The 57,671-nt window shown below is 44.7% G+C and carries 55 protein-coding genes and 1 pseudogene (2 of these 56 only partly in view); 36 read left to right on the top strand and 20 right to left on the bottom strand.

All coding sequences use genetic code 11. From position 1 onward, the window contains the following. Positions 1-1,019 carry the 3' portion of an ABC transporter permease gene (locus tag EYS00_RS05435; protein WP_130635534.1) on the top strand. It extends 292 nt beyond the left edge of the window, so only the last 1,019 of its 1,311 coding nucleotides appear in the window; its start codon lies off the left edge, out of view; its stop codon occupies positions 1,017-1,019. Between the two features lie 6 nt (positions 1,020-1,025). After that, positions 1,026-2,252, top strand: coding sequence for an ABC transporter permease (locus tag EYS00_RS05430; protein WP_130635533.1), 1,227 nt, complete (start codon positions 1,026-1,028; stop codon positions 2,250-2,252). A 39-nt stretch (positions 2,253-2,291) separates the two neighbouring features. On the opposite strand, the gene EYS00_RS05425 is transcribed toward EYS00_RS05430, so the two are convergent. The 9 genes from EYS00_RS05425 to EYS00_RS05385 all read right to left on the bottom strand — a co-directional run bounded on the left by EYS00_RS05425 (position 2,292) and on the right by EYS00_RS05385 (position 10,661). Further along, the gene (locus EYS00_RS05425) at positions 2,292-3,188 is read right to left on the bottom strand and encodes a transporter substrate-binding domain-containing protein (RefSeq protein ID WP_130635532.1); all 897 of its coding nucleotides are present in this window, start codon (positions 3,186-3,188) and stop codon (positions 2,292-2,294) included. A 159-nt stretch (positions 3,189-3,347) separates the two neighbouring features. Beyond that, the gene (locus EYS00_RS05420) at positions 3,348-5,378 is read right to left on the bottom strand and encodes an NADPH-dependent 2,4-dienoyl-CoA reductase (RefSeq protein WP_130635531.1); all 2,031 of its coding nucleotides are present in this window, start codon (positions 5,376-5,378) and stop codon (positions 3,348-3,350) included. A 134-nt stretch (positions 5,379-5,512) separates the two neighbouring features. After that, entirely contained in the window at positions 5,513-5,800 is a 288-nt protein-coding gene (locus EYS00_RS05415; RefSeq protein WP_130635530.1) for a hypothetical protein, read from the bottom strand. Positions 5,801-5,894: 94 nt separating this feature from the next. Then, complete coding sequence (locus EYS00_RS05410; RefSeq protein WP_130635529.1) at positions 5,895-7,166, bottom strand: response regulator; 1,272 nt, start codon at positions 7,164-7,166, stop codon at positions 5,895-5,897. Between the two features lie 224 nt (positions 7,167-7,390). Then, a complete protein-coding gene (locus tag EYS00_RS05405; RefSeq protein ID WP_130635528.1) occupies positions 7,391-8,080 on the bottom strand; it encodes a crotonase/enoyl-CoA hydratase family protein in 690 nt (229 codons plus the stop codon). Between the two features lie 37 nt (positions 8,081-8,117). Further along, positions 8,118-8,552: a DUF4426 domain-containing protein gene (locus tag EYS00_RS05400; protein ID WP_130635527.1), complete on the bottom strand. Its 435-nt coding sequence runs from the start codon at positions 8,550-8,552 to the stop codon at positions 8,118-8,120. 21 nt (positions 8,553-8,573) lie between these two features. Further along, positions 8,574-9,113 (bottom strand): YggT family protein, encoded by a 540-nt coding sequence (locus EYS00_RS05395; RefSeq protein ID WP_130635526.1) that lies wholly within the window; start codon positions 9,111-9,113, stop codon positions 8,574-8,576. 17 nt (positions 9,114-9,130) lie between these two features. Then, positions 9,131-9,949: a pyrroline-5-carboxylate reductase gene (gene proC, locus EYS00_RS05390; protein WP_130635525.1), complete on the bottom strand. Its 819-nt coding sequence runs from the start codon at positions 9,947-9,949 to the stop codon at positions 9,131-9,133. A gap of 25 nt (positions 9,950-9,974) precedes the next feature. Further along, the gene (locus EYS00_RS05385) at positions 9,975-10,661 is read right to left on the bottom strand and encodes a YggS family pyridoxal phosphate-dependent enzyme (RefSeq protein WP_130635524.1); all 687 of its coding nucleotides are present in this window, start codon (positions 10,659-10,661) and stop codon (positions 9,975-9,977) included. Between the two features lie 27 nt (positions 10,662-10,688). Here EYS00_RS05385 and EYS00_RS05380 point away from each other — a divergent pair. From EYS00_RS05380 to EYS00_RS05370, 3 genes and pseudogenes are all read left to right on the top strand, one after another. Beyond that, a pseudogene (locus tag EYS00_RS05380) lies at positions 10,689-11,731 on the top strand (type IV pilus twitching motility protein PilT). Positions 11,732-11,740: 9 nt separating this feature from the next. Next, complete coding sequence (locus EYS00_RS05375) at positions 11,741-12,853, top strand: PilT/PilU family type 4a pilus ATPase (protein ID WP_130635523.1); 1,113 nt, start codon at positions 11,741-11,743, stop codon at positions 12,851-12,853. A gap of 11 nt (positions 12,854-12,864) precedes the next feature. After that, positions 12,865-13,182: a DUF2007 domain-containing protein gene (locus tag EYS00_RS05370; RefSeq protein ID WP_130635522.1), complete on the top strand. Its 318-nt coding sequence runs from the start codon at positions 12,865-12,867 to the stop codon at positions 13,180-13,182. A gap of 10 nt (positions 13,183-13,192) precedes the next feature. Here EYS00_RS05370 and ruvX read toward each other — a convergent pair whose 3' ends face one another. From ruvX to EYS00_RS05350, 4 genes are all read right to left on the bottom strand, one after another. Continuing rightward, complete coding sequence (gene ruvX, locus EYS00_RS05365; protein WP_130635521.1) at positions 13,193-13,624, bottom strand: Holliday junction resolvase RuvX; 432 nt, start codon at positions 13,622-13,624, stop codon at positions 13,193-13,195. Beyond that, positions 13,617-14,183, bottom strand: coding sequence for a YqgE/AlgH family protein (locus EYS00_RS05360; RefSeq protein WP_130635520.1), 567 nt, complete (start codon positions 14,181-14,183; stop codon positions 13,617-13,619). The genes ruvX and EYS00_RS05360 overlap by 8 nt, the downstream gene beginning before the upstream one ends. Before the next feature lie 31 nt (positions 14,184-14,214). Further along, positions 14,215-15,177 carry a glutathione synthase gene (gene gshB, locus EYS00_RS05355; protein ID WP_130635519.1) on the bottom strand — a complete coding sequence of 321 codons (963 nt, stop codon included), beginning with the start codon at positions 15,175-15,177 and terminating at the stop codon, positions 14,215-14,217. A 149-nt stretch (positions 15,178-15,326) separates the two neighbouring features. Next, on the bottom strand, positions 15,327-16,055 hold the full coding sequence (locus EYS00_RS05350; protein ID WP_130635600.1) for a 16S rRNA (uracil(1498)-N(3))-methyltransferase: 729 nt from the start codon (positions 16,053-16,055) through the stop codon (positions 15,327-15,329). Between the two features lie 580 nt (positions 16,056-16,635). Here EYS00_RS05350 and EYS00_RS05340 point away from each other — a divergent pair. After that, positions 16,636-17,475, top strand: a complete 840-nt coding sequence (locus EYS00_RS05340; protein ID WP_130635517.1) for a mechanosensitive ion channel family protein — start codon at positions 16,636-16,638, stop codon at positions 17,473-17,475. Positions 17,476-17,549: 74 nt separating this feature from the next. Here EYS00_RS05340 and EYS00_RS05335 read toward each other — a convergent pair whose 3' ends face one another. Further along, positions 17,550-18,347 carry a M48 family metallopeptidase gene (locus tag EYS00_RS05335; protein ID WP_130635516.1) on the bottom strand — a complete coding sequence of 266 codons (798 nt, stop codon included), beginning with the start codon at positions 18,345-18,347 and terminating at the stop codon, positions 17,550-17,552. Between the two features lie 191 nt (positions 18,348-18,538). Here EYS00_RS05335 and EYS00_RS05330 point away from each other — a divergent pair, with 191 nt between their 5' ends. The 7 genes from EYS00_RS05330 (at position 18,539) to EYS00_RS05300 (ending at position 27,098) form a co-directional block, all read left to right on the top strand. Then, a complete protein-coding gene (locus EYS00_RS05330) occupies positions 18,539-19,027 on the top strand; it encodes a hypothetical protein (RefSeq protein ID WP_130635515.1) in 489 nt (162 codons plus the stop codon). Positions 19,028-19,302: 275 nt separating this feature from the next. Then, positions 19,303-21,114 carry a choice-of-anchor I family protein gene (locus tag EYS00_RS05325; RefSeq protein WP_130635514.1) on the top strand — a complete coding sequence of 604 codons (1,812 nt, stop codon included), beginning with the start codon at positions 19,303-19,305 and terminating at the stop codon, positions 21,112-21,114. A gap of 289 nt (positions 21,115-21,403) precedes the next feature. Next, positions 21,404-22,528 (top strand): beta-ketoacyl-ACP synthase III, encoded by a 1,125-nt coding sequence (locus EYS00_RS05320; RefSeq protein WP_130635513.1) that lies wholly within the window; start codon positions 21,404-21,406, stop codon positions 22,526-22,528. A gap of 36 nt (positions 22,529-22,564) precedes the next feature. Next, on the top strand, positions 22,565-24,607 hold the full coding sequence (gene prsK, locus EYS00_RS05315; protein WP_130635512.1) for an XrtA/PEP-CTERM system histidine kinase PrsK: 2,043 nt from the start codon (positions 22,565-22,567) through the stop codon (positions 24,605-24,607). Positions 24,608-24,672: 65 nt separating this feature from the next. After that, positions 24,673-26,034 carry a PEP-CTERM-box response regulator transcription factor gene (prsR, locus tag EYS00_RS05310; protein WP_130635511.1) on the top strand — a complete coding sequence of 454 codons (1,362 nt, stop codon included), beginning with the start codon at positions 24,673-24,675 and terminating at the stop codon, positions 26,032-26,034. Positions 26,035-26,179: 145 nt separating this feature from the next. Continuing rightward, positions 26,180-26,530, top strand: coding sequence for a hypothetical protein (locus EYS00_RS05305; RefSeq protein WP_130635510.1), 351 nt, complete (start codon positions 26,180-26,182; stop codon positions 26,528-26,530). Between the two features lie 175 nt (positions 26,531-26,705). Further along, positions 26,706-27,098: a DUF3718 domain-containing protein gene (locus EYS00_RS05300; protein ID WP_130635509.1), complete on the top strand. Its 393-nt coding sequence runs from the start codon at positions 26,706-26,708 to the stop codon at positions 27,096-27,098. Between the two features lie 89 nt (positions 27,099-27,187). On the opposite strand, the gene EYS00_RS05295 is transcribed toward EYS00_RS05300, so the two are convergent. Next, positions 27,188-27,721, bottom strand: coding sequence for a glycoside hydrolase family 108 protein (locus EYS00_RS05295; RefSeq protein ID WP_130635508.1), 534 nt, complete (start codon positions 27,719-27,721; stop codon positions 27,188-27,190). A 255-nt stretch (positions 27,722-27,976) separates the two neighbouring features. On the opposite strand from EYS00_RS05295, the gene EYS00_RS20840 reads away from it, so the two are divergent. Together EYS00_RS20840 and EYS00_RS20835 are read left to right on the top strand one after the other, a co-directional pair. Then, positions 27,977-28,507 carry a carboxylesterase gene (locus EYS00_RS20840; RefSeq protein ID WP_242618653.1) on the top strand — a complete coding sequence of 177 codons (531 nt, stop codon included), beginning with the start codon at positions 27,977-27,979 and terminating at the stop codon, positions 28,505-28,507. An 8-nt stretch (positions 28,508-28,515) separates the two neighbouring features. Continuing rightward, positions 28,516-29,022, top strand: a complete 507-nt coding sequence (locus EYS00_RS20835; protein ID WP_242618652.1) for a hypothetical protein — start codon at positions 28,516-28,518, stop codon at positions 29,020-29,022. 52 nt (positions 29,023-29,074) lie between these two features. Here the strand turns inward: EYS00_RS20835 and EYS00_RS05285 are convergent, their stop codons facing one another. Further along, on the bottom strand, positions 29,075-30,247 hold the full coding sequence (locus tag EYS00_RS05285) for a dipeptidase (RefSeq protein ID WP_242618666.1): 1,173 nt from the start codon (positions 30,245-30,247) through the stop codon (positions 29,075-29,077). Between the two features lie 360 nt (positions 30,248-30,607). Between EYS00_RS05285 and EYS00_RS05280 the strand changes: the two genes are divergently transcribed. The 21 genes from EYS00_RS05280 (at position 30,608) to mutT (ending at position 54,960) form a co-directional block, all read left to right on the top strand. Next, positions 30,608-31,366 (top strand): SapC family protein, encoded by a 759-nt coding sequence (locus EYS00_RS05280; protein ID WP_130635506.1) that lies wholly within the window; start codon positions 30,608-30,610, stop codon positions 31,364-31,366. A gap of 284 nt (positions 31,367-31,650) precedes the next feature. Next, positions 31,651-32,271, top strand: coding sequence for a hypothetical protein (locus EYS00_RS05275; protein WP_130635505.1), 621 nt, complete (start codon positions 31,651-31,653; stop codon positions 32,269-32,271). Positions 32,272-32,630: 359 nt separating this feature from the next. Continuing rightward, positions 32,631-33,089 carry a division/cell wall cluster transcriptional repressor MraZ gene (gene mraZ, locus EYS00_RS05270; RefSeq protein ID WP_130635504.1) on the top strand — a complete coding sequence of 153 codons (459 nt, stop codon included), beginning with the start codon at positions 32,631-32,633 and terminating at the stop codon, positions 33,087-33,089. Further along, the gene (gene rsmH, locus EYS00_RS05265; RefSeq protein ID WP_130635503.1) at positions 33,086-34,027 is read left to right on the top strand and encodes a 16S rRNA (cytosine(1402)-N(4))-methyltransferase RsmH; all 942 of its coding nucleotides are present in this window, start codon (positions 33,086-33,088) and stop codon (positions 34,025-34,027) included. The genes mraZ and rsmH overlap by 4 nt, the downstream gene beginning before the upstream one ends. After that, the gene (gene ftsL / locus EYS00_RS05260) at positions 34,024-34,359 is read left to right on the top strand and encodes a cell division protein FtsL (protein ID WP_130635502.1); all 336 of its coding nucleotides are present in this window, start codon (positions 34,024-34,026) and stop codon (positions 34,357-34,359) included. The genes rsmH and ftsL overlap by 4 nt, the downstream gene beginning before the upstream one ends. Beyond that, entirely contained in the window at positions 34,356-36,128 is a 1,773-nt protein-coding gene (locus tag EYS00_RS05255) for a penicillin-binding transpeptidase domain-containing protein (RefSeq protein WP_130635501.1), read from the top strand. The genes ftsL and EYS00_RS05255 overlap by 4 nt, the downstream gene beginning before the upstream one ends. Then, positions 36,118-37,659, top strand: a complete 1,542-nt coding sequence (locus EYS00_RS05250) for a UDP-N-acetylmuramoyl-L-alanyl-D-glutamate--2,6-diaminopimelate ligase (RefSeq protein WP_130635500.1) — start codon at positions 36,118-36,120, stop codon at positions 37,657-37,659. Before EYS00_RS05255 ends, EYS00_RS05250 begins: the two co-directional genes overlap by 11 nt. Then, positions 37,656-39,059, top strand: coding sequence for a UDP-N-acetylmuramoyl-tripeptide--D-alanyl-D-alanine ligase (murF, locus tag EYS00_RS05245; RefSeq protein WP_130635499.1), 1,404 nt, complete (start codon positions 37,656-37,658; stop codon positions 39,057-39,059). Before EYS00_RS05250 ends, murF begins: the two co-directional genes overlap by 4 nt. Next, entirely contained in the window at positions 39,053-40,135 is a 1,083-nt protein-coding gene (mraY, locus tag EYS00_RS05240) for a phospho-N-acetylmuramoyl-pentapeptide-transferase (protein ID WP_130635498.1), read from the top strand. The genes murF and mraY overlap by 7 nt, the downstream gene beginning before the upstream one ends. Then, positions 40,135-41,454: a UDP-N-acetylmuramoyl-L-alanine--D-glutamate ligase gene (murD, locus tag EYS00_RS05235; protein WP_130635497.1), complete on the top strand. Its 1,320-nt coding sequence runs from the start codon at positions 40,135-40,137 to the stop codon at positions 41,452-41,454. The genes mraY and murD overlap by 1 nt, the downstream gene beginning before the upstream one ends. Continuing rightward, the gene (ftsW, locus tag EYS00_RS05230) at positions 41,451-42,788 is read left to right on the top strand and encodes a cell division protein FtsW (protein WP_130635496.1); all 1,338 of its coding nucleotides are present in this window, start codon (positions 41,451-41,453) and stop codon (positions 42,786-42,788) included. Before murD ends, ftsW begins: the two co-directional genes overlap by 4 nt. After that, entirely contained in the window at positions 42,781-43,854 is a 1,074-nt protein-coding gene (gene murG, locus EYS00_RS05225) for an undecaprenyldiphospho-muramoylpentapeptide beta-N-acetylglucosaminyltransferase (protein WP_130635495.1), read from the top strand. The genes ftsW and murG overlap by 8 nt, the downstream gene beginning before the upstream one ends. Beyond that, positions 43,854-45,302, top strand: coding sequence for a UDP-N-acetylmuramate--L-alanine ligase (murC, locus tag EYS00_RS05220; protein WP_130635494.1), 1,449 nt, complete (start codon positions 43,854-43,856; stop codon positions 45,300-45,302). The genes murG and murC overlap by 1 nt, the downstream gene beginning before the upstream one ends. Then, positions 45,299-46,267, top strand: a complete 969-nt coding sequence (locus tag EYS00_RS05215; RefSeq protein ID WP_130635493.1) for a D-alanine--D-alanine ligase — start codon at positions 45,299-45,301, stop codon at positions 46,265-46,267. The genes murC and EYS00_RS05215 overlap by 4 nt, the downstream gene beginning before the upstream one ends. A 16-nt stretch (positions 46,268-46,283) precedes the next feature. Further along, positions 46,284-47,024 carry a cell division protein FtsQ/DivIB gene (locus EYS00_RS05210; RefSeq protein WP_130635492.1) on the top strand — a complete coding sequence of 247 codons (741 nt, stop codon included), beginning with the start codon at positions 46,284-46,286 and terminating at the stop codon, positions 47,022-47,024. Positions 47,025-47,031: 7 nt separating this feature from the next. Then, the gene (gene ftsA / locus EYS00_RS05205; protein WP_130635491.1) at positions 47,032-48,261 is read left to right on the top strand and encodes a cell division protein FtsA; all 1,230 of its coding nucleotides are present in this window, start codon (positions 47,032-47,034) and stop codon (positions 48,259-48,261) included. Positions 48,262-48,364: 103 nt separating this feature from the next. Then, the gene (gene ftsZ / locus EYS00_RS05200; RefSeq protein WP_130635490.1) at positions 48,365-49,534 is read left to right on the top strand and encodes a cell division protein FtsZ; all 1,170 of its coding nucleotides are present in this window, start codon (positions 48,365-48,367) and stop codon (positions 49,532-49,534) included. Between the two features lie 205 nt (positions 49,535-49,739). After that, positions 49,740-50,651 carry a UDP-3-O-acyl-N-acetylglucosamine deacetylase gene (lpxC, locus tag EYS00_RS05195; RefSeq protein ID WP_130635489.1) on the top strand — a complete coding sequence of 304 codons (912 nt, stop codon included), beginning with the start codon at positions 49,740-49,742 and terminating at the stop codon, positions 50,649-50,651. Positions 50,652-50,851: 200 nt separating this feature from the next. Next, a complete protein-coding gene (locus tag EYS00_RS05190; protein ID WP_130635488.1) occupies positions 50,852-51,730 on the top strand; it encodes a M23 family metallopeptidase in 879 nt (292 codons plus the stop codon). A 138-nt stretch (positions 51,731-51,868) separates the two neighbouring features. Next, entirely contained in the window at positions 51,869-54,574 is a 2,706-nt protein-coding gene (secA, locus tag EYS00_RS05185; RefSeq protein ID WP_130635487.1) for a preprotein translocase subunit SecA, read from the top strand. Next, a complete protein-coding gene (gene mutT, locus EYS00_RS05180) occupies positions 54,574-54,960 on the top strand; it encodes an 8-oxo-dGTP diphosphatase MutT (protein ID WP_130635486.1) in 387 nt (128 codons plus the stop codon). Before secA ends, mutT begins: the two co-directional genes overlap by 1 nt. 326 nt (positions 54,961-55,286) lie before the next feature. On the opposite strand, the gene EYS00_RS05175 is transcribed toward mutT, so the two are convergent. The 4 genes from EYS00_RS05175 to coaE all read right to left on the bottom strand — a co-directional run. Then, entirely contained in the window at positions 55,287-56,153 is an 867-nt protein-coding gene (locus EYS00_RS05175) for an aspartoacylase (protein ID WP_130635485.1), read from the bottom strand. 14 nt (positions 56,154-56,167) lie between these two features. Next, positions 56,168-56,395, bottom strand: coding sequence for a DNA gyrase inhibitor YacG (gene yacG / locus EYS00_RS05170; RefSeq protein WP_130635484.1), 228 nt, complete (start codon positions 56,393-56,395; stop codon positions 56,168-56,170). Positions 56,396-56,431: 36 nt separating this feature from the next. After that, positions 56,432-57,184, bottom strand: coding sequence for a cell division protein ZapD (gene zapD, locus EYS00_RS05165; RefSeq protein ID WP_130635483.1), 753 nt, complete (start codon positions 57,182-57,184; stop codon positions 56,432-56,434). 119 nt (positions 57,185-57,303) lie between these two features. Next, a protein-coding gene (gene coaE / locus EYS00_RS05160) for a dephospho-CoA kinase (protein ID WP_165399315.1) crosses the window boundary here: on the bottom strand, positions 57,304-57,671 show its 3' portion. Its footprint extends 244 nt past the window's final position; the window shows 368 of its 612 coding nt (coding positions 245-612); its start codon lies off the right edge, out of view; it ends in the stop codon at positions 57,304-57,306.

The raw sequence follows: 57,671 nt of genomic DNA, 5'->3' as shown, positions 1-57,671 counted from the left end.
CTGCAATGGCTCGTTCTGGTGGTATTATCGAGCCGGAAAATCCAGATGTTAAGCCTTTTCAGAGCTCGTTCAGACTTACTTTTACTGATTTTTTCCCAATGTTTAATGTGCCGTTTATTTATGGTGCTGGATGGGATGCATCTGCAGATCAAAATGCGGAACACGTGGTAGTGTTGTCTCGCGATGTCAATGATCGCATATTTGGCGGCGAAAATTCAGTTGGTGAGTCTGTCACTATCTCTGGAGAAACATTTCAAGTTGTAGGGGTCATTGATGAATGGCACCCAGTACCGAAGTTCTTCGATCTGAACACTGGGGATTTTGGTGGTACGGCAGATGTTTTTATTCCACTGTCGCTAAAACTACCCATGGAACTTCCTAGTTGGGGTAATACCAATTGTTGGAAGCCACCCGAAGGCACCGGTTTTCTTGCTTTTTTAAATTCGGAATGCGTTAACTATCAGTTTTGGGTCGAGTTGACCTCACCGCAAGATGAAGCTAGGTATCACACCTTCCTCGATAGTTATGTAGAGCAACAAAAGGCCCTTGGTAGATTTCCTCGTCCGCTTAATAACCGCATGAGCAATGTTCAAGAGTGGTTGGAGTATAACGAGGTTGTCGCTGATGATGCGCAGATAATGATGTGGCTCTCAATGATGTTCTTATTGGTGTGTCTACTTAATACGATAGGGTTAATGCTATCCAAGTTCATTGGAAAGTCTGGCGAAATTGGTTTGCGCAGAGCGGTGGGAGCAACTCGGGGAGATCTGTTCATGCAGCACTTAGTAGAAACGGCATGCATTGGTGTGGCAGGTGGATTACTAGGCTTACTCTTCTCTTACTTCGGCTTACAAGGTGTTCGTACCCTTTATGGTGAGTTTGCCGACAGATTAACAACTCTTGATTCCAATATGATGTTACTCGCCATTGGTATATCAACAATTACCACTATCATCGCTGGTATCTACCCCACGTGGCGCGCCAGTGCTATTGCTCCAGCTGGCCAATTAAAGGGATAACTCATTATGACTCAATTAAATCTTGGCCCTATTTTCAGAAGTCTTCTCCGAAACAAAACTGGAGCAATACTTATCGCACTTCAAATTGCGTTTACCATGGCTATAGTGCTCAATGCTTTGTTTATTATCGGAGAGCGAAATGACCTTATGGCGCGTAGCAGTGGGGTAGATGAAGCGAATAGCTTTCAAATCAGTAGTACTGGGTTTGCCACAGGGTTTAATCACCTCAATACGTTAGAGGAAGACCTCCGTGAAATTCGTGCGCTGCCTGGCGTGAGAAACGCAACAACTATTAACTCTGTGCCTATTAGTGGTGGTGGATGGTCAATGTCTTTTCAGGTGGAGTCTGGTGAAAACAAACCTAGTACACCATCGTCGATTTACATGGTTGATGAACAGGGTATTGATACGCTGGGTGTTGAGTTAGTGGCAGGAAGCAATTTCACCAAAACTGACATAAGACTGCGTGATGGTACACAAGAAGGTTGGCCGCAAAATGTCATTGTTACTGTCGCCCTCGCCAATGACATGTTTCCTGAACTTGATTATGCAGAAACCGTTGGGAAAACCATATTCATCAATAACACTGAACCAATGCAAATTATCGGTGTGATAGATCAACTTCAAGCGCCTTGGATAGGATGGAACAAACTCGAAAACGCTATGTTGTCGCCTGAGTATATTGTTGGTGACAACTGGAATCGTTATTTTATTCGTGCCGAAGAAGGCATGCGAGACCAAACCATGCGGGATGTAGAAGAGCTTTTAGCAAAACGTGCTGATGAGAGACTGGTTGAAAATCTGCGCTCCTTTGAAGAGATCCGCGAAGACAGCTATAGCCGTCACAGCGCTATGATACAAATCTTGTACGTGGTTATGATCATTATGATTGCTATTACGGGCAAGGGGATTGTCGGGTTGGCAAGCTTTAATGTGAATCGCCGATTGCGTCAAATTGGCACTCGGCGAGCGTTAGGGGCAAGTAAGGCAAACATAGTGCAATACTTTATGACAGAAAATGTCGTTATTACTACATTGGGCGTCATCGTCGGTATCGCACTTACCATAGGATTGAATATGACTTTGGTTTCAGCCTTTGAACTAGGTCGCATGCCTTGGTACTTCTTGCCCTTGGGTGGACTTTGTTTTTACTTGTTGGGGCAAGTTGCTGTGTTTGGCCCAGCATTAAAAGCGTCTTCAATACCACCGGCCATGGCGACGAGAAACGTATAGCGCAACGGTGAATGAAGAGCTTCGTTGTTTAAAGCTCTTCTAGTTATCGTTGAGTGGTTGTTCAAGTTCTGGAAAGCGCCACCAATATTCAGGCTGGTCTAGTGGCGCTGTTTTTGACGATTCCGTATCCCCTAAATAAATAACCCGCCTGTTGGCAACATTAGCTCGCTCAATGAACTCACCGTAATGTTCGTTTATCAGTTGTTCAACCATGCCTTGTTCAACCATGCGGTTGAGCCCTAGTGTCATGCGTTCAACTAGTCTGGGCGCATGGGGAGAGACAAACATATAGTAGTAGGCGGGTAGAACTACCAAGAGGTTGGGTTCAACAACGATGTTCTTGTTTATAGCTTGTTGCTTTTCAACTTCTTCAAAGACCTCGTAAATTCCCCTTGGGATATAGTCAAAACGTTGCTTCTCTAACATTGAGAACAATTGTTCGTAAGAGTAAGCATTAACAATACTAAACTCTTTTGCTTGCATGGCCTCCCATGTCGCCCAGCTTTTTCTCAGTCCTACCGTTAATTTTTTGAGTGCTTCCTCATCAGCTATTTCGCTAAATTGAGCTAGGTTATCTTTGTGAACGGCCAATATTCGGTAGCTTAGTAAACCCATTCTGACTGGGATTCGAATGGGAATAACTTGTTCTTCCCAATCAGGTTGAGTAACGGCGAGTACAACGTTAAATAATCCATCTTCTTTTTGTAGTTCTTCTAATGCTCGCTGCTTAGGAATATCACCTGTGCCTCGCGCCTGAATACGATATTCACCGTACTCGGGTACGGTCAGTGCTAAGGCTCGTTGTATCACCTGATAGTTGAATTCTAAGTTCAGATCATCTGTCATTTGTTGACGACCTGTGAACACTTCATCACGTGCCGAAACTTGAGTGATTAACGTAAAGAAAGCCAAAAGAAATATACTGAATCGAATCAACGCTCTTCCCTAAATGATCAGTGACTTCGAGGAGGTTTAAGACTTGCCGATAAATTATACAGTGAGGTGCTTGTTATTGAAACTGCTGTGACTCTGCGTAGCGTTTACGCGAGGGGGCAGTCCCTCACGCCAATAATAGTCATACGTTGATCGCGTGCACTAGATAACCGCGGCTAATTCAGCTCCTTGTCTAATTGCTCGCTTTGCGTCGAGTTCAGCGGCAACGTCTGCACCGCCAATAATATGTACTGACAAGCCCTGTTCTTCGAGGGGGTCTTGCAAGGGTTTAAACGGCTCTTGGCCAGCACATACGATGATATGGTCGACTTCCAAACACATAGGTTTGTCGTTAATGGTGATGTGTAGGCCCTGATCATCAACCTTTTCATAGGTTACGCCATTCATCATTTTAACATTGTGATGATTGAGTGATTGTCTGTGGATCCAACCCGTGGTTTTGCCCAATCCTTTGCCTACTTTGGATGTTTTACGTTGAAGGAGGTACACATCTCTTTCTGAAGGATTGATATGTTTCTCGGTGAGCGCTCCAGGCTGGTTGTAGCTTTTATCTATGCCCCAATGAGCCAGCCATTTTTCTCTATCAGTGGCCAAGCTTTCTTTTTCAACAAGGAATTCGGCTACATCAAACCCTATTCCACCCGCACCAATAACGGCCACTCGTTTACCCACCGATACTTTGTCTCTTAGTACATTGAGGTAACTCAACACTTTAGGGTGGTCATGCCCTTCGATACTGAGCTCTCTGGGTTTTATTCCTGTTGCAAGGACCACATCATCAAAGCCTAGCTCAGCGAGATAGTCTGCAGTGACTTCTTGTCCTAAATGTAGGTTTACACCAGTACGTGTTAATTGGTGACTAAAGAATCGGAGCGTCTCATAAAACTCCTCTTTACCCGGAACTTGTTTGGCGTAGTTGAATTGCCCTCCTATCTCTTGTGCTGCGTCGAATAAGTGTACCTCATGTCCACGGTCCGCCGCGTACATTGAAAACGCTAATCCTGCAGGACCTGCACCTACAACAGCAATTTTTTTCGCTGTTTCTACCGGAGAAAACGTGAGTTCAGTTTCATAACAGGCTTGAGGGTTAACTAAACAACTTGCCCGTTTTTGTTCGAAAGCATGGTCTAAGCACGCCTGATTACAGGCGATACAGGTGTTGATAAGATGAGATTGGTCGTTAACTGCCTTGTTCACAAAGTGAGGGTCAGCCAGAAATGGACGGGCCATAGATACCATATCTGCGTGTCCTTCAGCCAGCACAGATTCGGCAACTTCTGGTGTGTTTATTCTGTTTGTTGTCACCAAGGGAATAGACACTTCACCTTTCATGCGTTGGGTGATCCAAGTAAACGCTGCTCGTGGGACTGAGGTCGCAATTGTCGGGACACGAGCTTCATGCCAGCCAATCCCTGTGTTGATTATTGTCGCGCCCGCTTTTTCAATAGCTTTCGCGAGATAGACCACTTCATCCCAGGCCGCCCCACCTTCAACCAGATCCAACATAGACAGGCGATAAATGATAATAAAGTTGGCACCCACTGCTTCTCGGGTTTGTTTTACGATTTCAACAGCCAGTCTAGCTCGGTTTTCTAGACTGCCACCCCATTCATCATCTCTGTGATTGGTGCGCTGACAAAAAAACTGGTTGATGAGGTAGCCTTCGGAGCCCATCACTTCAACTCCATCATAGCCAGCTCGCTGAGCGAGCGAAGCACACCTAACGTAGTCTTTTATCGTGCCTCTCACCGAGCGAGAAGACAGTGCTCTCGGTTTAAATGGAGTAATAGGAGATTTCATGGCGGACGCCGAAACAGCGAGTGGATGATAACCGTAACGTCCAGAGTGAAGGATCTGCATGCATATTTTTCCACCTTCGGCATGCACAGCATCCGTGATCTGTTTGTGTTGCTTAACGTGCTTGTTGCGCGTCATTCTTCCTGCAAATGGTGCAACCCACCCAGAGATATTAGGACTAATACCCCCAGTGACAATTAACCCCACACCGCCTTTTGCTCGTTCCGCATAAAACGCCGCTAGTTTCGAAAAACCATCTTTTTCCTCTTCTAGTCCTACGTGCATAGAACCCATTAAGGTCCGGTTTTTCAGCGTTGTAAAACCTAGGTCAAGTGGCGCTAGCAAATGAGGGTAGGGAGCTTGGGACATTGTCATAATCAGTCTCTAATTTTTGTTTCATGGGTCAGTTCGAAGCTGTGGACTGACCAGTTAGATAATGATTATTGACCAAGTTTACGGATAGGTAAAGGTTGTAAATTTACTGTCTGTGTTAAATTAGCGCGCAGAGCCTATGACGCGTCCTTCACGCTGAGTTCCTCTTGTGACGGTAACATTTCAAGATAACGGTTGTATTTCTCTTGCTGCTCTTCGTTAAGCGTAGACGCTGCTAATATGGATAAGCAGCGCTGAAGGCCAACAGTATGCTCTTCTTCGAAAGACTTCATCTCGCTAATTGCTGCAAGTGTCTGCAGTAGGTTGAGTGCGATATGAATATTATTAGGGGCGAGTTGAAATGCATCAGACAAGGCTTTAAACGCAGGTAAATAGCGTTTTTGCTTGTAGTGATTAGAAGCCATATCTATCAGCTCCCGAGGAGTAAAGTGAATACTAGCTTTCTCCTCAAGTTCTTGGTCGATGTATCGAAGAATAATAGGATTGGCGAATGCATCTTCAGATAATTGGTTTTTTAATCTGTTTTAAGAGTGCTACTGCTTTCTCTCTGTGACCTAGAGCATGGTAAAGTTTAACTAAGTCCATATTGTCATCAAACGAAAGTGACAAAGTAGAGAGTTTGATACCGTTTATTTTGGATTCAGCGAGTCTCTTCTCGCCCTGAGTAACAAGGATCCTCGCTTCAATAATCTTTGCGCGATTTTTGGTTGTCGAGTCTACCGTTTTACACAAGTCAATAAGCTGCCTCGAAGCTCTGTGAAGCGTGCTGGCTCCTGCTTCCGGTGGCGCTGATGCTGCCAAGTCAATTGAAGCTCTGATCAGGTTTAATACTATTTCTGGTGACGCGTGAATGGAGTTACGAGCATATTTCTCCATGCGAAAGGCAGAGACATACTGCTCTTCTGCATTGTGATTGAGTTTGGCCAAATCACAAACGCGCTTGCTTCTTTCTATATTTCTGGGGGCGAGCTTGCCCGCTTGCTGAATTTCGGTAAAGGCTTTATCAAATTCATTGAGCTCGACATAATAGTTTGCCAAGAGGTCATAGGCCATAAAGCGAGTATCCGCTCGTTGTTTCAGTGTCTCAATTTTAGCCTGTGCCTCCTCAAGCTTGTCTTGCTTTAATAAGGCGCGGGCATACCCCGTGTGTGCCCAGCTATAATTAAACTCAGACAACAAAGTTCCATAGTATTTCTCAGCTGACGCGAACTCTCCTAACTCACACAGGCAGTCTCCTATCAAACGCTGAAGTTTGGGATGGAACCCTTTTAACTTCTGTTGCTTGAGACCTCGCTCTGCATAGTATATTGCTCTGGAGTATTCTTTGTGGTCGGCACAATAAAAAGGTTTGTGTAGCAGTTTGCGACAATTGAGTATGTTGATTATTCGCTGTTTTATTTTTTGGTGATCAAGTGGTTTTGTCCAAAAGTCGTCGGGTTGAAGTTCAACGATACTGTGCACTAGCGCGGGGTCTGTGTCGGCGCTTATAAAAATAACGCAGGTCGACTTTTTAATAAATCCTTTAAACTTTAGCTCTTCCAGTAAGTTGAAACCATCTTTGTCGGTATTTAAGTCGAAAGCGAGTACCACAATGTCGAATTGTTGTTGCCTAAACTCTGACAGTGCATGGTATGCACCACTTGCACCTCGCGTGTAGGAAAGACCTAAAGAATACATCAGACTTTTAAGTGCGTCGCGTACCAGTGCATTTTGGTCTATTACAATAGCACTTAACTGGTCTAGTGGTTTAGGTGAGGGGATATCAAACATTCAGCTACTTCCCTAATTACTGACACTTTCGAGCTAAATTATTTGAGCCACGATATGATTCGGTACTCTACTTACTCAATTTGTATTTACGTCAGAATAACAAATCTTCGAAAATATACTAGTGTTCCAATGACAAGTTAGAACGGTGTGAATAGGTCGACCTTAACTTCGTTTAAATATCTGGATTAAGGTCGACTTCTCTATTCTATTGCTAAAGGTACGAATTATAGTGAAGAGGTGCGATCTTCAATAATTGCTGCATCGAGACGAGCAAGCACGTCCGCACGTGCTTTGAGTTTGGTTTTGTGATGCGCTTTTTTGTCTAACCCAGCGAGAGCACCTACTACATTTTCGATGGTCGCTTGGAACTGCTCTTCTGGCACAGCGATGTCCAAAAAGCCTGCTTGAACAGCTTGCTTGGGGCTGAACATCTCAGCACAAATAACAGAGCGATTAAACTGTGCTAATGGCATTCGTTGTGCTGCGAGTTCGATACCTGCTCGATGCATTGTCATGCCAATAGCCACCTCGTTTAGCCCGATTTTAAATGCACCGTCAACGCCAATACGATAATCCGAAGCCAGTAATATAAAGGCTCCTTTTGCTACTGCATGCCCGCTGCATGCTGCAACTACGGGTTGAGGGAATGCCAACAAACGCCTTGTTAGCGTTGAACCTCTCTCGACCAGAGCCATGGCTGCATCCATGCTTTCTTTCATTACTTTTAAATCGTAGCCACCCGAGAACATGCCCGGTTGACCTGTGATAACAGTGACTAGCCCAGCATTTTCTGCTTTGTCTAGGGCGTCGTTGAGTTCATCGATGAGTTGATGGGATACCGCGTTTACCTTCCCGTTATTAAGCGTAATAACCGCGTGTTTGTCGAAAGCTTGGTAGTTAACTATGTTACTCATGGCTCTTCCTTTTTATTGTAATGTCGAAAATCCAGGCTTAATCGACATACATTTTTTGTTGAAACTGTAGGGTTTGCGTTTTGCCACCTTGCTGTATTTCCACCGAGAAGCGATAAGTTTCCTGGTCTCTGAACGGCAGTATGGCAAGATAATAAATAGCGTTACCGTCGACCACTTTTTTGAAAGACAGTGGTTTTGACGTACCAAGTAGATTTCGAGCAGTACCTGACATAGCAACAGTTTGTGCTTTTTGAGTGTCGCTATCTAGCACCGAGATGTTAACCAGTGCATTAAACTTACTACGCACAATGCCGTAAGATTTAGCCACTTCCGGCGTCAGAAAGGGAGTGCCGAATACTATGTAATGCACATCCCAGTCACCTAACGTTTCTTTTTGTTCTGCGTGGCTAAAAGGTATAAATAAAAGAAGCGCCGCGATTACGCTCGTTTTAATTGTTGTTAGTAGATTCATAGGTGGCTCACTCGCTCTACACTAATAAAAACGAAACATGTCCTGTAACAGGATTTGCAAAAATTGAAGTCCAATAATGGCCACAAGTACGGATAAGTCTAGTCCACCCAGTGGAGGTAATATTCTACGTATGGGGGAGAGGAATGGCTCAGTGAGCTGATGTAACACGTAATCAATGGGTGATGCACCTTGTGATACCCAACTCAAAATAGCGCGAAGTAATAGTACCCAAAACATTAACGATAGCGTCTCTTTTACAACATCAATACATGCAATGACCAAGATACTGACGGGGTTTAGCGTGCCACCAAAAAGTAGTCCAAGTGTTGTGATTTTGAGCGCTGCCACGGCAATAGCGAGTACCAAGGTTGCCGTATCTAAACGACCAAAAGAGGGAATAAACCGGCGTAAGGGGCCGACAATGGGGTGGGTCGCTTTTACGATAAACTGACTAAGTGGATTATAAAAGTCAGCCCTTGCCATTTGCAGCCATAAACGCAAGATCACTATCATAAGGTAAAGGTTGAACAGCGTACTGATTAAAAATACTGTTGCATTCATTGGTTGTTATCCTGAATTTAAATCTGTTTAGCCATTTCTTCCGCGCGATTGACCGCGGCTTGCATAGCGCTTTGCACCAAGGTACGTAAACCAAGCTCTTCGAAAGTTGCAATTGCTTCTGCGGTGGTTCCGCCTTTAGACGTAACTTGGGCTCTAAGTTCGCTCAATTCAAGGTCAGGATTGTGACAAACCATTTCAGCACTGCCTAACATAGCCTGTTCAACAAGTAGCCTGGCTTCTGATTTGCCTATACCCATGGCGATTGCTTCTTGCTGCATGGCTTCTAAAAATAGGAAGAAGTATGCAGGGCTGCTTCCTGCTGCGGCAATGACCGTATTGATACCCCCTTCGCTCTCCACCCAGATGGTTTTACCTACAGCGTTCATCATTTGCTGTGCAAATTCTTTGTCACTCTGCTCAATATTCTTGTCGGCAAATAGGCCAGCCATGCCTTTTCCGAGTAAGCTTGGCGTGTTAGGCATAACGCGAATAAGCGGGTATGTGCTACCAAGCATTTGATGAAGTCGCGAGACGGGAAGTCCGGCAGCCAAACTAACGAAAAGTTTACCTGTAAGTAGTGAAGCAGAAAACTCTGCAGTAACAGCCTCCATTACCTGTGGTTTTACCGACAGCACAATAACGTCAGCAAATTCACAGGCCTCGTTATTATCTTGCGTTGTTTGTATACCAAACTCTGCACTTAGGCCATCGAGTTTAGGTGTTGATGGGTTACTCGCAATAATACATTTGGCGTCGTAACCATTTTTTACCAAGCCGGAAATAATGCAGCGAGTCATATTCCCGGCGCCAATGAAGGCAATTTTTCTAGATTGCATCGTGTTCCTAAACAAATATTTGTTGCTATGTTCTTGCACCGAATATGGCAGTGCCTACTCGAACCATGGTTGAACCATTGGCAATAGCGGCTTGCATATCGCCGCTCATACCTACTGAGAGTGTATCGAATTCAGGGCGTGAAGTACCTACGCTGTCAAATAGCTCCTGTAGTTTGCACAATGAGTTGTGCTGTTCTTCTTCTCTTGCGTTGGCTTTTGGAATGGCCATAAGTCCCCTCAGTTTGAGATTGGGGAGTTGTTCAATAGCAGTGGCGAGTGATGCAACGTCATCTGGTGCAACACCAGACTTGGATACTTCACTGTCGATATTAACCTGAATACACACGTACAAAGGCCCAAGTTCCTGTGGGCGTTGCTCACTTAATCTACGAGCAATCTTTTCTCTGTCTATCGACTGTACCCAATTGAAATGCTCCGCTACCAACTTAGTCTTATTGGACTGAATCGGCCCTATCATATGCCATTCAATGTCGTCTAAGTGTTGAAGTGCTTGCACTTTTTCAACACCTTCCTGAATGTAGTTTTCTCCGAATAAACGTTGTCCGGCCTCATACGCAAGGTTAATTTGAGATACCGGTTTGGTCTTACTGACAGCTAGTAATTTGACTGAGTTTGGAGGACGATGTGCCAACGCAGTGGCCTGAACTATTCCTTCCCGTGTGGAATTCAGTCTTTCTGCTATTGTTTGCATTATTCACCTTTATTGGGAGAAGTGGTTGTGGATATTACCGAACTTTTGGCCTTCAGTGTAAAAAATGGCGCATCAGATTTACATTTATCTGCTGGATTACCTCCCATTATCCGCGTTGATGGTGATATGCGAAAGCTTAATGTAGACCCCCTCGATCACAAACAGGTTCACGCGCTCATCTACGAAATTATGAATGATGGCCAGCGTAAAGAATACGAAGAAAATCTCGAAACAGACTTCTCATTCGAAGTGCAGGGACTATCCCGATTTAGGGTTAATGCATTTGTACAAAATCGCGGCGCTGCTGCTGTGCTGCGTACCATTCCAAGTAAAATACTGACCCTCGATGAATTGGGGGCACCTGCTTCATTTAAGCAGATAATTAACCAACCTACAGGGCTGGTGTTGGTGACAGGTGCCACGGGTTCAGGAAAAAGCACTACGCTAGCGGCGATGATCGACCACATCAACTCGCACAAGCGTGAACATATATTGACTATCGAAGACCCCATAGAGTTTGTTCATGACAACAAACTATGTTTGGTCAACCAAAGGGAAGTACATCGTGACACCCATTCTTTCAATAACGCGCTACGCTCTGCTCTTCGTGAGGATCCTGACGTGATACTAGTAGGAGAGTTACGCGACCTTGAAACTATACGACTGGCAATGTCGGCTGCGGAAACCGGCCATTTAGTCTTTGGTACCCTTCATACGAACTCAGCCCCAAAAACTATCGACCGTATTGTGGACGTATTCCCTGCGGAGGAAAAATCTATGGTGCGTTCAATGTTGTCGGAATCGTTGCGAGCGGTAATTTCTCAAACCCTCTTGAAAAAAGTGGGGGGCGGCGAATTGCAGCTCACGAAATAATGATCGGAACTCCCGCTATTCGAAACCTAATCCGTGAAGATAAGGTCCCTCAAATGTATTCAGCGATTCAAACCGGGCAAGCTCATGGTATGCAAACTATGGATCAATGCTTGCAGCGACTTGTTGCGCTTGGCGTTATTACACAGCAAGACGCAGCATCAAAAGCGATAGATAAAGCTGCCATGCCTAATCACTAGGGGAGCTCTATGTTAGACAATTATTTAGCCTCAATGGTGTCGAATTCAGCGTCTGACCTTTTCGTCACCGCACAATTTCCCGTGAGTGCCAAAATCAATGGGAAATTAACTCAGCTATCAGAATCGTCGCTCAGTGACATTGAAGCGTTAGCGCTCGTGCATGAGGCAATGAACGATAAACAAAAAATTGAATTTGACCAGAACAAAGAATGTAACTTTGCCATAGTACGCGAAGGTGTGGGACGTTTTAGGTGTTCGGCATTCTGGCAGCGCGATCAAGCTGGTATGGTGATTCGTAGAATTGTGACTGATATTCCCAAAGCAACAGACCTCGGTCTGCCGGAAGTATTGAAAGATATCATCATGGCGAAACGTGGGTTGGTGTTATTTGTGGGTGGGACAGGCACAGGTAAATCCACGTCACTAGCTGCACTGATAGGCCACAGAAATGCTCACTCGCATGGGCATATTTTAACTATTGAAGATCCCATTGAATTTGTTCATGAGCACGATAATTGTGTAGTCACACAGCGAGAAGTAGGTATTGATACCTTATCTTTTGATGACGCGTTAAAAAGTGCGTTGCGTCAAGCGCCAGACGTGATACTCATTGGTGAAATACGCTCCATGGAAACCATGGAGTTTGCCATGTCATTTGCCGATACTGGACATTTGTGTGTTGCAACGCTCCATGCCAATAATGCTAACCAAGCTATTGAACGTATCATGCACCTTGCTCCAAAGGATCAACACGACAAACTGCGGTTTGATTTGAGTTTGAATATTCGGGCCATTGTCGCTCAACAACTTGTTCCCACGGCGTCTGGAAATGGGAGAGTGGCTGCGATTGAAGTGTTACTAAACTCTCCCTTGGTCTCTGATTTGATTCAACGAAATAAGATAGGTGAACTCAAAGAAGCGATGCGCAAAGGTAAAGAGCAAGGTATGCAAACCTTTGATATGGCCCTTTACGCACTTTATCAACAAGGTACTATAACCATGGAACAGGCGTTACATCATGCGGATTCTCCGAATGATCTACGGTTGATGATAAAGCTCGATTCGGCGCAGGCCTCTGGATTGGGGACATTGTCTAATGTATCTATTGATATGGATGATTAAGGTCAGTAATCATGATTAAGTTGTTATCAACGGATGATGCACTACTTATGCAATCTGCCAAGAGTGAATTTGACGCACTCGGCATTCCTTATTTGGTAAAAAATGAGTTTGCTGGCGGTGCAGTGGGTGAGATCCCATGGATAGAGGCTTGTCCTGAATTATGGCTCGTCGATGTAAGCTGGCTTTCTCGAGCAACTATGGTTATCTCTTCACTCAATGATACGTTAAGCGACAATGATTTTGCAGAGTGGCATTGCACTGTATGTGAAGAGAAAAATGGCGCCGCGTTTGATTTTTGTTGGCAGTGTGAAACTGCCAAACCCAATTGATTTTATTGAGTTATTCGTACTGACGTTCTACCCAACTCGAAAAAATAACACAGGCAGAAACGCTGTCTATTTTATCCTTAGTGAGTTTTTTGTAACCCCCTAATTCAAACAACATTGCCTTTGCATCAGCAGTTGATAATCGTTCATCAGCAACATCTACTTTGACGCGAAAACGTCCGTGAAGACGATTGGCAAATTTCTGAGCCCTTTGGGTCATTTCTTGAGACGTACCATCCATGTTGAGTGGTAATCCAACAACAACGATGTCGGGTTTCCATTCATCATATATTTTCTCTATTTGCGACCAGTCTGGAATACCGTCCCTTGCTTTGAGCGCGGCTAACGGCGAGGCTGTACCTGTGATTTCCTGACCTATCGCAACGCCAATACTTCTTGTTCCGTAGTCAAAAGCTAAAACGGTACGTTGTCCACTATCACGCATGGCCACTACCGGGGGCGAGTTGCCAAACATCCACACCTAATTTATTCACTGCAGCTTGCCACTTTTTGTGGATTGGTAGATTAAATAGGATCTCTTGATCGGCCTCTACCGTTAACCAGGCGTTCTCTTGAAGTTCTTGTTCCAATTGACCTGCTTTCCAGCCAGCATAACCAAGCGCTATAATGGCAGATGATGGTCCATTGTTTTCGCCAATTGCCGTCAATATGTCTTTCGACGTTGTGACCATTACCTCTGAGGTTAACGATAGGCTTGAGCCATAACCTTCTTGAGCGGAATGTAGTACAAACCCTCTTTCTTGGTTCATAGGACCGCCTGCAAGAATAATTTGCTCACCGTAACGTTCATCAACCACTAACTCCTCATCCGTTTGTGAAAGCAGTTCTTTTAAATTCATCGACGATGGCTGATTAATAACAATACCCATTGCCCCCTCGTCATTGTGTTCACAAATATAAGTTAACGATCGGGCGAAATAAGGATCGTCCAGCGTTGGCATTGCGATGAGAAAGTGATTTTGTAAACTTTTTAGTTCGGTCATACGAGGTCCATTGGTCAACACTCTTTATGCGTTAATGAGTGCGATTTTTCTCCAATCGTTTTTCAATGGCATCAAACAGCATCGCCATAATATTAATATCGAAGTGCCCTTCTATCTCTCTAACACAGGTAGGGCTTGTTATATTAATCTCGGTAATTTTATCACCAATAACGTCGAGCCCTACAAAGAGTATTCCCTGTGCTTTTAATACTGGTGCAATGGCTTCGGCCAATGCTTTGTCAGTGTCTGACAAAGGTTGTGGTCGGCCCGTGCCTCCTGCCGCCAGATTCCCCCGAGTTTCCCCCTTAGTGGGCAATCGGGCCAAACAATAGGGTACAACTTCACCATCTACGATAAGTACTCTTTTATCACCGTCTTTTATTTCAGGTAAGTATGCTTGAACCATCATATAACGTCGGCCCAAATCAGTTAACGTTTCGATAATTACACCCAAGTTATTACCGTCAGACTTAACACGGAATATTGAGGCTCCACCCATACCGTCTAACGGCTTGCAGATGATATCTTGGTGCTTAGCATGAAACTCTCTAACTAACGTGCTGTTATTGGTTACTAGCGTATCTGGGATATGCTCGGGAAAATAGCTAGTGAAGAGCTTTTCATTGTAATCACGAAGTGCTTGCGGATTATTTACTACTAAGGCGCCATCTTTTTCTGCCAGCGACAAAATATGGGTAGCGTACATAAACTCACTATCAAAAGGCGGGTCTTTGCGCATAATGATAACGTCAATATCACCCAGATGAACCGTTTCAGGCTCAGACAGGCTGTAAAAGTCGGTAGCTTTGTCTTCCACAGTGACTTGACGAGAGAGCCCCATGGGTCTGCCATTGTCGATATACAAGTCCTTTAGCTCGAAATAAACAACTTTGGCACCTCGACGTTGTGCTTCTAGCATCATTGCAAAGCTCGTGTCCTTATGAGGTTTGATCGCACTAATAGGATCCATGATCACGCCTAGGGTATATTGCATGTAGCTCTCACTTATTCGATTACTGAAATGGAGTTTTGAAAAACTAGCTCAACGCCATATATGGTATCAATTCGAAATAAATCAATTGTTAGTTTAGAGCGCAACGATCTTTGCTGCAAAAATGCATAGCAAAGGCTAACGCAGTCTAATTATAGGTCACCATGCAGCGCCTGTAATACGCTAATACTCGCCAACGCAGCAGTTTCTGTTCTCAATATACGTGGTCCCATACTGACCGATAAGTAACCGCACTCGTTGGCCTGATGTATTTCATTCGCCGATAGGCCACCCTCTGGACCGATGAGAAGTCGATAGCCTTGGCTATTGTAAGGTTGTCGTGACAATGCTTGCTCAGCGCCGGGCGCTAATACAAAACGGCTAGTTGTTGTGGAATGTGAGAGCCATTGCTCTAACGTAACTGGAGTATTGAGGGTCGGGACTGTATTTCTACCACATTGCTCACAAGCACCCACGACTATCTTTTGCCACTGTTGCTGTTTTTTCTCCCATCGCTTTTCATCGAGCTTAACCGCACAGCGCTCTGTAAGAACGGGTGTAATTTCTGTGACACCAAGCTCTACACTCTTTTGTAGTACCGTGTCCATTCTGTCACCTTTAGACACGCCTTGTCCCAGATGAATGCTGAGTAATGACTCTTTTGATAGGGACAAGCATGCGTCGGCCTCGACATGCACCTTTCGACGCTCTACATGTACGATTTGAGCACTGTATTCATTGCCATCACCGTTGAACAACACAATGGGGTGATTTGCTTTTAGCCTGAGCACAGTTGCAATGTGGTGAGCCGCATCATCGGTCAGCGCAAACTCTTGCTCAAGTGGTATGTGATGTGGGTAGAAAATTCGAGGAATACGCATAGTTACTGGGTGAAACACAAATGAATACGCGCATCATACCGATAGCGTTACACGTTGTCGCGAAAAATCCGGCGTACTTCAGCTTTGGAAACAATAGGTTCCAGCGCTGTGATCTGATGACACGAATCTCCTTTTCGTGCGTACTTGGTATTGATACCAGTGTCTTTCATCATTGCATAGCAAAAAATTAGGCCTACGACGCACATGAGCGTCCCTAAAAACAACATGAAAACATTCCTTTAAACCACTTTCCGTTAACTTAGCTCTTTATCTCGGAATAATGCCGAGTGACGTGTGTTCCTGAAAAATACGAAGGGCAATCTATAAGCATTTGATGACTATTGTATGACGATGTCTCTCGCCTTATTTTTTTCAATATATATTTTAAAACGTCATAAGCATATCAAATATTCGTATTAAAGTACTGTAAAATGACGTTACGTGATGTGAATGGTAGAGATATTTCACCATTTGTCTATTATACAAAATGACGATGGCAACGAGTTCGTCCAACGTTTAGATTATGGGTCATTGGCGATAGTAGCCGCAAAATAAAAACTTACTAACACAAGGATGCACCATGGAAGAAACACTCAGTCAATTCAACACGAGTAATGTAGAACAGCTCGTCAACGATTATGCGATCCCTTGGGGAATAAACATCGCGCTAGCGCTTGTCATTTTTGTTGTTGGTCGAATGGTTGTCGGCCTGATTTTGAATCTTTTCCGCAAGCTCATGGGTAAGTCAAAATACGAACCCATGCTGGTAGATTTTTTGGCGTCTATTTTAAGCGCATTACTTACACTGTTCGTCATTGTAGCCTCATTGAATCAATTGGGGGTGGATACAACATCATTGGTAGCAATACTGGGTGCCGCTGGTTTAGCCATCGGCCTATCTTTACAAGATTCGTTAAAGAACTTTGCCGCAGGTGTCATGTTACTTGTATTTAAACCGTTTAAGGCTGGTGATTTCGTTGAAGCAGGTGGAACTGCCGGTGGCATCACAAAAATCAGTATTTTTACAACTACTATGACAACCCCAGACAACAAAGAAATCATTATTCCGAATGGTGCGATATACAGCGGAAACATCACTAATTACTCTGCCAAAGCAACACGTCGAGTAGATATGGTCGTTGGTATCGGGTATGACGCTGACTTACTCAAGGCAAAAAATATCTTACTTGAAATGGTGGCAGCTGATGATCGTATCTTGCAAGATCCTGCACCACAAGTGGCGGTATCAGAGCTCGCGGATAGTAGTGTTAACTTTGTAGTTCGTCCCTGGGTGAACACCGCAGACTTCTGGGCTGTGAAATTTGACTTTACCGAGGCCGTAAAGCTTAGATTTGACCAAGAGGGTATTTCCATTCCATTCCCTCAAATGGATGTACATGTACACAAAACAACTGACTAAAAGATAGTCTAACGTTTCACACTAAAAAGGGAGCACTTAACATGCTCCCTTTTTTAAAGATTAAGAGGCAGGTCCTATTCGCAACTAGGGTATACCGGCGCTGCACGGTAATCAGCCATGGCAGGAGCCATATTAGCTTTTAGATTATCTATTCGTGTTTGTGGAGCAGGGTGAGTTGATAGCAGCTCCATGGGGCGTTCACCGGAGCTAGCAGCATCCATGTTTTGCCACAGGTTTACCGACTGAGCCGGATTAAACCCTGATTTAGCCATGAGCTGTAATCCGATGATATCGGCTTCAGATTCATGAGTTCGGCTAAAGGGAAGTTGAACGCCAACCTGAACGCCCAAGCCAATAGCGCCCATGATTGCACTAGACCCTGCTACTTCTTGTTGCTCTAATACTTGACCCACAACTTCACTACCTACACCGATTACAGCAGATTGAGACATTCGCTCATTACCATGATTGGCTATAACGTGACCAACCTCATGACCGATAACTGCTGCGAGCTGATGTTGGTTTTCGGCAACATTAAGTAAGCCTGTATACACACCAATTTTTCCGCCAGGTAGGGCGAACGCATTTACCTGCTCATCGTCAAAAACGACAATTTCCCATTCTCCACCGAACACCTCTGACGGTACTTGCGCAACGATGGCATCGGCTACACAGTTCACATAACTATTTTGCACACGCTTATTAGAAATCGTCAGTTCTTCTTTCATGCTAGCGAATGCCTGATCGCCCATTTGCGCGAGTTGAGCATCGGAGTAAAGCAGCATCTGGCTTCTGCCAGTTGGAGAGGTAGCGCAAGCACCCAACGCGACGGCTAGCGCAGTGGCGATTAAATGTTGTGATATTCGTTTCATCCTTCTTCCTTTTTTGGGAGTCAACATACTGTGTATAGATTGTCAGGTTAAAACTGAGTCAAGTCAAAGTAATTAGCGGCTTCCGAAATTCGTTGTAAAAATAGCATGGCAGAGCATTAAGGATGGGTTCAGTTTGTCGGTACTATTCTTCGAAACATGTTGGCTCGATACTCTAAATTTAAGGAAGAGAGATGACCAAGACAATCAATAAATCACGACTAAGCTTTCCCCTTCTACGTAGGTTAGCTGCAGTTTTTGTATTGCTCGGAATAAACGGGTGCGCTAGCTCTGATGACATTTCATTGATGTCAAAAAACCAATTTGTTGAGGTGTTTTATGCTCGTGTGAACGACATCACGCCAATTACCTTTGAATCTCATGTCCCTGAAGCTATGGCATTGGGAGCAGCAGACGGTGCATTGTCTAGCTACGATAATGACCATGTCGTGGGTAACATGATATTTGGTGCATTCTTCGCCGGGCTAGTGACTTCGATAGTGGAAGGTGACCGAGAGGGGTTTGAGTTTGGTTTAAATGCAGTGGATGGAGATTACGTAATAGTCACCCTTGACGAGCTAGTAGCTAACGAGGGTGATTGCGTGATGGTCAGAATGTCGAGTGATGTTAGGGTTTACCCAACCGATGATTTTAACTGCAGCACATCATTAGGCGCGTATTAGAAATCTTTTTTAAAATAGCAGTTTAGATGATTTTTGTTTTTGTTCTATTCATTTGTTTTTGAGCATTTACGTGGTTTTGTGTCTTTTTGCTTAATTAATATTAGTGTCATAAACTGGCTCTAAGTTTGTACGGAACATTTTGTACTGCACGTATTAGAGACACCGCGACGCACTATTTTACACTACTTGAATGGAGTCTCTCGTACACAGCTATGCATTAACGGGAAGATTTTCTGTTAGTGACCACTGAATATGAAAAACAAAAAGGAAATCGAATGGCCGCTCAAAACAAATTTAAATTAGGCATCCTAGCACTACTTATATCTGCTTCTTTGACAGGCTGTGGGCTTGACGGAGACGACGGCGCTCAGGGTGAGACTGGCGCCCAAGGCCCTCAAGGCGAGCAAGGTGACGCGGGTAGTGACGGAGCAGACGGCAGTAACGGCGCAGATGCATCTTTAGGTGTATCACTTGACGTTGTTGGTCGCGCGTTTTTAGGAAACCTAACGGCGGCCGAGATTGTTCAGTATCACGCTGCAACACAAACTATTTACGCTACTAACGGAGACACCAATACTATTGCTGTTATCGTTGCAGATTCACTGTCTAATGACACTATGGCAGATCCGTTAGGTACGACTAACCTTGCCGTAACTAACATTTCGCTTCCGGCAGATGTTGATGGTGTTGCACTTGGCGGTCTAACAAGTATTGCAGTCAGCGGCGACTTAATGGCGGTAGCCGTGCCAGCAGCGACAAAAACCGATAATGGTTATGTACTTTTTTACAACGGTTTAGATGCCTCAGCACCAGTATTATTAGACACAGTTGAAGTGGGAGCACTTCCTGATATGGTGACTTTTACCCCAGACGGCGGGAAAGTACTGGTTGCCAACGAGGGTGAACCATCTGGTGATTATACTGTTGACCCAGTGGGTTCCGTTTCAGTTATCAATATTCTAGCTAATGGTGAGCCTGAAGAGACAGCAACTACCGTTGGGTTTGACAGCTTTAACGACAGCAAAGCTGAACTTGCTGCACAAGGAATGCTATTTCCAAACCCTTCTGGTAGAACAATCAAAGGTGTGTTGATTGATACTTCTGTTGCTCAAGACTTAGAGCCAGAGTACATCACATCGACTAACGACAATGCCTTTGTTAGCTTACAAGAAAATAATGGTATTGCCGTTATTGACTTGGAAGATCTCTCAGTTGAGATCGTAGGTTTAGGCGTTAAGTCTTGGGAAGGTTTGAATATAGATATCCAAGAAGACGGAGGCGTCAGTTTTGGTCAGTATGAAGGCATTTATGGTTTGTATCAGCCAGATACCATTGCGAGTTTTACTTGGAAAGATGCCGATTTCATACTCACAGCAAACGAAGGTGATGCACGGGAGTATTTCTTCGACGCTGTTGACGAAGCAACATGCTTAGCCGACGGTGGTTTAGAGTTTGATGAAGATGACGGATGTCTTGCTTACATCGATGAAGTGAAGGTAGAAGATCTAACTGCTGAGGCAAACTCTGAGCTTGCTATGTTACAAGCGACGGGTGAGGCGGATGACCTTCGTGTAACTAATGCAATGGGTGACAGTGACGGTGACGGTGAATACGACGCGGCATTTGCTTATGGCGCCCGCTCATTTACCATCTGGGACCAAAATGGCCTAGTTGTTTTCGATTCAGGCGATGATTTCGAACGCATTACCGCTTCAGTTCACGGCGCTCAGTTTAATAACAATGACGATGAAAACGAAGGCGATTCACGTTCTGAGAACAAAGGTCCTGAGCCAGAAGCGCTTACGGTAGGTATGGTTGGTGACCGCACTTATGCCTTCATTGGAACCGAGCGTATGGGTGGGATTTTCGTATATGATGTCACCAACCCGTACGATGCGCAGTTTGTAGAATATGTTATCAACCGTGATCTTACTGAAGGTCTATCAACCGGTGATGTTATTGGTGACCTAGCGCCGGAAAGCCTTGTGTTTGTGAGCGCAGACGATAGTTCTAACGGTCAAGCATTGTTGCTCGTAGGTAGTGAAGTAAGTGGCACAGTAACTGTGTGGCAAATCACTCAAAATTAATATGTGAAATTTTAATTGATTTCTGCGAAAACGGCGCCTTGAGCGCCGTTTTTTGTTGATTTTTTAGCTGTAACTTCTAAAGCCGAGCTAATTTGCCCTTCCAAAGATTACTTATTCTATCGATTGCGTTAAGCTAGTAGCACCTGTTCGCATTAGAACAATCGAATATAAACAAACTGACGACATTGTTTAATTATTCCCTTTTGCCTGAGGGAAGTGTTCGCGCAATCTTCAGATGTCTCGAATACATGTCGTACAATTTAAAAATAATTACAGAAAGAGATTACCCATGTCGCAGCAAATCGTTATTAGTGGGGTTGGAGTATGGCACCCACAAGATAGCATTTCTAATCAAGAGCTTGTGGAAAGCTATAACGCGTATTGTGATAAGTTCAATGCGCAACATAGTAGTGAAATTGAAAGTGGAGAAGTGCAGGCTATGCCTCACTCAAGCGCTGAATTTATTGAGAAAGCGTCAGGTATCAAACAACGTTACATCTACAAAAAAGATGGCGCGTTAGACGTGGATAGAATGAAACCACTGATTGAACCTCGAGCAGATGAAGTACTTTCTCATCAAGCTGAATTTGCTATTGCGTCGGCAAAGATTGCCATGGAGAAAGCCAACAAAAAGGCAGACGACATTGATGCGGTTATCGTTTCTTGTGCATACACACAGCGCTCCTATCCTGCTATCGCTATTGAAGTTCAGGGTGCGTTAGGAATCAAAGGGTTTGGTTTTGATATGTTGGTTGCATGCTCAGCTGCGACCTTTGGTATGCATAGAGCGTTCGAAATGCTGAGCGCCGGCAGCGCTAAGTGCGTTTTAGTCATAAATCCTGAACTAGTGTCTCCGCAAGTTAACTATAAAGACCGCGATAGTCATTTTATATTTGGTGACGTGTCTACTGCGACTGTTTTAGAACGCGCTGAAACCGCTACATCTGAACATGTTTATGATGTGTTGAGTACCAAGGCTGTAACGCAGTTTTCGAACAATATCCGTTCTAATTTTGGATATTTGACCCGTGCAGAGGACGTTGATCCATACGGTGCCGACAAGTTATTCCACCAAGCTGGACGTAAGGTATTTAAAGAAGTGTGTCCTATGGCTGCTGAGCATATTTCAGAGCACCTTAGCCGTCATGATATTGAGCCAGCAAATGTAAAACGATGGTGGTTGCACCAAGCTAACATCAATATGAACACCTTGATAGCAAAGCGACTATTAGGGCGTGAAGCCAGTCGCGAAGAAGCGCCCATAGTACTTGATGAGTTTGCCAATACAGCCTCTGCAGGCTCTGTTATTGCTTTTGGTAAATATCATGAAGATCTGGTCTCGGGGGACGTAGGCATTTTGTGTTCGTTTGGTGCAGGGTATTCCATTGGCTCTCTGGTATTGAAGAAGCGTTAATAGCAGGTAATTAGTGCGGTTTAGGGTGAAGAAAGGATGATTTCAGGTATAGGGATTTCAGACATAGGATACGCGCTGAATAGTTTAGCGTATTTAGTCCTCTTGTTGCTTCTACTCACTGTACGAAAATCCGGAGTAGCAAAGCACATGCTCGTGTTGGCATCAGCCGTCACACTGGTGTGGTCTTTGAGTATGATAGCCACGCTTTTTGGCCCTATCAGCCTGTCTCGTTTACTCAATATGGATGCAGTTAAACAGTTGGTTTGGCTGCTCTTTCTTGCAAGTTGCTTGCAAGATAATTTTACAAGCTTTTGGCAGATAATAAGGCGTCCAACAACCTTTTTTATACTCTTACCCGGGCTGATCACACTCTTACTACCAAACCTGTTTTATATTGACCCGTCTTGGCGTTATTTACTGCTAATTGTTTTAGCACTCGAAGTGTTGATTTTGTTGGAAGTGATGTATCGCCAAGCAAATAAAGATCAATGGGCATATAAGCCTCTTGTATTGTATTTAGGGGCTATTCATTTATTCGAGTTTGTTACCTACGCAAATGCAACCATGGTGAATCAAGTCGAACTGGGTTATGTCGCGGCGCGTGGTTTCATATATTTTCTACTCATTCCCTTTTTGGTCGTAGCGATTCGTAGAATAAGTCATTGGGGTGTAGACATATTTATATCTCGTGATGTTGTCCTGCACAGCTCTTTGCTCTTGGTCGCTGGTGCCTATCTGTTTGTGATGGCATTGGCGGGTTATGCCATTAATTATGTTGGCGGTAGTTGGGGCGCAACGGTACAAATAATTTTGGTGGTCATGTCGTTGGCTCTGCTGGCGAGTGTGTTTTTGTCTAATTCGTTTAGAACGAAGATAAAGGTGTTTATCACAAAACACTTCTTTGCTAACCAATATGACTATCGTGTGGAGTGGGTGAAGCTCACTAAAGCGCTCTCAACCAATGTGAATGAACCAGACAAAGTGTATGAGCGAGCATTGCTTGGAATGCTCAAGGCAATCAATTACGACTCTGGAATTCTATACAAGAAAACCAATGATGAATTTGAGCCGGTGGCATCGGTTAGGCCATTACAAGAAAACGAGCACAACCAAGCGCTACTGATAACCATGGCTCATCATTGTGAAACTAACCCCTGGTTTATTGATACCTCTGAGTATCAGGTTAAACCTTTCAATTATCAGGGGCTTCAGTTGGACAGAGATATTCTCAGAGAATGGGGGTATCAACTTTTCCTGCCGCTATACAATAACGAAAAAATATGGGGGGTTGCAGTACTTGCAGCGCGAGATGCCGAGAAAGTGTCGTTAAACTGGGAGCTCAGAGACTACCTCACCGCCGTTACCGAGCAGGTCGGTACTTATATCTATCACCATGAAGCAGCTAAAGACGTTGCGGAAAACGCACAGTTTGCCGCCTTCAATCGTATGTCTGCCTTTGTACTTCACGACCTCAAAAATGTGATGGCCCAAGTCGACCTTATCCTAGCGAATGCTGAACAGCACAAGCACAACCCAGAGTTTATTGAAGATACTTTCGATACCTTGGTGCACACCAAGTCGCGTATGGATCGAATGTTAAAGCAGCTCACTGAAAAGAAAACGGTAATTTCTGGAGAGCAGGCGACGGTAAAATTATCCACTATTGTTCAGCAAGTGGTCGAACAACGATGCCAAGGTCTACTGCCGCTACCAACAGTGCATGTCTCAGAAGAGTTGTCAGTAAACGTTGATAACGAGAAAGTGGCAAATGTTTTCTATCATTTAATTAGCAATGCGCAACAAGCTACAGAAAATAATGGTCAAGTAAATATAACCTTGACTAAATCAATCAGTGGTAAGCGACAGTTTGTGCATATCGAAGATACCGGTTGCGGGATGGACGCAGATTTCATTGAAAATCGCTTGTTTAAGCCTTTTGACACCACGAAAGGCAATGCCGGAATGGGTATAGGGGCTTATGATGCTAAAGACTACATGAGTTCGATTGGTGGGTCGCTGAAAGTGAGAAGTGAAGTTGGAAAAGGGAGTTGTTTTACGCTCGCTTTTCCGATTAACTAGTCAGATGTGTCGAGTGTGTAAAAACGCACTTATATCAGGATGAAGTAACAAATAGGAAAAGGGTAATGGCAGAAACCATATTAGTGGTTGACGACGATTTGGGTATCCAAAAACAATTAAAATGGAGCTTAACTGACTACAATGTCGTATTTGCTGATGATCATACGTCGGCGATTGCGCAGTTACGTCGTTTTGAACCCAAAGTAGTTACTTTAGATCTTGGCCTTCCACCTGACCCTGCTAATGCTTCTGAAGGACTTAGGATTTTACAAGATATTGTGTCTTTGGCACCTCGAACAAAAGTCATCGTAGTGACAGGGAATAACGACAAGGAAAATGCACTCAAAGCCATTGAGTTTGGAGCTTACGATTTTTATCAAAAGCCCATTGATTCTGACACAATTAAGTTGCTGGTAGGCAGAGCGCTCAATCTCGCCACCCTTGAACACGAAAACAGTATCCTTTCCCGCGCTCGAGTGGGTATGGGACGTATTATTGGCAACAGTGATGCCATTCAAACAGTGGTGAAAAAAGCAGAGAAAATCGCTAATACCGATATTAGCACGTTGCTACTGGGTGAAAGTGGTACGGGTAAAGAGGTTTTCGCCCGGAGTATTCATGAACACAGCCCCAGAAAAGACAAGCCATTTGTTGCTATAAACTGTGCTTCAATTCCTGAGAGCTTACTAGAAAGTGAATTGTTTGGCTATGAAAAAGGCGCGTTTACCGGTGCTAATAAAACCACATTAGGCAAAATCGAAACCGCTCAAGGAGGGACTCTTTTCTTAGACGAGATCGGTGATATGCCTATTGGATTGCAAGCTAAAATGCTGCGATTTTTACAAGAGCGCGTTATCGAGCGCGTTGGCGGTAGAAACGAGATTCCGGTAGATATTCGTGTGATTTGTGCGACGCACCGAGACCTACAAACTATGGTGGCCGAAGAGCGTTTTCGAGAAGATTTGTATTATCGTATCGGTGAAATTCCAATTTTGATTCCACCACTCAGAGATCGAGATCAAGACATTGTTTTGTTAGCTCGCACATTTTTAAACAGTTATCGCGAAGAATTTAACGCTAAAGCAAAGAGTTTTTCCGAGTCAGCCATCAACGCTATGCTAGCTCACAAGTGGCCAGGTAATATTCGAGAAATGCAAAATAAGCTCAAGTCTGCGGTAATAATGGCCGAGGGCACCGTCATTCAACCAGATGATATGGGGCTGATGCCAGTGAGCGGTGAAACCGAATTAGAGACCCTAAATTTACGAGAAGTGCGTGAAATTGCCGAGAGTCGAGCCATTCGCAAAGCTTATCAGACCGCTGACAAAAACATGTCAAAAACCGCTGAGTTGCTCGGCGTTACGCGTCCAACGCTCTATTCACTCATTGATAAATATCATCTAGACGATCTTAAAAGTAGTGACTAAAAATTACTCGTTGTAGTGATGAAAAGCGGGTTTGCCAGGGAAAAAATTTATCATAATGTTTAATGGCGAATTACGCTGACCTATGACACGCTTAACGTATGCACTACGTTTATTATGAGCGTAGTGCGTTATTTGTAAGGTACGTATGTCATTTGATAGCCACGGTGAATTAAAGATTTGGGTGCAAGATAATATTGTTTATCTTGAAGCCTCTGGTGGATGGAATCTGGAAAAGGCCAGAGAGTTCACCCGAACAATCAACGAAGTCATATTTCCTCAGCTAGTTCCTCCGTTTGGTGTAGTGGGTGTCTTGCATAACGATTGGATGCCTACCGCAGACGCTATCCCTCACCTTCATGAAGCCACTCGTATCGCTATCAAAGCCGGTATGGTTAAAGAAGCTTACGTGTCGTCTTCTGCTATCTCGTCTCGAGTGACACAAAGCTTCGTGTTACCCCCCAGATTGCTCGCATTACCAAAGTCGCGAATTTTCTAATTTAGAAGAAGCGGTTACTTGGATTAAAGAAGACGAGGTAAATAACAGTTACTCTCAAAAAGGTATGTATTCGAATACCTAAGTATCGTCTCTAGGATTTTTCTCTCCACCGTTTTTTAGTTTAATTCATCTCGAACAGACAAATCTAACTTATTAAAAATTCGAGGAATTAACCATGTTGAAAATAGTTAAAGCTTCTTTACTTATCGGCGCTACTCTTGGCGTTTCGGGTATGGCTCAAGCTAACGTTGATGAGGCACTAGCAAACATTTGTACCATCGTTCAGGCTGACGATAAAAGTGAACTACGCAAGAAAATGCGTGCAGTAGAAGCCGACTACAGACTAAAGCTTAAAGATTACTACGACGGTATTACATGTAGCGGAAACAGCTTAATCCGCACTGCATTGCTCAATGGTGCAGTAAACTCTGGTTCTTTACTTGTTAAGAAAATGCCTAAGAGTGACCTTTCTGCTCCTGAAGCTGACGGTAAAACATTGACCGCATGGGTAACTGAGAATGGTTTGCAAGACAGCCCAATTGCTCAGTTGCTAGCGAACCGAATCTAATGGCACTAGCCAAAGACCATTTCAACATGGTTGCAGAGTAAACGCTCTGCGCTCTAAAAAGGCGACCTTTTGGTCGCCTTTTTTCCTTTCTAAAGACCCTTTAAAGTGCGTTTAACCCAGCCAAAGAAAAACTTCCTATTTGATGATGTTGCCTCACATATTTCGACGTAGCGATTTATTTTTGCGAGCGCAAATTCAGTGAGAAAAAGCCTCTTATCTGTGTTGTTTAGCTTTGCAAGCGAGTTAGGTCCAATGAATCCGTCTGCTACTGCTCCAACTGCAGACTGAGCTAACTTCACGCTTGTTCTTGGACCGGCATTGACTGCAAAATCAAAAATAGATTCAGCGATACTTTGATCATCGATGTCGTCGCCTTTTATCACTTCCCAATAGCGCTCAACATAAATAGACTTTACGTGAGACTGAATTTGGTGGTCATCGGCCAGACAATCGGGAAAGTCATCTCGATTTTTGAGACTATCGATAACCGGCCAACCTACCCAATGCGGGTTCTTTGCGCGTGCTACCCCCATGTAGGTTTCACCGCCGTTATCGTCTGGGTCGAATACGTAACCCCCTTCCATGTCCATGGTATGGTTAAATGCTAAATTAAAGTCTGCCATCTGTTTTCCTTTTTTAAGTGGTTAAGGAAATCTTGGCTAAACCGAGACAAGAAAACCGTGAAGTCATTTCACCTTTGTCGAAGCGCTGTTTCCTATTGCGGGTTGACTTAATGATGAGAGTAAATCAAAAAATATGCAATCTGCTTCATTGAGATAGCACAAGCCAAAGACGCTTCACCCTCTCATAGTTTCGAAATACTTAGGTCATGTTATTATGACGACACTTTTTATCACCAAATCGTTAGGAGACTTTTGGTGCGAGTTACCTTAAAACGTATGAAGTTTTTTATTGGCGTTTTGTTATTGTCTATGCCAGTGGTTGTTAGTGCTACTACTGTATCGCCAAAAGAACAATTTACCGCACTTTACCAGCAAGAGCTCGGAGAGCTGGTACCCTGTCGTTCTACATCACTTTACCGACACTCGGTGTGTTCAAATCTGCTCAGAAATGAGGGAAATGCTCCATTCTTACTGTTGCATGATGAGCCAGCTGAAAAAGTCGCGGTACTTGTCCATGGCTTAAGTGATTCGCCTTTTTTCATGCGAGAAATTGCTGGTATTTTGTTTAGCGAGGGCTTTGATGTCATTGCACCATTATTGCCCGGGCATGGACTACGTGATGCAGATGACGATATGGAAGACAGTAAACTTGCTGAACGTTGGCAGGCTCACGTTTCGCAGGCGGTGAGTATCGGTCAATCAATGAGTGATACTGTGATTATTGGAGGCTTCTCGACGGGGGGGCGTTATCTGTTGAGTACTATCTCAACAATCCCGATGCCATAGACGGAATCATGCTGTTCTCTGGTGCTCTGGCGCTATCTGATAATGCCGAGAGTCTCTCAAAAATCTGGGGTATTAAGCTGCTCGCCAAATTCCTCGATGGCAGTTACGAGACGCACGGCCCGAATCCACATAAATATCCTAGTGTTGCGAGTTTTGCTGGAATGGAGCTCATGGATATTATTAGTGGCATTCGTGAAAAAGTGAGTGAAGGCCAGACGATCGACGTGCCTTTGTTCGTTGCGCATTCACAAGCAGATGTAACTACTCCGATACACGGTGTTGAACAACTTATCGAAACAACCACTGCTGGAAACACCTTTTTTGTTATCGATGAGTCCTACGAGCTATGCCATGCTGATTTAGTGGTCAACCAAGTATTACTGAACACGATGAGATTTAACACAGCCTTAGTGAAAGAACACGAGGCATGTGCTATTCCAGAAGCAAATCCTCTGTTTGATCAGATGGCTTTGATGTTAAGAGCGTTCTTGGCGGGCTTTGATGCAGGAGAATAATAGTCTTTATACGCGCCCGATTGGGCGCGTTGACTCAATATTTATACAGTGATTAATGGGCAGCTGCGTAAACTTCTACGGCTTTCCAAACTCTTAATAAATTACCACTAAGCACTTTCTTGATGTCCGCCTCACTGTAACCTCGATTAAGCATTCCTTGAACCAAGTTAGGAAAGGTCGATACATCCTTTAAATCGATGGGTAATGAGTCACCAACACCATCATAGTCTGAGCCAATACCCACGTGATCGATACCTACCAGTTTCACTACGTGATCAATGTGATCCAACACTTCATCAAGGGTTGAATAAGGATATGGGTTTTCAGCGCGATAAGTTTCGTCAAAGTTCTCTAGTTTAGGACTTTCGTCGCCTTCGGCCTCCACAATTGCATTTCGTGCTTGGGTGTATCCCGCTCGCCACTGTCTTGCGGCTTTGGATACGAACCCTGAGCCAAAGTTAATCATAATGACGCCGCCATTCTCTCCGAGTGCTTTAACCATATCATCGTCCATATTGCGTTCGAAGTCTGGTGTAAAACGACGCAACGATGAATGTGAAGCGATCACTGGAACCTTAGTCAGTGCCACGGCTTGATAAAACGCGTCATCAGATACATGAGAGATATCAATCATGATGCCAATGTTATTCATCTCTGTGATCAGCGATTTACCAAAAGGACTTAGGCCTTTCCATTGCCTGCGTAAATCATAAGAAGAATCAGAAATGTGGTTGGATTGGCTATGTGCTAACGTTATGTATCGTATTCCGCGCTCGTAAAACAAAGCTAGGGTGTCTAAGTTTCCTTGAATCGGAGAACCATTTTCCATACCTAATGGGAGAGAAATGAGACCTTTTTCGAACTGTTCCTCCACATCCGCAGTGCTCTTGGCAATAGCAAATTTATCTGGCGCTCTTGCGACAATAGCTTCCACCTGATCAATGAGGACGTGAGCCAGCTGAGTTGACTCAGGTGAATTATCCAGACTAGCCGGTACATATATCGACATAAAAGGTGCATTTAGGCCGCCTTTAACCGCACGGGGGTAATCAAAATCCCCACCTTCGGTAGCCTCGGTGACGTCGACCCAACCTCGATTTACTCGATATGGTACGTCGATATGACCATCTACGATAATGGTATCGTGTGCAATCTGTACTGCTTTTTCTGAAACTTCAATAGCGTTAGCGTTGTTTGATAAGGCCATCATGGAACTCAAAATCATTGCAATGTAACGCTTTTTGAATGGGGCTTTCATTGTTATTCCTTGTTCTTTTTTGTGTTCTTCGTTAGGGGAGTAAAGCGTCTATCCGCAATCCTTATTCAAGACTACGAAAATTAATTACGTCAGACAATCAAGAAAAGTGTTGAATTGCGCACACAAAGCCCAATGTTATAAGGGTTGTAACGAAAATTTAAAATATGTTACGCGCTTTGAACGTGACTTGCTGCGGCTTATGGGTGATACTCCGTGACCACTTATTGCAATATCAAAGCAGCAAATAAGATCAATAAAGTTAGTTTCGTGGTAACCATCATCATCCCATGGACAGGAAGCCACAATAAACAAGTAAGAGAATGAAATATGGCAATTAACTACGTACCGCTAGACAAAGAAAAGCATAAAGACCTTAAGATTGCGGTAAACAACTCATTTAAATATGCAAAAGATACTCATTTAGCCGCGGCAACCATCAAAGAATTCGCTCAGCTAGCGAGCACTATGCCAATTGTATTGATTAAAGACCCAGGCTCAGATCGTTATCACGTTGTAGCTATGCTTGGTATGGAGCAAAGTCAGAACCTTTTCTTGACGGGTGATAGCTGGAAAGGGCCACATGTCCCTTCTAATGTACTGCGTTATCCGTTTGACGTCCGCCCAGATGGCGACAAGCTGGGTGTATTCATTGATGAAAATAGTGATTCGATCAGCGAGGAAGGTCAGCCATTATTTACTGCTGATGGTGAGGCGTCTGATTTCCTTAAAAATCGTCAGCAGTTTCTTGCTGACCTTGCAAATAGCGAACTATTGACGCAACGTTTTGTTCAAAAAATTGTTGAATTAGATCTGCTAGATCCTATTCAAATTCGTCTGACATATCAAAGCGGCCAGCAACGCAACGTAACAGGTATGTTAAGCATCAATGAGAAGAAGCTTATGGAGCTACCGGAAGAAACGGTGCTAGAACTTCATAAGTCAGGCTTTTTGGGCGCGCTTTACGCATTAATGATGTCACTAGGACAACTCAATCGCTTGGTTGAATTGTCAAATGACACAGAGAACCCTATTCGTAGCATGCAACTTTCTGTGGCAAAAGACGAGGAAGCACCAGCTGCTCAATAAAGCTTTTGGTGGGTGCTCGTAGCGCCAAAATAATAGTTGAAGCCCCTCTCCAACGCTGGAAGGGGCTTTTTTATTGATGTCTAAATTTTTTACAATCGATAGGGCCTTGTGTGTGTTTACTCGGATTTTATTCTCTAATTACATGAAAATATTAAAGTTTAATTTGATGGTCTGTTAATTGCTTATTTCGACTTTAGTATTGCTTTGTTTTTTGAGCGAGTAGCCAAAAACAGTGCTAGATGTACTTTTAGCTAAGTAGAAGTTGAACACTAAAAGGTAAATTAATGAAAACACAATTCCTAAAGCACGTAAAAGTTGCAGCGTTCTTGCTAGCAACATCACTTGTTTCCGCGACTGCTTCCGCAGCGGTAATCGTCCAAACTACGACAGACTGGTTTGTTAACGACGGCTCATCTTTCACCAACGGTCAAGATGAAGACTGGAATTCAGATGCGGTATTCGATCTCACCGGTTGGTTCAATGCTGTAGAAGTTTCATCGATGGGTGGTGGTTGGCTAAACATTTGGTCAAATGATGGGACAAGCGTTTCTGGTAATACTTCTATCGTTGCTCGCACTGTATTCACACTGACTGAACTTCCAACAATTGCTGAGCTTATTGGTTCATTTGACGATGATGGTTCAATTTACGTAAACGGTGATCTAGTTTATTCAGACAGCAACGGCTTCGCTAACGATATTGCTTCAGCTATTGACGTATCTTCATTCCTACAAACTGGAACCAACGTTATCGCGTTTTACGCTAATAATGTTCAAGCACCAAACGCATCAGCCCGTGTTCAAATTAATGGTGAGTTTGCAGCAGAGGTATCTTCACCTCAGTCGTTTGCACTTCTAGGTTTAGCCCTTGTTCTTATGGGAACGCGTCGTTTTGCTCGCAAGTAATTCGACTCTGCTTGGAGTCTAGTTAGATTCTACGCTTTTAAACGCCCGAGATTGTAAAACACAACTCGGGCGTTTTTCTTTGCCTCTCTTTCCTCTCGAGTTTTTTTACTGCAATTATCGCTCTCAATATTTCTACTGCGTTATCAATCACTTTTGTTTTTTACTGTATAAATAAACAGCTCTAACCCAGTAAATACGTGGCTTAGCGTGCGTATTTTTCCTTGACAGTGGGGATCAATGATACCTAAACTGTCAATTAGTGGGTAAATGTGGCGAATTGTGGATCTAACCATCATCGTTTTGCAGATCAGTACTCAAAAAATAAGAAAACTAAGAGCAAAATATAAAAGGCTAGGGGAATGTTCCGCGGCGCTAACGCAATCAATCTTGACACCAAAGGCAGGTTAGCGATACCAACGAAGTATCGTCAATCACTGCTGGATGATTGCGACGGACAACTGGTCTGCACGATAGATACAACACAGAGTTGTTTGCTGCTTTACCCACTTCCCGAATGGGAAGAGATCGAGCTCAAGTTGAGCAAATTCTCTAGTACGATTCCTGCTGAGCGACGCATGCAGCGATTGCTCTTGGGTTATGCCACTGAGGGGGAAATGGACAAGAGTGGTCGTATTCTCGTACCCACGCCTCTTAGAGCTCACGCCCACTTATCAAAAGAAGTCATGTTAGTTGGTCAGTTAAACCGTTTCGAAATTTGGGACGCTCAGGAATGGGCCGATCAAATTGAGCTTGATATGGATACTGAGCGCAAAGGTGAATTTGAATTAACTGAACGCCTACAGGATTTCTCGCTATGAGTCAGGAAAGCACTTTCAAACATATTTCCGTACTCTTGCATGAGTGTATTGATGCACTGGCAATCAAACCTGATGGCATATACGTTGATGCTACATTTGGTAGAGGCGGACACTCTGGCGAAATCCTCGCAAATTTAGGTGAAAACGGAAGACTTATTGCTTTCGATCGCGATCCTCAAGCTATTGAGTCATCAAAACGCTTCGCCAGCGATCCTCGTTTTACCATAGTACATTCCCCTTTTGGCGACATGGCTGAGCAGCTCGAAGCTATGGGGTTGTCAGGTGAGATTGATGGCGTATTGATGGACTTGGGCGTCTCATCACCTCAACTAGATGATGCTGATCGCGGATTTAGCTTTTTGCGCGACGGCCCGTTAGATATGCGTATGGATACCACTCGCGGTGAAAGTGCAGCAGAGTGGCTAGCGCATGCAGAAGAGCAAGACATTACACAGGTCATCAAAGAGTTTGGTGAGGAAAAGTTTGGTAAACGCATTGCTCATGCAATCGTAAATACTCGTGAAGAAACCCCTATTACTCGCACCGCACAGCTTGCAGATATTATCGACAAAGCGGTACCTGTAAAAGACAAGTTTAAACATCCTGCTACTCGCGCCTTCCAGGGCATTCGCATATACATTAACGCTGAATTAGACCAGCTACGTGTTGGTTTAAAAGCGGCAACAAGTGTTCTAAAGCCTTCGGGCAGACTTGCTGTTATCTCTTTTCATTCACTGGAAGATCGTTTAGTTAAGCGCTTCATTAAGGAGCAAAGTAGAGGGAAGGCCGTACCGCACAACCTTCCAATTACTCAAGCGGAGATAGATGCAGATAAAGTATTAAAATCACTGGGCAAGGCGATAAAACCCTCGCCAGATGAGATTGAAAGGAACACGCGGTCACGTAGTTCAGTACTCAGGGTGGCCGAGAAATTATGACGAGAGGTAAGCCAAACAAGGCTAATACTAACTTCAGCTTATTGCTCATCATTGTTTCAGATTTAACCCGCAACAAACTGCGGGTTTTGTTGTATTTAATGGTAATGCTAAGTGCTATGGCTGTGACGTTGAGCACGCACCATAATCGACAGCAAGTTATCGCTCTTGAATTGCTGATGATGGAGAAGGATAACTTAGACGTAGAGTGGCGCAACTTAGTATTAGAACAGCGCTCTCTCACAGAGCACAACCGCATTGAAACTCGAGTAGAGCAGCAATTGGGTATGTATCGCCCCACTGCTGATGATGAAGTCATAGTGAGGTTAAAATGACCGCACTAGCGACTAAGCGCACACTCACAAAAGGCGCAAAACAAAATGTAAAACCGAGCATGGTGCATTGGCGTTTTGTCGTTGTGCTTATCGTCGTGGTTATGGTTTTTGTCGTCTTAGCGGCGCGGGCTGCTTTTATTCAAGTAATCGAACCAGACGAACTTATTCAACAAGGTGACAACCGAACCCTTCGTACCCGAGATATGCCAACTTATCGGGGTATTATTACCGATCGCAATGGTGTGGAGCTTGCGGTCAGTGTACCTGTTAGAGCAATTTATGCTGATCCAAAGGTTATAGCTGAGCAAAAAGCGTTGGCAGACCAACGTCGCTGGCAAGCTCTGGCTGATGTGCTTGGAAGAGACGTAGAAGAGTTAAAAGAACGAGTAAGTAATCCCCAACGACGATTTGTGTACTTACAGCGTCAAGTGTCGCCTGCCATGGCAGAATACGTAAGCAAGCTCGCTATTCCAGGTATTTATTTACGCCGAGAAAGTCGACGCTATTATCCCACCGGTGAAGTTTCAGCACAGCTACTTGGCATGACTAATGTCGATGACGAGGGTGTAGAAGGGTTAGAACGACGCTATGACGACTGGCTTACTGGAACGCCGGGGTCGCGCAAATTCCGTCGTGATGCTAAAGGCCGTCAAGTTGAAATCCTTGAAACTACTTCAGGTGAGGAAGCGGGAAATCTAGCGCTAACCATCGATCAGCGCATACAAGCATTGGCGTACAAAGAGATCAAAGAAGCCATGATGTACTACAAGGCCAGTTCTGCGTCGGCGATTGTTATCGACGTTGAATCTGGTGACGTGCTCGCCATGGTTAACGCGCCGTCTTTCAACCCTAACAACCGCGCTAATATTTCTCCGCACCGAATGCGTAATCGAGTAATAACTGATGCCTTTGAACCCGGTTCATCACTCAAACCACTCGCCGTACTTTCTGCATTAGAGTTTGGCGACGTTCAGCCCAACGATACCGTCGATACTTATCCCGGGTGGATGCGTTTAGGGGGGAGTTTAGTAAAAGACTCGCGTAATTACGGTGAGCTAACGCTAGAAGAAATTATCCAGCACTCGAGCAATATGGGAACCTCAAAGCTTGCGTTGTCTGTACCAAAAGAGTTTTTGTTAGATACCTATTACAACATGGGTTTGATGTCTGACACGGGTCTAAATATGGCAGGCGAGAGCAGTGGTATTTTCTACGAGCGCAACCGTTGGTCAGAGTTTGAGTTGGCTACATTGTCATTTGGCTACGGTATTTCGGTGACAACTGCGCAGTTAGGGCGGCTTTACACCACATTGGCTACGGGCGGTATAAAGCGCCCACTCAACATTATTCAAACAGACGAACAGGCAGGTTGGCAAGAGCAAGAAGAACGGGTCGTGAGCGAGGCTAGTGCAAAAGCGCTTGTTCACATGATGGAAAGTGTTACACAACGAGGAGGCACGGCTAGGCAAGCAGCTGTGCCTGGATATCGAGTTGCCGGAAAAACCGGCACAAGCCGAAAGGCTGTTGCTGGTGGTTATGGCGAGGAATACGTCAATATATTCGCAGGTATTGCACCCGTATCAAATCCTAAGTTAGTTACTGTTGTACTTATTAATGAACCTGGTGGTGATTTGTACCATGCGGGAGATACTGCGGCGCCAGTATTTTCCTCAATTATGGGCGGAGCACTACACATGTTGAATATTGCGCCGGACGACAAGCAAGTGACGTCAAGTGCCTTACAACGAGGAGACGGCAGTGGTAGTTAGTGCATTTGTACAAAGTGTCAGATCTCTACTCGTTAAATTTGACATAGCAGCCCCTGATATTCGGGTACAAGGACTGACCTTAGATAGTAGGCAAGTAAACACCAAACTTATTTTTGTGGCGATTAAAGGTCATGAAAGAGACGGCAGAGATTTTATTCCTCAGGCTATAAGTTTAGGTGCGAGAGCAGTGTTTTCTCATACTGAGGACTTCGCATCTCATGGGAAAATTGAGATGCGTGGCAATACCGTGATTGTACACATGTACGACCTTCCAGCCATGCTTTCATCATTAGCCGCCGCTTTTTATGATTATCCAGCGTCAAAAATGACCACAGTTGCAGTAACAGGTACTAATGGTAAAACCTCGACAGTGCAGATGGTTACTCAGCTCAAAGCACTCTTGGGCTCACGGTGTGGAAGTATTGGAACGCTGGGAACCGGTATCTACGATGGTAAAAAAATTCAGTGGACTGGTGATGCCCTCAACACCACGCCTGATGCGATAAGTATGCAATATACCCTTGCCGAATTTGCCCAGAGTCAAGTCACTCATGTGGCATTTGAGGCTAGCTCTCATGCGTTAGTACAAGGACGACTCTCTCAGGTTAAAACTGATGTTGCAGTGTTCACAAACTTGACGCGAGACCATTTAGATTATCACGGAACAATGGAAGCCTACGGCGAAGCTAAGCGAAAGCTATTACTTCAGCCGGGATTGAAGGCAGTAGTGCTAAACGCAAACGATAGTGAAAGCCTTAATTGGGATAAACATACCCCATCTTCTCTTACACGCGTTTGGACGGGGATGAATATAGACTCATCATTTCACGAGCAACATAAAGGAACTCAAGATCGCCATTGTTTCGCCACAAATGTTACCTATCATCCATCTGGATGTGAGTTTGATCTGGTCACGTCTTGGGGGCAATTTTTAATATCACTTCCATTAATGGGAGAGTTCAGTATTCGCAATGTGCTTAGTGCGGTAGCTGTGTTACTGGCACAGAATGAACGAATTGAAGATATCGCTAGCGTGCTTCCTTCAATTTCACCAGTGGCTGGGCGTATGGAAATATTTGCTATGCAGAACAAAGCCAATGTGCTTGTAGATTATGCACATACGCCAGATGCACTCATCGCTTTGCTGAAAAGTGTACGCAAGCACACGAATGGCAACGTATGGTGCATTTTTGGTTGTGGCGGTGATAGAGATCAGGGCAAACGACCTTTGATGGGAGAAGCGGCTGAGCGTGGCGCAGATCATATTGTTATCACTAATGACAACAGTCGTAGTGAAGCACCAGACGTTATAGCACAGCACATTAAGACTGGGTTAACACATCCAGAAAGCGCTTTTTTTGAGCCTGATAGGGAGCAAGCGATTCGCTATTGCCTCAATAATGCTGATAAGAACGACTTGATAGTAGTGGCCGGTAAAGGTCACGAAGACTACCAAATTATTGGTGAACAACGAACAAATTATAACGAACGTAAGCTTGTAGCCGCGCTACAAGAGGAGTACAGCATATGATAACAACAACGCTGTCGTGGATAGCCAGTCAAGTTGAAGGCGAACTTGTCGGAGAAGACCTTACGATTGACGCAGTAAGTACCGACACACGAACAATAACTAAAGGTGCAGTATATCTCGCGTTAAAAGGCACAAACTTTAATGGGCACGACTTCGTCGCGAATGCTGAAAAAGCGGGCGCAAGTGCCATTATTATCAGTGAAGAGACCGAATCCTCGCTACCAGCAATTAAAGTAGAAGACACCAAAATTGCATTGGGCAAATTGGGCGCTGCGGTAAAAGCGCTAGTAGCTCCTAAAACGCTAGCGATTACGGGGAGTAGTGGAAAAACCACTGTAAAAGAAATGTGTGCTGCCATCCTCTCTCGCCGAGGCAGTGTATTGGCAACAAATGGCAATTTTAACAATGATATCGGTGTACCACTGACCTTGCTTAGGTTAGAGAAACATCACGAGTATGCAGTGATGGAACTTGGTGCTAATCACCTCGGAGAGATTGCTTATACTACTAACCTCGTTAAGCCCGATGTGGCAACTATTGTTAATGCAGCGGCGTCTCATCTCGAAGGTTTTGGTAGCTTACTCGGTGTTGCTCGCGCAAAAAGTGAAATATTCAAGGGGCTTGGTGATGATGGCGTAGCCATTGTTAATGCTGATAGTCAGTTTGCTGAGTTTTGGCTTGGAAAGTTAAAGCGTACTAAAGTACTGCGCTTCGCCCCTGATCAAAAGAACGAAGCCGAGTTCTACGCTCAAGACATTATTGTTGGTCTAGACGGTTGTGCCGCTTTCCAAATGTTTACGCCACAAGGCGAAGTTAATATTCAGCTAACCATTCCCGGTTCTCATAATGTGGGCAATGCTCTCCTTGCTGCAGCGCTAACTATTCAGTTGGGCGCTACATTAGAAAACGTTCGCGATGGTTTGTTGTCTATGCAACAGGTAAAAGGCCGTCTGAATGTAAAAGCGCTCACTGACCAAGTGCGTTTGCTTGATGACACATATAATGCCAACGTTGCGTCTGTTAATGCTGCAATCGATACATTGAGCAGTTTCTCTGGCACTCGAGTACTCGTACTTGGTGATATGAAAGAACTTGGTGATAAGTCTCGTTTTTATCATGAGCAAGTGGGTGAGTATGCAAAGGAAAAGGGAATTGACTACTTGTTTACCAAAGGTGTGCTAAGTCAGGCGGCCAGTGAAGCATTTGGTATGCAAAACGGACATTTTAGTGATGTAGATAGTCTGATTGAAGCGATGGAAGCGTGTTTGCTTCACGAGCAACGAGATCTTTCAATTTTAGTTAAGGGTTCACGCAGTTCCAAAATGGAACAGGTGGTAGAGGCAATCGAGGCCTCACCGCTGGGAAAGCTTGATCGCCGTCGGGAGCGCATAGCATGTTAATTTGGCTAGCCGACTGGCTGACTCAGATCGATGCTGGGTTTAATGTTTTCTCTTATCTCACACTCAGAGCAATTCTCAGTACGCTGACCGCGTTGCTGATAGCGATTTTGATTGGTCCCAAAATGATTCGCTTTTTGCAGACCATGCAGATAGGCCAAACCGTAAGAGATGATGGCCCTGAAAGCCATTTATCTAAATCAGGCACACCCACTATGGGTGGGCTACTCATACTCGCGGCAATTGTTGTAAGTGTGCTTTTATGGGCAGATTTAACAAACCGCTATGTCCTTGTCACACTCGCGGTGGTCGTAAGTTACGGTATTATCGGTTTTGTTGATGACTACCGAAAGGTGATTCGCAAAGATGCCAAGGGATTGATTGCTCGTTGGAAATACTTTTGGCAATCAGTGGTGGCCATAGGTGTCGCTTTTTATCTCTACTCAAGCGCTAATTTGAGTGCAGAAACTTCGCTGTTAGTACCTTTTTTCAAAGAAGTTATGCCACAGTTGGGTTTGTTCTTTGTGGTCGTGACTTATTTCGCCATTGTGGGGACGAGCAATGCGGTTAACCTTACTGACGGACTTGACGGCTTAGCCATTGTTCCTACCATTCTCGTCGCAGGCGCTTTTGCCATCTTCGCTTATGTTACGGGTAACGCTAATTTCGCCTCTTATTTGAATATTCCACATATTCCGCTTACCAGTGAACTCGTTATTGTGTGTACCGCCATTGTCGGGGCTGGTTTGGGTTTCCTATGGTTCAACACCTATCCAGCACAAGTTTTTATGGGCGATGTAGGCTCATTGTCTCTTGGTGCCACGCTTGGAGTACTAGCAGTGTTGGTGCGCCAGGAGATTGTCTTAATTATTATGGGCGGTGTCTTCGTGATGGAGACCGTTTCGGTAATCTTACAAGTGGGGTCATACAAGTTAAGAGGGCAGCGCATATTCAGAATGGCGCCGATTCATCATCACTATGAACTCAAGGGCTGGCCTGAACCTCGAGTTATTGTGAGGTTCTGGATTATTTCTATCATTCTTGTCCTTGTCGGACTTGCAACGTTGAAGCTTCGTTAATGACTTATACATTGAGTGAACATCGCTATGTAGTTTGCGGGCTTGGCCTAACGGGTCAGGCGTGCGTGCGATTTTTACTTGAAAAAGACGCCTACGTAAAAGCGTTCGACACGCGAGAACATTTAGCGCTTGGCGAACACACTACGTTAGATGCAGTTGAGGTATTGCTCGGCTTACCAAAGGCGTCTTTTTTTGAGAATGTAGATACTTTGGTGCTCAGTCCGGGGGTGTCCCCTAATGAACCGGCAGTACAAGAGGCTAAGCGCTGCGGATTGGAAATCATCGGTGACGTTGAACTATTTGCCCGATTAACTAAAACACCATGTATTGGTATCACCGGTTCTAACGGTAAAACCACCGTTACGCTGTTAACAACGCATATTCTTAAGTCTTTGGGAAAAAGAACTGTCGCAGCAGGTAACGTGGGTAAACCAGTCCTTGAAACTCTTGATGCAGAGTTAGACGTTATTGTGCTTGAACTATCGAGCTTTCAATTAGAAATGACAAGTTCGTTGGTACTCCAAGGAGCCACGCTGCTTAACTTGTCTGAAGATCACCTCGATCGACACGGCTCTCTCGAAGGATACGGTAATGCCAAACAACGCATATTTGCCCATTGCGCAAGTGCTGTTGTTTGGCGAGATCATGAGTACAGTGTCCCTGAGTATCCGGTCGGTGAAGTTATCAATTACGGTTTATCCGCATCCAATGAAGGTTTTGGAGTGATTGATGACAACATTACCTATCAAGGTCAGCCGTTGATTAGTTTTTCTGAGATACCTTTAGCCGGTGAGCACAATGTGCTTAACGTTATGGCGGCTTTAGGCCTATGTGAAACTCTAGGTGTAGACCTGAATGAAGCAGTTAACTCCGTTAAAACGTTTGAATCTGCGCCACATCGATGTGTGGAGTTAGGCAACTTTAATGGAATTCGCTGGATTGATGACTCGAAAGCGACCAATGTTGGGGCAACAATAGCAGCCATTCAAGGTATTGCACCACGGCTGAGTGGAAAGCTTCATCTCATTGCTGGTGGTGATGCAAAAGGTGCCGATTTGTCACCACTAAGGCCGGTGTTAGAAGAACACGTAGCGTCAGTATTTGCTCTCGGTAAAGATGCGGACAAGATCGTACATATATTTCCCAAAACGCAATATTGTAAATCGATGAGAGATGCAGTGATTGCTGCTAAAAACACAGCGCATCACAACGACGTTGTTATGCTTTCGCCTGCGTGTGCAAGTATTGATATGTTCAATAATTATATCGAACGAGCTGAAGTTTTTAAGGCCGCAGTGATGGAGGGACAACATCTATGATCAGTGCCGCGCCTTCACTCAGTGCAATTTTTGCTGCGCAACACGATGATGTGCGTGTTCAACGCCCGTTTGATCTCGGGCTAATTTTACTCGCACTATCTCTGTTAAGTATTGGTCTGATTATTGTTATGTCTGCATCTATTCCTATTGCGGATAGAATTCATGGCAACCCTTTTCACTTCGCTATCAGACACACTATTTACATTATTTTGGCACTTATTGCGTCTATGGTGGTGTTGCAGCTACCTATGCAATTCTGGCGCATGACCAATCCATATCTATTACTCGCAGCCATTGGTTTACTAGCGGCAGTGCTTGTTGTGGGAAGAACGGTTAACGGAAGCACTCGTTGGTTGGCGCTTGGGCCTATCACTATTCAAGCGGCTGAACCAGCAAAGTTGTTTTTCTTCGCCTACCTTGCAGGTTATATGGTGAGACGCTATGAAGAGGTGACAGAGAACCTGAAAGGATTCATTAAACCCTTGATAGTGTTCTTTGTACTTGCGGTTTTGCTATTACGACAGCCCGACTTGGGTACTGTGGTAGTGATGTTCGCTACAACCATTGGGTTACTTTTTCTGGCTGGAGCGAGATTGTGGCAGTTCTTTGCACTTGTTTTTGCAGGTCTCCTCGCTGTCGTTGCGCTTATTGTTTTCGAAGAATATCGCATGAAACGCGTAGTGTCTTTTTTAGACCCGTGGGAAGATCCCTACGGAGCCGGTTATCAGCTTACACAATCATTAATGGCATACGGTCGCGGAGAGTGGTTTGGTCAGGGGCTAGGAAATAGCCTTCAAAAGCTCGAGTTTCTACCCGAAGCCCATACTGATTTTATTATGGCCGTGCTTGCTGAAGAGTTCGGGTTTGTGGGTGTGATGTGCATACTAGTTTTAATATTAAGTATGGTGATCAAAGCGCTACAAATAGGAAACAAAGCGCTATTAAGAGAGCGACCTTTTGACGCGTATCTAGCCTATAGCATAGGTATTTGGTTTAGTTTCCAAACGGTAGTGAATGTGGGCGCTAGTGCAGGCATATTACCAACGAAAGGATTGACGTTACCTTTAGTGAGTTATGGTGGGTCGTCATTGATTGTGATGTCTGTGGCCGTGGCTATTTTATTGCGAATTGATTTTGAGTTGCGAGTTGAAGGGGTTCAAGCCCTAGACAAGGGAGACAAGCCTAAAACGAGGAAAGCGCTCACAGAGAAAGGGCAATCCAAAACAGCGAATAATGGCTATAGTAGGCCCACTTCCGACACCGAAAGAGATGAGGGGAAATCAGGGATAAAAGCGATTCTTGCTCATGTTGAACGGGAGGCCACCCATGAGTAAACGCTGCTTGATAATGGCTGGTGGTACTGGCGGACATGTATTTCCGGGGCTTGCCGTGGCAAACGCAATGAAAGCGGAGGGCTGGGAAGTACATTGGCTTGGTACCGCAGAGCGAATGGAAGCGGACTTAGTTCCCAAGCACGGCATTCCCATTCATTTTATTCCTGTGAAAGGTATTCGAGGTAAGGGGATAAAAGCTAAGTTGAGTGGCCTTCGAGCGTTAGTGACTAGTTTGTTCTCAGCGCGAAAAATTATTAAGCAATTAGCACCTAATATTGTCATTGGTTTTGGTGGTTATGCCAGTGGACCTGGTGGGGTCGCTGCAAAGTCCCTTGGCATTCCAGTGGTGATCCACGAACAAAATGCTGCCGCTGGAATGACTAATCGACTTTTGGCGCGAATAGCTAATAAAGTGTTACTGGGCTTTGTCGATGCGAAGTCTCAGTTCGAAGGGATCACCAAAGTGGTCGAGACGGTTGGAAATCCGGTTCGCAACGAGATAGCTCAAATTAATACTCGAGTATTGCCATCGTCAGCGCTCAATCTATTGGTTATTGGTGGTAGCTTGGGCGCAAAGGTACTTAACGAAACCTTACCCAATGTATGCGCCGACCTGAATGGAATAGCTATTCGTCATCAATGTGGCAAAGGCAATCAAGACGACGTTACACGCAGATATGCTGACGCAAAATATGCGGTTGAGGTAGATGAGTTTATTGACGATATGGCAAAAGCGTACGAGTGGGCTGACCTTATTGTTTGCCGCGCTGGAGCACTTACCGTGTCTGAAGTTGCGGCCGCTGGAAGAGCAGCTATTTTTGTGCCTCTACCTCATGCTGTTGACGACCACCAAACTAAAAACGCTATGTCGTTAGTGTCTCGCGGAGCAGCCACACTTATTCCTCAGCAAGAGTTAGCGCTAAGACTACGCGAGGAACTGTGTGGATTCATCAATAATCCAGAAAAATGTATTTCGATGGGAGCAAAAGCCAGACAGGCGAGTAGTTCTTATGCGACAGAAAAAGTAGTAAGCCATTGTGTATCAGTGGCAGGAGTAGGGGCGTAATGGTTTTTAAAACCCCATTTGAAAGTCCGCAAATGCGGAAAGTAAACAACATCTTTTTTATCGGCATCGGTGGTGCGGGTATGGGTGGTATAGCCGAAGTATTGCTAAACGAAGGCTACGCTATTTCCGGATCTGATATTCAAGATGGTGCGATGACTCGTCGACTGCGCGGGTTAGGCGCTAACGTTGAGATTGGGCACAGAGAAAGTAATGTCGATGGTATGGACGTTATCGTCGTATCTAGTGCCATCAATGAGTCTAACCCAGAGATTATTGCAGCACGAGCACAGCGTATTCCCATTATTCGTCGAGCTGAGATGCTGTCAGAACTGATGCGTTTTCGTCACGGTATCGCGGTGGCCGGTACACATGGCAAAACCACTACTACCAGTTTAATAGCGACGATATTTGCGCAAGCTGAGTATGATCCAACGTTCGTGATTGGCGGTCTATTGAACAGTGCTGGAACTAACGCGAGATTGGGCACAAGTCGTTATTTAATTGCTGAAGCCGATGAGAGTGATGCATCATTTCTACATCTGCAACCTATGGTTTCAGTAGTAACCAATATCGAGGCCGACCATATGGATACCTACGGCGGCGATTTTTCGAAAATGACTGACACCTACGTAGAGTTTCTTCACAACTTACCGTTTTACGGTCAAGCAATTGTGTGTGGTGATGATAAGAACATTCAGGCTCTACGCCCTCGAATCGGTCGTAACATCTTAACCTATGGCGTTGAAACCCATAATGATGTGCGTGCAGAAAATATCAAGTTGTCGTTTGGACGTGCGGATTTTACCGTTATTCGTCCAAATAAAGCACCGCTGGACGTCACTTTAAATCTAACTGGCCAACACAATGTGTTGAACGCGTTGGCTGCAATTTGCGTTGCGACTGACGAGGGTATCGAAGACGATGCTATTGTTAAAGCACTTGCAGGGTTTGGCGGGATTGGTCGCCGATTTGAGGTATTGGGTAATTTTGCTGCACCAACCGGAGAGGTTTGTCTGGTAGACGACTACGGTCACCATCCAACGGAGGTTGCTGCAACGGTGGCTGCTGCCAGAGCGAATTGGCCTGATAAACGTTTGGTGATGGTCTACCAGCCTCATCGCTACACACGCACGCGTGATCTCTATGAGGATTTTGTTGAAGTACTCTCACAAGTGGATGTGCTTCTACTCCTTGATGTTTATGCGGCTAGCGAGTCACCCATTGACGGCGCTGATAGCAAATCCCTTTGCCGCTCAATACGCCAGCGCGGTGAAATAGAGCCTGTCTATGTGGGAGAGCCCTCATCACTACCAAGTATTTTGTCAAACGTACTCGCTTCTGGTGATGTACTCATGACGCAAGGCGCTGGAAACATCGGGAAAATCGCTAAGACCTTAGCAGAATGCGAACTCAACCCGGATAGGCTCAAAGAGGAGCTTGGTGCATGAGTAATATGGACTTGATTAAGTTTCCGAGTGACGGCGTAGGAAAAGTGGCTGTGCTCCTAGGAGGAGACTCTGCAGAGCGAGAGGTTTCTCTGAATTCAGGAAACGCTGTGCTGCAAGCGCTTTTGCGAAAAGGCCTGAACGCTATTGGTTTCGATCCTGCAGAACGCCCACTTACCGATTTACTCGAAGAGAAAGTCGACCGAGTCATCATAATGTTACACGGTCGAGGTGGTGAAGATGGCAGTATGCAGGGAGCACTTCAGTTACTTGGTATTCCTTATACTGGGAGCAGCGTATTGGGCTCTGCACTTGCTATGGACAAGATTCATACCAAGCAAGTGTGGCAAAGTCTTGGTTTACCCACTGCAAAATACAAAATAGCAGACAAAAGGCACTTTGAAGCTGGATCATGCAGCGCTATAATGAGTGAATTGGGGAATGAGGTCATGGTAAAACCGGCGCGAGAAGGGTCGAGTATTGGCATGGCGAGAGTGACAAGCGCTAAACAACTCGAAAACGCGATTCAAGACGCCTTTAATTACGATAATCAAGTCTTGTTGGAGCAGTTCATAGATGGGCCTGAATTTACTGTAGCCGTGCTACAAGAGCAGGCGTTACCGTCTATCCGCATGTCTACACCACACACATTCTACGATTATGCCGCTAAGTATCAGGACAATACCACGGAATATTTTTGTCCCAGTGGTTTGGCTGATGATCAGGAAACGAAACTCGCTGAGCTAGCAAGCTTGGCTTTTTCTGCTATTTCTGGATCAGGTTGGGGGCGAATAGATGTTATGCAGGACAAAACAGGTCAGTTCTTTTTGCTGGAAGCGAACACTGTTCCGGGAATGACCGAGAAAAGCTTAGTACCCAAAGCCGCTCAAGTAGCGGGAATCGGCTTTGATGACTTGGTGTTAGCAATTTTGCACACGAGTTTTGAGGAAGAAATCGCGCGTAGTTAGCGTGAGAGGGCAAGCTATGGCAAAAGATACAAAAAATAAAAGTACGCTCTGGGGCGGCATTGTATTTTTGCTATTAGTGTTGTCATTCATAGTGTATGCCGGAATAAAAGCGCACACTTATTTGCAAGATGAACAGCAAATGCCGGTGCAAGTTATTGATTTTTCAGGGAGCTACCAGTACGTTGATATTGGTAGACTGGAAGGTCTAATACGGCGTTCGCAGCCAGGTAGTTTTTTTGCTCTGGATGTAAACGAGGTATATGAGCTTTTGGAAGCTCAGCCATGGATATATCGCGCTTCGGTGCGGAAGCAGTGGCCGAATAAACTGAATATTTACGTGGTAGAACAAACGCCCGTAGCCCGTTGGAACGGAGATTTAATACTCAACCCCTACGGAGATACATTCAGTCCTGAGGGAGTGACGATTTCGCTTCCAGATTTGTTTGGACCAGGGGGAAGCGAGAAAACTGCCCTTGAGGGATACAACACTATGCATGCGTTGTTATCTACCATGGATATGCAGATTGCAGAGTTGTCATTGAGTGAGCGTTTTGCGTGGCAATTGCAACTTGAATCGGGCATAAAACTAAATTTAGGGCGTCAGGCATTTATTGATAGATTACAACGGTTTATTGATATCTATCCGCTACTGATGCAACAGGAGAAGGCGGTGAGCTACGTCGACCTTCGATACGATACAGGTGTAGCTGTGGGATGGCGAGATGCATCCGGCAGCACGACAGATGAAGAGAGTTAATAAAACCATGTCAAAACCGTCTGAACGCGATTTGATTGTAGGGCTAGATATAGGCACCAGCCAGGTGAAAGCCGTGGTAGGTGAATTACTAGACGATGATCAGATCAGTATTGTTGGCGTGGGAACCCATGCAGCAAAAGGTATGGACAAAGGCGGTGTAAACGACCTAAACCTAGTGGTGAAGTCGGTACAAAGAGCGGTTAACGAGATGGAGTTAATGGCTGATTGCCGTGTGTCCTCGGTGTTTATGGCGATTTCAGGCCGTCACGTTAAGTGTCAAAACGAGAACGGTATGGTGCCTATTAACAACCAAGAAGTGACACAAGAAGACGTAGATAATGTCATCCATGCGGCTAGAAGTGTACCTATTGCTGCTGAGCGACGTTTATTGCACGTGTTACCACAGGAATTTACCATTGATGTACAAGAAGGCATCAAGAATCCAATAGGAATGTCTGGTGTACGTATGGAAGCCGACGCACACATTATCACCTGTGCTGATGACATGGCTAAAAACCTCGTAAAATGCGTTGAGCGCTGTGAGTTAAATGCTGATCAGCTCATTTTCTCAGCATTAGCATCGAGCTATGCTGTACTTACCGATGATGAAAGAGAGCTGGGCGTATGTGTTGTGGATATCGGTGGTGGTACCATGGACATGGTAATCTATACCGATGGTGCTATTCGCCATACGGCAGTCATTCCAGTTGCGGGTAATCAAATTACCAGCGATATTGCTAAAATTTTTAGAACGCCTATCAGCAATGCAGAGGAAATTAAGGTTAACTATGCCTGTGCATTAAAAGATATGGTGAGTATGGAAGATAGTATTGAGGTGCCCAGCGTGGGCGGCCGTCCAGCTAGAGTGATGTCTAGACATACTTTGGCTGAGGTTATTGAACCTCGATATCAAGAATTGTTCGAGCTGGTACATGACGAAATAAAAGCCAGTGGATTGGAAGAACAAATTGCCGCTGGTTTGGTATTGACCGGTGGAACCGCCAAGATGGAAGGGGCGGTGGAATTCGCAGAAGAACTGTTTCAAATGCCTGTGCGTGTAGGTAATCCGATTAATGTGAAAGGTTTGTCGGAATATGTTGATGACGCTGGCTTTGCAACTGTGGTTGGTCTTCTGCAGTATGGAAAAGCGCAAACTGATAATAAGAAATCCAGTAAGCAGCGTTCAGGTGAAAGCTTATTTCATCGACTGCAAAGCTGGTTTAAAGGTGAATTTTAATTTTTAGGGGCGCTATGGCGACGTTATGACAATGTGCAGGGAGTGCGACATTGGAAATTCATGATTACGCATAGTGTTAAAGACGTACAACCGGAGAGTAAGTATGTTCGAGTTAATGGATAATCACGGCGAAGAAGCCGTAATTAAAGTTATCGGTGTCGGCGGCGGTGGTGGAAACGCTGTTGAGCACATGGTAAAGCAAAGTATTGAGGGCGTTGAATTTATCGCGGTAAACACCGACGCTCAGGTATTGAGAAGCTCAAGTGCCGATGTGACCTTGCAGATTGGTTCAAGTGTAACCAAAGGACTAGGTGCCGGCGCGGATCCTAATGTAGGTAGAGAAGCTGCTCAAGAAGACAGTGAGACCATTCGTCAAGCGCTTGAAGGTGCTGATATGGTTTTCATCACCGCTGGTATGGGTGGTGGCACGGGTACAGGTGCTGCGCCAGAAGTGGCTAAGATTGCTCGTGAAATGGGGATTCTGACGGTAGCAGTTGTTACTAAGCCTTTCCCTTTTGAAGGTAAAAAGCGTACATCATTTGCTGACCAAGGTACGGCTGAATTAGCGAATAATGTTGATTCATTGATCACCATTCCCAATGAAAAACTACTTAAAGTGATGGGGCCGGGCACACCGCTTCTTCAAGCATTCAGTGCGGCAAATGACGTACTTCGCGGCGCGGTTCAAGGTATTGCTGAATTGATTACTCGCCCTGGTCTAATCAACGTTGACTTCGCCGACGTTAAGACTGTGATGTCTGAAATGGGCAAAGCTATGATGGGTAGTGGTGCTGCAAACGGTCCAGATCGCGCTGAAGAAGCAGCAGAATCTGCTATTGCCAGCCCATTGTTAGAAGACATCGACCTATCAGGTGCTCGCGGTATCTTGGTGAATATTACTGCAGGTCCTGACTTTGCTATCGACGAGTTCGAAACTGTCGGTAATGCGGTTAAAGCATTTGCTTCTGAAAACGCAACCGTAGTTGTTGGTACTGTTATTGATATGGAAATGACAGACGAACTCCGAGTGACGGTTGTTGCAACAGGTATTGGCGCTGAACGCAAACCAGATATCTCGTTGGTTAGTTCTGAAGGCGGTCGTTTGGGACAACAAGCACCAAAGGAATATGGTGTTGGTGGTTCTTCAGACTCTCGTCCTGCGGTGGGCGGCACAGAGGGTAATCAGGCACTTAAGCCAGAGGATGATGCTCAGCCTGGAAACGATTTGGAATACCTAGATATTCCGGCGTTTTTGAGAAAGCAAGCTGATTAAACTGAACTGACCGGGAACTTTTTGCGCGTAAATACGTACTTAGCTTTGTGAAAGGTAAGTTGCACCACGGTCAAATTCGTGGAATAGTGGTTGAAAAGTAAACGTTTTGTTTAGTTTTGTGGTCAAAATTTGATTAATTTTGACATGTGAGTACTAACTCACTATAATTCGCGGCCGCTTTTTAAGATAGGTAAAAGCTCGTAATATGATTAGACAACGTACAATACAGCGCCCAGTTCAAGAAACTGGAATAGGGCTCCACAAAGGTGAGAAGGTCACAATGACTCTCCGACCTGCGCCTGCTAACACTGGAATTGTGTTTAGGCGTGTTGACCTTCAGCCTCATGTTGATATTCCGTCCCGCGCAGATGCGGTAGGGAATACTATGTTGTGTACGTGTTTAAACAACGAAGATGGTGTGACTATTCAAACGGTGGAACATCTTGCTTCAGCGTTGGCGGGTTTGGGTATAGACAACATTATTGTCGAAGTTGACAGCAACGAGCTACCTATCATGGACGGTAGTGCAAGCCCGTTCGTATTTTTACTTCAGTCAGCAGGCATTGAAGAGTTGAACGCACATAAGCAGTTCATCCGCATCAAAAAGCCTTTACGAGTAGAAGAAGATGATAAGTGGGCAGAACTTGTTCCCCACGACGGTTTTCGTGTCGATTTCCAAATCGACTTTGATCATCCGGTTATCAGTCAAACACGTCAACACATGGTGATGGACTTCGACTCATGCTCTTATGTAGATGAAGTAAGTCGTGCCCGAACCTTTGGGTTCATGCGAGATTTAGAGTACATGAACGCGAATAATTTGGCTCTCGGTGGAAGCATGGAAAATGCCGTTGCATTGGACGACTTCCGAGTATTGAACCCTGAGGGTTTGCGTTATGACGATGAATTTTTGAAGCATAAAATTCTTGATGCCATCGGTGACCTATATCTTGGTGGTCACAGCATTATTGGCGAACTCCGTGCTTATAAAACTGGACATGGATTGAATAACAAGTTGCTAAACGCGTTGTTAGCGCAGGCAGATTGTTGGGAATTTGTCACCTTTGATTCTCAAGAAGCTGCGCCAATTCGATACTTGCAACCAGCTCTAGTATAAATTAATTCAATTAAAAGGCCGCCTTTGGGCGGCTTTTTTACGGGTAGCTTTTGTAGCTATTGTTGTTTAAAGTAGAAAAATATAATTAAATCGAGTACTTAGTGGCTTGCTTTTCGTCGAATGACTATCACGATGTTGCCAATTGTGATGAGCAACGAACAGGGTTACACTGTACGCAATAATAATAATGTATCTGTAGTATGAAACTAACAATAACACTATCTGGCGGGGCAAAACGTTACAGACGCAGTATCAGTGTACGTACACTGGTCAGCGTTACCGTCTTGTCGTCGTTGTTTATGTTAGTATCGAGTCGTTCTACAGAGTCTGTTTCAGAAGATGTTGCGCGAATACGATTAGCGCAATCAGACTTAGAAGAAACACAGTCTGACGTGAGTGACTTAAAACGCAATACGTCAGACAAACTTAATGCATTGCTTGTGCACATTGCATCATTGTCGGCAAAAGTTTCCTTACTCGACGAACAAGGCAAGCAAATAGCAGAAGAATTAGGAATGGATGCGGCTGACCTGGACGCATTCGTACCAAGATCGATTCCCGATGACCTACAACAAGACCCAATACTTAACGAGATTGCTTTGCTTGAGCAATCCCTAGATGTTAAGTCTCAACAACTTTCTATGCTTGAAAGTTTGGTCAAAGGTCACCATATCCACGAACAGAGTCAGTTATCTGGTCGTCCGATAGCGTCGGGATGGTTGTCGTCTTATTATGGTATGCGAGCTGACCCCTTTACTGGGAAGCCAGCTATGCATAAAGGGTTAGATTTCGCTGGTAAAGCCGGTGATGACGTAATTGCTACCGCTTCGGGTATTGTTACTTGGGCAGGTGATAGATACGGTTACGGGCATCTAGTGGAAATCGACCATGGTGATGGTTTTGTTACTCGATATGGGCACAATGACGAATTGTCTGTGTCTGTTGGTGATGTGGTTGTCAAAGGACAGCCGATTGCAACGATGGGGAACACGGGGCGCTCAACCGGTGCTCACGTACATTACGAAGTCATAAAAGATGGTGAACCAGTCGATCCTCTACCTTATGTTTATGGAAGGTAATTAAGGTAGCAGCCAGGTAGTAAGCGTCGCGCTTACGTTCTAAAATCGCATAGCCTCACTTTGGTGTGGCGAATAACGTTAATCGTAGTTGCGCTCAATGTGAGTTGCATCTCGACAAGTAGTGGAAATAACAAGCTAATGTTTGCAAGCATCCTGACAAAAGTATTCGGTAGCCGAAACGACCGTCTTCTAAAAAAATTACAAAAAAATGTAGATGCCATTAATGCATTGGAAGCCGAGTTCGAAAAGCTTTCAGACGAAGAGTTAAAGGGAAAAACTGCTGAGTTTAAAGCGCGTATTGAAAAGGGTGAAACCCTTGACGCCATACTGCATGAAGCTTTTGCTACTGTTCGAGAAGCTAGCAAACGTGTTTACGGTATGCGTCACTTTGACGTACAGATGCTGGGTGGACAAGTACTTCACCAAGGTAAAATTTCTGAGATGCGCACAGGTGAAGGTAAAACCTTAACGGCAACGCTTCCCACCTATTTACACGCGTTATCAGGTAAAGGTGTTCATGTGGTAACAGTGAACGATTACCTTGCCCGTCGTGATGCCGAGTGGAGTAATCAGTTATTCAATTTCCTAGGCATGAGAGTAGGTTGCAACATTCCCGGTATGGCACCAGAACAGAAGCGTGATGCCTATCAAGCTGATGTTACCTACGGTACCAACAATGAATTTGGGTTTGACTACCTTCGCGATAACATGGCTTTTAGCCCTCAGGATCGTGTACAGCGCCCACTTAATTTCGCGGTAGTGGATGAAGTTGACTCGATCCTTATCGACGAAGCTCGAACGCCATTAATTATTTCAGGTCAAGCGGAAGACAGCTCAGAGCTGTACCGTAAGATAAACACGCTCATTCCAAAACTTGTTCAACAAGAGGAAGAAGACGAAGAGGGTAAAGAGGGTGATGGCGATTTCACTATCGACCTCAAATCAAAACAGATCCACCTTACCGAGCGTGGTCAGATTCACGTAGAAGAAATTCTTCAAGAAGCCGGAGTGCTTCCAGAAGGCGAATCTTTGTTTGCCGCAGGCAATATCTCGTTATTGCATCATATTAATGCAGCGTTAAAAGCACACAAATTGTTTGCTAAAGACGTCGATTACATCGTTAAAGACGGCCAGATAGTTATCGTTGACGAACACACTGGACGTACTATGGAAGGACGTCGCTGGTCTGAGGGCCTTCACCAAGCTGTCGAAGCGAAAGAAGGTGTTCGTATTCAAAATGAAAACCAAACCCTTGCTTCGATTACGTTCCAGAATTACTTCCGCTTGTACAATACCCTGTCGGGTATGACAGGTACTGCCGATACTGAAGCCTTTGAATTTCAGCATATTTATGGTTTGGAAACTGTGGTTATTCCTACCAATAAACCAATGCAGCGTAAAGATAAGCCTGATCTTATCTACCTTACTGCAGAGGAAAAGTACGAAGCTATTGTTGAAGATATCAAAGCTTGCGTAAAACGAGGTCAACCGACCTTGGTAGGTACTGTGTCTATTGAGAATTCTGAGTTACTTTCTCGTGTACTTAAGAAGAGTAAGATCCCACACAAAGTACTTAATGCTAAATTCCACGAGCAAGAAGCTGATATTGTTGCTCAAGCGGGTAAAGCAGGGGCTGTAACTATTGCTACCAACATGGCAGGCCGCGGTACGGATATCGTACTGGGCGGCAACATGCAGGCAGAAATTGATAAAATTGATAACCCTACTGAAGCTCAACTCGCCAAAATAAAAGAAGAGTGGCAAGCTCGCCACGATGCAGTGCTCGAAGCTGGTGGCCTACATATTATCGGCACAGAGCGTCATGAATCTCGCCGTATTGATAACCAGTTACGTGGTCGTTCTGGCCGTCAGGGCGACCCGGGTTCAAGCCGCTTTTATCTATCACTAGATGATGCACTGATGCGTATTTTTGCCTCTGAAAAAATGGGCAACATGATGAAGCGTCTGGGCATGGAGCGTGGTGAGGCCATCGAACACCCTTGGGTAACTCGCGCTATCGAAAACGCCCAGCGTAAAGTAGAGGGCCGTAACTTTGATATTCGTAAGCAACTTCTAGAGTATGACGATGTTGCGAATGATCAACGTAAAGTGATTTACGAGCAACGCAATGAATTGCTCGATGAAGGCGATATTAGCGAAACTATCGCTGTCATCCGTGAAGACGTAGTCACTGGTGTAATTGATGAATACATCCCGCCACAATCCCTTGAGGAAATGTGGGATGTAAAAGGGCTAGAAGAGCGCCTCAAAGCAGATTTCTCGGTAAACCTACCATTACAAGAATGGTTGGATAACGACGACAAACTGTATGAAGAGAAGCTACGTGAGCGTATCTTAGGTGACATCAGTGCGGCTTATGCTGAAAAAGAAGCTGTGGTTGGTGCACCGGTACTTCGTCAGTTTGAAAAAGCAGTAATGTTGCAAAACTTAGACAGTCACTGGAAAGAGCACTTGGCGGCAATGGACCATTTGCGTCAAGGTATTCACTTACGTGGCTACGCGCAGAAAAATCCTAAACAAGAGTATAAGCGCGAGTCGTTTGAGCTGTTCTCAGGCATGTTAGAAGCGCTGAAAGTTGAAGTTATAACTATTCTTGCCCGAGTAAAAGTAAAAGCAGAAGAAGATGTTGAAAAGGTTGAACAACAACGTCGTCAAGCTGACAATGGTCCTAAGAACTTCCAACACGAGAGTGCTTCAGCGGTACCTGAAGATGCTAAAAAACCAAGTACTGCTGTAAGAGAAGGTCCTAAAGTTGGGCGTAATGACCCTTGCCCGTGTGGTTCTGGCAAAAAGTACAAGCAATGCTGCGGTAAGCTAAACTAGTGTCAGTGGTTCATGTTGCAGTAGGCGTTATTCTTAAAAAGGGTAATGTCTACATCACGCGCCGCGCACAAAATGCGCATCAAGGTGGTAAGTGGGAGTTTCCAGGCGGTAAGGTAGAGCCTGGAGAAACAGTTACCCAAGCGCTAGCACGGGAACTGGCTGAAGAGGTGGGTATTGATGTATCCGATAGCGAACCTTTGATACTCATCGAACACGATTACAGTGACAAGTCAGTCAAGCTAGACGTTCATACCGTGACTGATTTCGATGGCGAACCCTTCGGCAAAGAAGGCCAAGAAGGAACTTGGGCTCCCATAGCGGCTCTAAATGAATATACCTTCCCTAAAGCTAACGAAGTCATCATCCAAAAGCTGCGAGAAAAATAAAGCAAGAAATGCTAACCCGTTAAGCGTGGCCGGTGGTACAAGCCCTTGTAGAGGGAGCGGTGGACTTTTTATAGCACGCCAGTTCCATCCATGGGGCTCAGCTTCGGCATCCATGCCTCAGATGGCTATAAAAAGTCCACCACTCCCTCTCTAGCACGTCCTACAGGGTGTTTTCGTATCTGACTAGCATTGCTCTTAAGCGCATTTTTAGTATCAAAAAATCAAGTACCGCTGATACCAAAAAAACGAAGCCTAACTTTATTAGATAGGCTCGTTGTATGAATTAGACTGCCCTGAGCTTCCTTTCAGTAGCTATAACAGATACATCAAATCTCGCATTTGTCTGCAGTGGCGAAAGCGATGTGAAGTTTGCTGTAGGCGGCTTCATTGATGAAGTGAGGGAAGGTAACTTCGTTACCCCACCATCCAATGGTTTCGCCATTGAATGCTCTGAACACAGGATCGCCTGGGAGTAGGGGGGCAAAATCATTGTCTTGTAAATCGCGGTGAACCATTGCCGTTCGCTCACCTTTGTCATCAAGTGGAAACGACACGGTTTCTCCCAACCTGAAGGCCTCGCAGGGAGTTTCAACCAATGATTCGTTCTCATTATAGTGGGCACAGAAGGTAAGTATGGCGATTGCCATTTTTTCTACGAGTTTATAAACGTCTTCTCGCATGACGCCTTGGGGTTGTGCGCCAACCTCAATCATGACCCCTTTTTTACCCACAGTGCAAAGGTAACCGTGTTCTTCAAAAGGTTTTTCATCTTCAACTAGAATAATGGCTTCAGGCATTACGTGCTTAACGTAGCGAGCGAGCTGAGTATTGAAGTGATCCGTTTCTAAGATAATAAGAGTGGCGCCCATGTTGCTCGTGGTATTGTGAATATCCACAACAAGTTCTGTAGTTGATGAGCCTTTAGGGCCAAATTCTTGGTTGAACTGTTCAGCACACTTAGCTTCAAGAGTGTCCTTTTGCTCTGCAAGCGCTTGGTAAGTAAATTGTCTATTTAGGTCTTCGTCAACAAAGCGAACGTTGTCTTTGATTGCGCTATGATTGGCTATGACTAAACCCAAATTCAAAGAAGCTAAATGCTCGGGAACACCATGCTGTTTCCAATGGTTAATCAATTGAATACCGCTGGTTTCGTTTCCATGAGTACCACCAACCAAAACTACCTTTCCTAACATGAGGGGTCCTTACATTAGTGTGAAAAAAATTGGTCGCCTTGTTTGGCGAGCATGGCTTCGATTTCTTCAACGTCAATGGCATCTGGTGAAGGCGTTTCTTCTGGCTTCGCAGCTATTTTATGTTCTTCTGTTGCCCACTCGCCTAAATCGATGAGCTGGCACTTTTTACTGCAAAACGGTCGGTATAGACTTTCTTCTGACCACTCGACAGTGGCAGAGCAAGTGGGGCAATCTACTTTCATAAGTTGGGCGAATACAAAAAAGGGGGTAGGTGAAGTCTAACAGGCTGCTAGGCTAAACTGAATATCTGAATTTACCGAGTTTGACTGGTGGGCTTCAGGGTTAAACCACATAAAGCGCAAGGCATAACGATATTTGTTTCCACTGAGAGTGGGGTAGTAGCCGTCATTGACGCTACACTTTATTCTTATCAGCTCATTTTTGTCTTCGGCAGTGCCTTGGAAGAATCCATTGGCTGCAAGGGTAGGACTAAAATGTCCTCGCTCACGAATGAACGACAGGCTCACCTCGATGGCATCATTTAGCAGGGCTAAATCAGACAGCCAGCGAGAGATATCTTGTTGCTTTTGTGCTTCGGGTTGCTGAAGCCAAAAGTGTAAGTTAGGTAAATCAAAACTACACGCGCCACCAGGAATAGCGAAGCGCTGTCGAATAGAACTGAGGAGCTTGTCTTCTTTTAGGTTATTACAGAACTTTCGGTCAGCTTTTAATCGCTCGCGCAAAGCGAGGACGGTTTTTAATGCGCTCTCTAGGGCACTGCTATCTATCTTGGGGTGTTGTGACCAATAGACGAGATTTTTTTCATGGGCGTCTAAGTCTTTACTAATATCTGTGCGCAGGTCTAGACGCTCAATTAGGTCCAACAAATCAAACAACTGAGAAAAAAACACCAGCTGTAGCTGATTGTTTTGAGGGCTAGAAGTACTTTTTAATTGACCAAGCAGTTGCTCGACGCGCAAATAGTTACGCATCTTCTCCTTTAAAGGAAATTCAAACACTGCTTCGCTCATGGATACCCTTTTAAACACAGTCACTTAGATTTAAAGACTAAAGCAAGAATTAGGTGATGCCAAGTTGGAATTAAAAAGAACACTAGTTTTGATACTTAATGGGTAAAAAAGTTGCAAATTTACCCTGTTTTGTTGATATCGACGATGAGCTCGTTGTACAGCGTATCGACAGCTCGTCCCAAATCTTCCAAAGACGTGCTGTTGTCAATAATGTGAGATGCTGCTGCTTTACGTTCAGTTCGCGTTGCTTGGGCCGCCATAATTCCCTTTATTGTGTCCTCTGAACTGCCATCTCTGCGCATAGCTCGTTGAAGCTGAAGTGATTCCGGGCAATCAACTACTACGACATAATCACACATCGTAGTAAGTTTGTTTTCTACTAAAAGTGGTACAGACAATATGCAAAATGGCCCTTCACATACATCGAGTTGCCTAGACATTTCTTCTCGAATAAGGGGGTGGAGCAAATGGTTTAACCACTCTTTTT

It is taken from the genome of Alteromonas sp. KUL49, from assembly GCF_006538345.1.
Classification (GTDB): Bacteria; Pseudomonadota; Gammaproteobacteria; order Enterobacterales; family Alteromonadaceae; genus Alteromonas.
Note: the sequence above shows the minus strand (reverse complement) of the source record. Positions and strands in the feature narration are given on the sequence as shown.

What these genes read in the sequence shown, in the direction of transcription:
- EYS00_RS05295 (WP_130635508.1), bottom strand. Translation starts at nt 27,721, where the DNA reads ATGGCAGACTTTAATTTAGCATTTAACCATACCATGGACATGGAAGGG.
- EYS00_RS05190 (WP_130635488.1), top strand. Translation starts at nt 50,852, where the DNA reads ATGAAACTAACAATAACACTATCTGGCGGGGCAAAACGTTACAGACGC.
- EYS00_RS05415 (WP_130635530.1), bottom strand. Translation starts at nt 5,800, where the DNA reads ATGGCTTCTAATCACTACAAGCAAAAACGCTATTTACCTGCGTTTAAA.
- secA (WP_130635487.1), top strand. Translation starts at nt 51,869, where the DNA reads ATGTTTGCAAGCATCCTGACAAAAGTATTCGGTAGCCGAAACGACCGT.
- EYS00_RS05175 (WP_130635485.1), bottom strand. Translation starts at nt 56,153, where the DNA reads ATGTTAGGAAAGGTAGTTTTGGTTGGTGGTACTCATGGAAACGAAACC.
- EYS00_RS05375 (WP_130635523.1), top strand. Translation starts at nt 11,741, where the DNA reads ATGTTAGACAATTATTTAGCCTCAATGGTGTCGAATTCAGCGTCTGAC.
- ftsA (WP_130635491.1), top strand. Translation starts at nt 47,032, where the DNA reads ATGTCAAAACCGTCTGAACGCGATTTGATTGTAGGGCTAGATATAGGC.
- ftsL (WP_130635502.1), top strand. Translation starts at nt 34,024, where the DNA reads ATGACGAGAGGTAAGCCAAACAAGGCTAATACTAACTTCAGCTTATTG.
- EYS00_RS05275 (WP_130635505.1), top strand. Translation starts at nt 31,651, where the DNA reads ATGAAAACACAATTCCTAAAGCACGTAAAAGTTGCAGCGTTCTTGCTA.
- EYS00_RS05395 (WP_130635526.1), bottom strand. Translation starts at nt 9,113, where the DNA reads ATGAATGCAACAGTATTTTTAATCAGTACGCTGTTCAACCTTTACCTT.
- mraY (WP_130635498.1), top strand. Translation starts at nt 39,053, where the DNA reads ATGTTAATTTGGCTAGCCGACTGGCTGACTCAGATCGATGCTGGGTTT.
- EYS00_RS05255 (WP_130635501.1), top strand. Translation starts at nt 34,356, where the DNA reads ATGACCGCACTAGCGACTAAGCGCACACTCACAAAAGGCGCAAAACAA.
- EYS00_RS05350 (WP_130635600.1), bottom strand. Translation starts at nt 16,055, where the DNA reads ATGCGTATTCCTCGAATTTTCTACCCACATCACATACCACTTGAGCAA.
- EYS00_RS05405 (WP_130635528.1), bottom strand. Translation starts at nt 8,080, where the DNA reads ATGAGTAACATAGTTAACTACCAAGCTTTCGACAAACACGCGGTTATT.
- EYS00_RS05335 (WP_130635516.1), bottom strand. Translation starts at nt 18,347, where the DNA reads ATGAAACGAATATCACAACATTTAATCGCCACTGCGCTAGCCGTCGCG.
- murG (WP_130635495.1), top strand. Translation starts at nt 42,781, where the DNA reads ATGAGTAAACGCTGCTTGATAATGGCTGGTGGTACTGGCGGACATGTA.
- prsR (WP_130635511.1), top strand. Translation starts at nt 24,673, where the DNA reads ATGGCAGAAACCATATTAGTGGTTGACGACGATTTGGGTATCCAAAAA.
- proC (WP_130635525.1), bottom strand. Translation starts at nt 9,949, where the DNA reads ATGCAATCTAGAAAAATTGCCTTCATTGGCGCCGGGAATATGACTCGC.
- rsmH (WP_130635503.1), top strand. Translation starts at nt 33,086, where the DNA reads ATGAGTCAGGAAAGCACTTTCAAACATATTTCCGTACTCTTGCATGAG.
- EYS00_RS05340 (WP_130635517.1), top strand. Translation starts at nt 16,636, where the DNA reads ATGGAAGAAACACTCAGTCAATTCAACACGAGTAATGTAGAACAGCTC.
- ftsW (WP_130635496.1), top strand. Translation starts at nt 41,451, where the DNA reads ATGATCAGTGCCGCGCCTTCACTCAGTGCAATTTTTGCTGCGCAACAC.
- EYS00_RS05360 (WP_130635520.1), bottom strand. Translation starts at nt 14,183, where the DNA reads ATGACCGAACTAAAAAGTTTACAAAATCACTTTCTCATCGCAATGCCA.
- murF (WP_130635499.1), top strand. Translation starts at nt 37,656, where the DNA reads ATGATAACAACAACGCTGTCGTGGATAGCCAGTCAAGTTGAAGGCGAA.
- EYS00_RS05330 (WP_130635515.1), top strand. Translation starts at nt 18,539, where the DNA reads ATGACCAAGACAATCAATAAATCACGACTAAGCTTTCCCCTTCTACGT.
- yacG (WP_130635484.1), bottom strand. Translation starts at nt 56,395, where the DNA reads ATGAAAGTAGATTGCCCCACTTGCTCTGCCACTGTCGAGTGGTCAGAA.
- EYS00_RS05305 (WP_130635510.1), top strand. Translation starts at nt 26,180, where the DNA reads ATGTCATTTGATAGCCACGGTGAATTAAAGATTTGGGTGCAAGATAAT.
- EYS00_RS05420 (WP_130635531.1), bottom strand. Translation starts at nt 5,378, where the DNA reads ATGACAATGTCCCAAGCTCCCTACCCTCATTTGCTAGCGCCACTTGAC.
- prsK (WP_130635512.1), top strand. Translation starts at nt 22,565, where the DNA reads ATGATTTCAGGTATAGGGATTTCAGACATAGGATACGCGCTGAATAGT.
- murC (WP_130635494.1), top strand. Translation starts at nt 43,854, where the DNA reads ATGGTTTTTAAAACCCCATTTGAAAGTCCGCAAATGCGGAAAGTAAAC.
- EYS00_RS05385 (WP_130635524.1), bottom strand. Translation starts at nt 10,661, where the DNA reads ATGCAAACAATAGCAGAAAGACTGAATTCCACACGGGAAGGAATAGTT.
- mraZ (WP_130635504.1), top strand. Translation starts at nt 32,631, where the DNA reads ATGTTCCGCGGCGCTAACGCAATCAATCTTGACACCAAAGGCAGGTTA.
- EYS00_RS20835 (WP_242618652.1), top strand. Translation starts at nt 28,516, where the DNA reads ATGCTGTTCTCTGGTGCTCTGGCGCTATCTGATAATGCCGAGAGTCTC.
- EYS00_RS05285 (WP_242618666.1), bottom strand. Translation starts at nt 30,247, where the DNA reads ATGATTTTGAGTTCCATGATGGCCTTATCAAACAACGCTAACGCTATT.
- EYS00_RS05300 (WP_130635509.1), top strand. Translation starts at nt 26,706, where the DNA reads ATGTTGAAAATAGTTAAAGCTTCTTTACTTATCGGCGCTACTCTTGGC.
- EYS00_RS05370 (WP_130635522.1), top strand. Translation starts at nt 12,865, where the DNA reads ATGATTAAGTTGTTATCAACGGATGATGCACTACTTATGCAATCTGCC.
- EYS00_RS05320 (WP_130635513.1), top strand. Translation starts at nt 21,404, where the DNA reads ATGTCGCAGCAAATCGTTATTAGTGGGGTTGGAGTATGGCACCCACAA.
- EYS00_RS05325 (WP_130635514.1), top strand. Translation starts at nt 19,303, where the DNA reads ATGGCCGCTCAAAACAAATTTAAATTAGGCATCCTAGCACTACTTATA.
- EYS00_RS05400 (WP_130635527.1), bottom strand. Translation starts at nt 8,552, where the DNA reads ATGAATCTACTAACAACAATTAAAACGAGCGTAATCGCGGCGCTTCTT.
- EYS00_RS05410 (WP_130635529.1), bottom strand. Translation starts at nt 7,166, where the DNA reads ATGTTTGATATCCCCTCACCTAAACCACTAGACCAGTTAAGTGCTATT.
- EYS00_RS05280 (WP_130635506.1), top strand. Translation starts at nt 30,608, where the DNA reads ATGGCAATTAACTACGTACCGCTAGACAAAGAAAAGCATAAAGACCTT.
- ftsZ (WP_130635490.1), top strand. Translation starts at nt 48,365, where the DNA reads ATGTTCGAGTTAATGGATAATCACGGCGAAGAAGCCGTAATTAAAGTT.
- murD (WP_130635497.1), top strand. Translation starts at nt 40,135, where the DNA reads ATGACTTATACATTGAGTGAACATCGCTATGTAGTTTGCGGGCTTGGC.
- gshB (WP_130635519.1), bottom strand. Translation starts at nt 15,177, where the DNA reads ATGCAATATACCCTAGGCGTGATCATGGATCCTATTAGTGCGATCAAA.
- ruvX (WP_130635521.1), bottom strand. Translation starts at nt 13,624, where the DNA reads ATGCGTGATAGTGGACAACGTACCGTTTTAGCTTTTGACTACGGAACA.
- EYS00_RS05210 (WP_130635492.1), top strand. Translation starts at nt 46,284, where the DNA reads ATGGCAAAAGATACAAAAAATAAAAGTACGCTCTGGGGCGGCATTGTA.
- zapD (WP_130635483.1), bottom strand. Translation starts at nt 57,184, where the DNA reads ATGAGCGAAGCAGTGTTTGAATTTCCTTTAAAGGAGAAGATGCGTAAC.
- lpxC (WP_130635489.1), top strand. Translation starts at nt 49,740, where the DNA reads ATGATTAGACAACGTACAATACAGCGCCCAGTTCAAGAAACTGGAATA.
- EYS00_RS05215 (WP_130635493.1), top strand. Translation starts at nt 45,299, where the DNA reads ATGAGTAATATGGACTTGATTAAGTTTCCGAGTGACGGCGTAGGAAAA.
- EYS00_RS05430 (WP_130635533.1), top strand. Translation starts at nt 1,026, where the DNA reads ATGACTCAATTAAATCTTGGCCCTATTTTCAGAAGTCTTCTCCGAAAC.